Here is a 57204-nt window from a genome sequence, read left to right as displayed (position 1 = left end):
CTGCATGCGGTTCCTGATAGAGCGCGGAGAACGCAGCGCTAGCGCAACCTTTCGAGAAAAGAGCGGGACGTTATGCGCCCTGGCGTCCCGCTTCATAGAACCGCGCGAACAGTTCCGACTGTGAATTGACGTTCAGTTTCGTATAGATGTGTTTCTTGTGCGCGCGCACGGTCTCGAACGAGATCGCCAGTTTCTCCGCGATGGCGCGCGTCGAAAATCCGCTCAAGGTCAGCATCGCCACTTCCACTTCGCGCGCGGTGAGCGAGGCGCGGCCGCCCGCCGACGCGACCTGCTCGAAGCGCGCCGCGTAGGCGGGGGCGTCGGTGGCGGCGAGCGATTCCGTGACCGTCTCGGCGACTGCTTCGTTGGAGGCTGGCTGCGCAGCGTGGAATGCTTCGTAGGGCAAGCGTTGCCGCAGCAGCGCGATTACCCACGGCGCGCACAGCGCGAGCACGGCCAGATCGCGCTCGGCATAACGATGCGTCGCGCCGAGCGAAAAGGCTAGCGTGTGTTGCGCGTCGATCATGTAGTTGAAGTGCACCTCGTCGCCGACGATATTCTTTCTGAAGTACCGCTGGTAGTAATCGGTCATCGAGAAGTTGTCCGGTGCGACATCGGCCAGCGTGACGAAGCCCGATGCGGGTTTCTCGGTGGCGGCGATATAGAACGGATCGAGTTGGTAGAGCGCGGCCAGATAGTCCTGGAACATCGTGTCGACGGTGCCGTCCGGCATCGGCGATTCGGCGCACACGAGCGGCGCCTCGCCCGCTGTGAAGCGCAATGCGACCCAATTGTCGAAGGCGACATAACGTTCGAGCGCGCGCGTGAGGCGAGTCCAGAATTGCGTGCTATCGAGGGCTTCGATAACCGCGCCGATCTCGCGATGAAAGGCCAGATCGCGCCATTCGAGTTCCATGCGTGCTCCGATGAGGGTAACCCAGCAGGGTAATTACGGACAAAAATATGTCTGGTAATAATAGGCCCAACCTGATCGCGGGGTGGTCGAGGACGGCTGTCGTTCAACGCGAAGGTAATCGGGATGGATAGCAATATTGCATGGGACCCGAGTAAGAGCTCTGCATGGGACCAGAGTAAGCGCTAAAGCGCCAACTCTGGTCGACAGCTAAAGCGCTAACTCTGGTCGACCGCTGTGCATGGGACCAGAGTAAGCGCTAAAGCGCTAACTCGGGTCGACCGCTGTGCATGGGACCAGAGTAAGCGCTAAAGCGCTAACTCGGGTCGACCGCTTTGCATGGGACCAGAGTAAGTGCTAAAGCACTAACTCTGGTCGACAGGAGACAGAATGCTTCAACTCGAACTGGCGCAAATTCCCGTCGTGGATGGCGCGGTAGGTGTCGGCGGCGCGAATGTACAACGCGTGCTGCAAATCATCGGCCAACGTTCGGCCGAAACCGATCTGATCGTGTTTCCCGAAACCACGCTGTCGGGCTTTCCGACGCGGCATAACGTTGCCGAAATGGCAGAACCGATCGACGGCCCTTCGTTGAGCGCCGTGCGCGACGCGGCGCGCGAAGCGCGCGTGGCGGTTGCGGTGGGCCTCGCCGAGCGCGACGGCAGCCGCTTTTTCAACACCACCGTGTTGATCGACGAACGCGGCGAGATCGCGCTGCGTTATCGCAAGACCCACCTTTGGGCGTCGGACGTCGGCGTGTTCGAACCGGGCGACCGTTTCGAAGTGTGCAGCTTCAAAGGCATGACGGTCGGTCTGCTGATCTGCTACGACATTGAATTTCCCGAAACGGCACGCGCGGTTGCGTCGCTGGGCGCCGATCTGCTGGTTGTGACCAACGGCAACATGGACCCGTTCGGGCCGGTGCACCGCCGGGCGATCGTGGCGCGCGCCATGGAGAACCAGATGTTCGCCGCGCTAGTCAATCGCATCGGTTCCGGCGACGACAACCTCACGTTTCCCGGCGAGTCAGCATTGATCGATCCATTCGGCGACGTGGTGTGCGACGCGGGCCAGCAGGAAACCGTGCTGCGCGCAACGCTCGAGCGCGCGCGCCTCGAAGGCGCTCGCGAACATTATCGTTATCTGCACGACGCGCGCATTGCGCTCGATCTCGCCACCGAAGACGGCGCGCACGGCCAACGTGCGCGCGTGATTCGCGCGCGCTGAAGCGAACGTTCAGGCCGACGCGCGACCGGGCCGGCATGCCGCCTGAACGGCGGTGCGGACCTGCCCGGCGCATCAGGCAAAGACCATCGGCGCGAATCGCGCGCCGCCAGCAAGTCCGATCGACCCGGCTCGACCGGGGCGCGTGCCATGCCGCGCCCGGGACGATGCTCGCCCATTCGCAAGAGGAGACACCGTATGACTTCATCATCCGCCGCCGAACCCGCGGCCCCACGCAGCGCGCACCTGAAGCGCACACTCGGCCTGCCGTCGGTCCTGCTATTCGGTCTGGCTTACATGGCGCCGCTGATCGTCTACGGCACCTATGGCGTGCTGGCGAGCGCCAGCCAGGACACCGCGGCGCTCGCCTATCTGATCGCGCTGATCGCGATCGTATTCACCGCGCTCAGCTACGGCAAACTGGCGCGGCTCTTTCCGGTGGCCGGTTCGGCCTACACGTACACGCGCAAGACCTTCAACCCGCATCTCGGCTTCATGATCGGCTGGGCCACCTTGCTCGATTATTTCTTCCTGCCGATGGTGATCTGGCTGATCGGCGCAGCGTATCTGAGCGCCGCGTTCCCGCACGTGCCGGCGTGGATCTGGATCGTCGCGTTTATCGTGCTGACCAGTGCGTTGAACATTCTCGGCATCGAACTCGCGAACCGCTTCAACATCGTGCTGATGGTGGTGCAACTGGCGATCGTCGCGTTGTTCGTCGTGCTGTGCTGCCACTATGTGACGGCGGCCGCCGGACCTGGCGGTCTCGTGTCGGCCGAGCCGTTCTTCAAACCGCACGTGCCGTTCTCGGCGACGATGGCGGGCGCGGCGATCGCCGCGTATTCGTATCTCGGCTTCGACGCGGTCTCGACGCTGACTGAAGAAACCATCGCCCCCGAAAGGACCATGCCGCGAGCCATCGTGCTGATTGCGCTGATCGGCGGCGCGATCTTCGTGATCGCGGCCTATACCGTGCAGCTCGCGCACCCGGGCGCGGTGTTCAAGGACCCGGATTCGGCGGCTTTCGAAGTCGCGCGCAAAGTGGGTGGCGATATATTCGTCACGGTGTTTCTGGCGGGCCTGATTCTCGCGCAGTTTGCCTCGGGCATCTCGGCGCAGGCGAGCGTGGGACGTCTGTTGTATGCAATGGGCCGTGACGAAGTGCTGCCCAAACGCATCTTCGGTTTCGTGCATCCTAAGTTCAAGACGCCGGCGCTGAACATCGCGATTGCGGGCGCTGTCGGTCTCGTCGCCTTGAAGCTCGATGTGGCCACTTCGACATCGTTCATCAACTTCGGTGCGTTCCTTGCGTTCACGGCCGTCAATCTGTGCGTGATCCGTCAGTTCTTCAACGCGCGGGGCAGTGCGAACGCGATAGGCGTGATCGGCGGGCTGCTGTTGCCGTTGGCCGGCGCGCTCGCCGACGTGTGGCTGCTGGTGAGTCTGGAGAAGACGGCGCTGGTGCTAGGCGCGGTGTGGTTCGTGTTGGGCTTGTGCTATCTCGGCTGGATTACGCGCTGCTTTCGCCAGGCGCCGCCGGAAGTCGCGGTGTGATCAAACGGTTGCGCGCTCGTTGTGCGCGCAACCGCGACAGGTGTGACGTCGCGATGCACGGCGTCACATGCGAAGCGCTGTCGCTTCAAAGCGACATGTCGAAAGCGGGCTTGAGGAAAACTTCGATCGCCATCACGACGAGCCCCATCGCGGCCGCCGACAGCGTCAACGTGCCGTATTCGTCGTAGCGTGCATCGTAGAGACACGCCACGACGAAAAGAATCGCCAGCAGATTGGTCAGCCAATCGAAATTCAGCGCCATAGTCATCGATCAAATCCGGGCTCATGCGCGACTCGGTTTGTCGAGCCGCGCGATCAGGTGAGCGCGATTCTATCGAGTTGAGCTTACGGATTCGCAACGGCGGCGCTTACATGGATTACGCCGCGGTAGAAGCCTTCTTCGCGGACATCATGTCGTGCTCGATCCAGTCGATCACGGAAGTTCTCTTCGGTTGCCAGCCAAGCAGCTTGCGGGCGCGCTCACCGCGCACGCGGCTGTTCGAGCCGAGGCCATACGAGGCCATTTCGTAGCCCCATTCCTTTTGCGCTTCTTCGAGCGGCCAGTCTTGCGGTTCGCCGAGCTCCATCGTGCGCGCAATCGCGGCGCTCATGTCGCGGAACGACGCCTCGCCGCTTTCCACAAAGTAGAAGGTGCCCGCGGGCGTTTTCTCAAGAGCGAGGCGATACAGTTCGGCGACGTCGTCGATATGCACGTTCGACCAGATATTGCCGCCGCTGCCCACGTGGCGCACCACGCCGCTCTTCAGTGTTTGACGCACGAGGCGCGGCAATTGCACGCTCGCGCTGCCGGACACCGCACCGTGGCCGTAGATCAGCGTGTTGCACAGCACGGCCGAACGGATGTTCTGCTGCGCGGCGTCGAGCACGAGTTGATCGATGGCCACGCGCGCGGCCTTGTCGGCGGTCGGCGTGGGCAGCGCGTCTTCGTGATAGATACGCGCCTGACCCGCTTCGCCGCCCGATGCATCGCCGACAATGCTCGAACCGCTCGTGTGCAGGAACGTTTTGCCGGACCCGGCGAGTCCTTCGATCAACGCTTTCACGGCGCCTTCATGGTCGCTGCTCGCGGCGTTGATGACGGCGTCGGCGGCTTTTGCTTCGGCGATCAGCAACGCGCTGTCGTCGAGCGTGCCGATGACGGGTTCGATACCCAGACGTTGCAGCTCGGCGCGCTGTTCGGGGTTGCGGATCAGACCGCGGACGGAGTGGCCGGCGCGCGCAAGATGCGCTGCAATGGACCCGCCGATAAAACCGCTTGCACCAGTGATGAAAATCTTCAAGTCGTTCTCCTTGTTGAGAAACACGATGACATGCAGGCAGTATCCACCGTCTTGATTCTCGCAAAAAGCGTGTTAGTCTCAAATCAAACTTGATTCGAAATCAACAATGAAAACTTCGACTGACGAGTTGCTGGTGTTCGTCACGGTGATCGACAGCGGCTCGATCACCGCGGCTGCGGAAAAACTGGGCCAAACGGTCTCCGGCGTGAGCCGCGCGCTCACGCGCCTGGAGAAGAAGCTCGATACGGCGCTGGTGCGGCGCACGACGCGCCGTTTGCAGCTTACCGAAGAGGGCGAAGCTTTCCTGCAGCGCGCCCGGGCCATCCTGCACGCGATGGAAGAGGCTGAGGAGTCCGTCACGCGCGGCCGCGAGCGGCCCTCGGGGCGTTTGCGTGTCGATGCGGCGTCGCCCTTCATGCTGCATTGCGTGGCGCCGCATATGACGGCGTTTTCGGCCCTGTATCCGGAAATCAGGCTGGAGTTGACCAGCAACGAACGGATCGTGGATCTGCTGGAGCAGAAGGTGGATATCGCGATCCGCATCGGCGAGTTGCAGGATTCGACCTTGCATGCGCGTGCGTTGGGGACCAGCAAGCTGCGGGTGCTCGCGAGCCCGGCGTATCTGGCCGAATATGGCGAACCCAGATCGGTGGAAGCCTTGCGGGAACATCGGCTGATCGGCTTCACGGCACCGGAGCATCTGAATCGCTGGCCGTTGCGGGAAGGGCGCAAGGGCGGCTCCGAAACGCTGAAGATCGAACCGGCGATCACCGCGTCGAGTGGCGAGACACTGCGGCAACTGGCGCTGACGGGATGGGGCATCGCCTGTCTGGCCGACTTCATGAGTGCCGCCGACGTGCGCGAGAAGCGTCTCGTACCGATTCTCGGCAACGTGCTCGCCGACGAGCGGCAGCGGGTGAGTGCGGTGTATTACCAGAGCGCGTCGCTGGCGGGGCGCGTGCAGTGCTTTCTGGACTTTATCGCGGCGCGCGTGAAGCTTTAGGCGCGTTATTCCCTTCATCCGCCTGATACGAAGCCCGCGGCTTGCCAGAGTCCGCGGGCTTTTTTACGCCGCGAGCCGCCTCGGCTATAACGCTCTTATGGCCGCGGAGTCGTCACCGGTCGAGGCCGGAATCTTTTTGTCCGCCTCGCGCCTCGCTTTTTGAACGTGTATATACAAGTTGAGATCTTCGAAGCGGAGAGGCGCTACACGTCAGGTGGTCGATTGAAGACATCGCAAAGGCAAGATCCAAGCCAAGCCTGCATCTCGCCCTAATGGAAACCCCTAGGTCAAAACCTCCAAAAACAAGTTGTATATACAAGCCGACGCCGCTAGACTTCTTTCAAATTGTATAGACAGGACGACAACCATGATGAATCTGAAGCCCGGCCACCTGACCCTCCCGCAACTGCGCCAGATCGCACGCGAACACGTCGCGCTGCAACTCGATCCCGCCAGCCATGCCGCGATCGACGCCTGCGCGCAAGCCGTTGCCGACATCGCCGCGAAGGGCGAGCCGGCCTACGGCATCAACACGGGTTTTGGGCGCCTCGCCAGCACGCATATTCCGCACGACCAGCTCGAACTGCTGCAGCGCAACCTGGTGCTCTCGCACGCGGTTGGCGTGGGTGAGCCGATGTCGCGTCCGGTCGTGCGTCTGCTGATCGCGCTGAAGCTCTCGAGCCTCGGCCGCGGCCATTCGGGCATTCGCCGTGAAGTGATGGAAGCGCTGATCACGCTGTACAACGCCGACGTGCTGCCGGTGATTCCGGTCAAGGGTTCGGTCGGCGCATCGGGCGACCTCGCGCCGCTCGCGCATATGTCGGCGGTGCTGCTCGGCGTCGGCGAAGTGTTCGCGAAGGGCGAGCGCATGCCGGCCACCGAAGGTCTCGCGCTCGTCGGCCTCAAGCCGCTCACGCTGCAAGCCAAGGAAGGTCTGGCGCTGCTGAACGGCACGCAGGCTTCGACCGCGCTCGCGCTCTACAACATGTTCGCCATTGAAGACCTGTACCGCACCGCGCTGGTGTCGGGCGCGTTGTCGGTGGATGCGGCCATGGGTTCGGTCAAGCCGTTCGACGCGCGCATTCACGAACTGCGCGGCCATCAAGGCCAGATCGACGCGGCCGAGGCATACCGCTCGCTGTTGCAAGGCTCGGGCATCAACGTCTCGCACGCCGATTGCGACAAGGTGCAGGACCCGTACAGCCTGCGCTGCCAGCCGCAAGTCATGGGCGCGTGTCTGGATCAGATGCGCCACGCCGCCAACGTGCTGCTGCTCGAAGCGAACGCCGTCTCCGACAATCCGCTGATTTTCCCCGACACCGGCGAAGTGCTGTCGGGCGGCAACTTCCACGCGGAGCCGGTTGCCTTCGCGGCCGACAACCTCGCGCTCGCCGCCGCTGAAATCGGCGCACTCGCCGAACGCCGCATCGCGCTGCTGATCGACGCGACGCTGTCGGGCCTGCCGCCGTTCCTCGTGCGCGACGGTGGCGTGAATTCGGGCTTCATGATCGCTCACGTCACGGCTGCCGCGCTCGCCTCGGAAAACAAGACGCTCGCGCATCCGGCATCGGTCGACTCGCTGCCCACGTCGGCGAATCAGGAAGACCACGTGTCGATGGCAACGTTCGCCGCGCGCAAGCTGGGCGACATTGCTGAAAACACCGCGAACATTCTGTCGATCGAGTTGCTCGCCGCCGCGCAAGGCGTCGATCTGCGCGCGCCGCACAAGACCAGCCCGAGCCTGCAGAAAGCGATGGACGCAGTGCGCAAGGACGTCGCGCATTACGAGCTCGACCACTACTTCGCACCGGATATCGCGGCGGTCACGCGTCTCGTGCAGAACGGCACGATCGCGAAGCTGAGCCCGTTCTCGTTCGTGTCCGAACAGTAAGTCTCAAGCACGCATATCAAGCCAATGAACGCACCGGCCTATCAGGGCATCAAGGACTTCATCCTCGCGCGCATCCATGCGGGCGAATGGGCCGAAGGCGACCAGGTGCCCTCCGAAAACGAGTTGGCGCGCGAATTCAACGTTGCGCGCATGACGGTCAACCGCGCATTGCGTGAGTTGACTTCGGAGCAGGTGCTTACGCGTGTGCAAGGTTCGGGCACCTTCGTGGCCCGTCCCAAGTACGAATCGACACTGGTGGCGATCCGCAGCATTTCCGACGAAATCGTCGCGCGCGGTCATCGCTATCAGGCGAACGTGCTGCACATCGGCGCGAGTATCGCCGACGAAGCGCTCGCCGAGGAAATGCAGGTGAGCGCGGGCAGCCCGGTGTTTCATTCGCGCGTGCTGCATTTTGAAAACGACGAGCCGGTGCAGCTCGAAGAGCGTTGGGTCAATCCGGCGGTTGCGCCCGAATACGCGTTGCAGGACTTTACGAACACCACGCCGAACCAGTATCTCGTGCGCGTGGCGCCGTTGCAGCGCGTCGAGTATCGCATCGAAGCGCTCGCCGCTGACGGCGATACGCGCGAGTTGCTGACCATGGACGAACTCGAACCGTGCCTTGTGCTGCATCGGCGCACATGGTCGCAAAGCCAGGTCGCTTCGATCGCCAATCTCTGGCATCCCGGCAGCCGTTATCGCTTTACCGGACACTTCTAACACGCCGTCTTTTCCGAATCCGATTCTTTTTCGACTATCTACAAGCATTCCGAGGGCCATCATGAACAACCCGAAACACATCGATCCGCGTCTTGATCCCACCCGCACGATCCGCGCACCGCGCGGCGCGGAAAAGACCTGCAAGACCTGGATCGCGGAAGCCGCGTACCGGATGATCCAGAACAATCTGGACCCGGAAGTCGCCGAGCATCCGCATGCGCTCGTCGTGTACGGCGGGATCGGCCGTGCCGCGCGCAACTGGGATTGCTTCGATCAGATTCTCAAGTCGCTGAAGGATCTGGAAGAAAACGAAACGCTGCTGATTCAATCGGGCAAGCCGGTTGGCGTGTTCCGCACGCATGCCGACGCGCCGCGCGTGTTGCTGGCGAATTCGAATCTGGTGCCGCATTGGGCGACGTGGGAACACTTCCACGAACTCGATCGCAAGGGCCTGATGATGTACGGCCAGATGACGGCGGGCAGCTGGATTTACATCGGCAGCCAGGGCATCGTGCAGGGCACCTACGAGACGTTCTTCTCGGTAGCGAACCAGCACTTCAACGGCGAGCCGAAGGGCCGCTGGATTCTGACCGGCGGTCTGGGCGGCATGGGCGGCGCGCAACCGCTCGCGGCCACCATGGCCGGTTTTTCGATGATCGCGGTGGAATGCGACGAGACGCGCATCGACTTCCGTCTGAAGACGCGCTACGTCGATAAAAAGGCGAAGACGCTCGACGAAGCGCTCGCCATGCTCGACGAAGCGAAGCAGGCCGGCAAGCCGGTGTCGATCGGCCTGCTGGGCAATGCCGCCGACGTCTTCGCCGAGTGCGTGACGCGCGGCATCACGCCGGATTGCGTGACCGACCAGACTAGCGCGCACGATCCGATTCACGGCTACCTGCCGCAAGGCTGGAGCGTTGAAGACTGGCGTGAGCGGATGAAGACCGCGCCGGACAGCATCATCCTGCCGGCCAAGCAGTCGATGGCCAAACAGGTGCAAGCCATGCTGACGCTGCAGGAACGCGGCGCCGCCACGCTCGACTACGGCAACAACATCCGTCAGATGGCGCTGGAAATGGGTGTGGAAAACGCCTTCGATTTCCCGGGCTTCGTGCCGGCGTATATCCGGCCGCTGTTCTGCGAAGGCAAGGGGCCGTTCCGCTGGGTCGCGCTGTCGGGCGATCCCGAGGATATCTACAAGACCGATGCCAAGGTCAAGGAATTGATTCCCGACGATCCGCATCTGCACAACTGGCTCGACATGGCGCGCGAACGTATCGCGTTCCAGGGCTTGCCGGCGCGGATCTGCTGGGTCGGCGTGAAGGACCGCTATCGTTTGGGCCAGGCGTTCAACGAAATGGTCAGGAACGGCGAACTGAAGGCGCCGATCGTGATCGGCCGTGATCACCTCGACACCGGTTCGGTGGCAAGCCCGAATCGCGAAACCGAATCGATGAAGGACGGTTCTGACGCGGTCAGCGACTGGCCGCTGCTCAACGCACTGCTGAATACCGCAGGCGGCGCCTCGTGGGTGTCGCTGCATCACGGCGGCGGCGTGGGCATGGGCTTTAGCCAGCACTCGGGCGTCGTGATCGTCGCGGACGGCACGGATGCCGCGAAAGAGCGCCTCGGCCGCGTGCTGTTCAACGATCCGGCAACCGGCGTGATGCGTCACGCGGATGCGGGCTATGAACTCGCACAGGAAACGGCGCGCGAGGCCGGTCTCAATCTGCCGATGCTGGGCCGCTGATCGTGACGCTTCACGGCACGCTTCACAGCACGCTTCACAGCACGCCAATCGGCAGCGGGGCAACCCTCACGCTGATTCGCGGCGCTGACCTCGTGGCGGCGCCGTGGAAGAACGGCGGCGGCGTCACCCGCGAAGTGGCGGCTTTTCCCGAAGGCGCGGGGCTCGATGCGTTCGTGTGGCGGGTGAGCGTTGCCGATGTCGCGCAAGCCGGGCCGTTCTCGCGCTTTGCCGGTATCGATCGCACGCTCGTGTTGTTGTCCGGTGCGGGCATGCTACTCGACGAAGCCGGCGGCGAGAAGACACACGCGTTGACGCAAGCGCTCGACATGGCGCGCTTCGCCGGCGAGGCGCACATCGACGCGCGCCTTGTCGACGGCGCGACGCGCGACTTCAACCTGATGGTGCGTCGCGATGCGGCGCAGGGTGAGGTGGAAGTATGGCGCGGCGCAGCGCAGCGCACGCTTTGCGCCGACGTGGTCCTGCTGTACTGCGCGCAAGGCGCCGTGCGGGTCACGCCGGGCGCCGCGCAACCGCTATCGCTCGAAACCGGCGACACGCTGCGCATCGACACTCCGAACGCGCTGTCATGCGTGGTAGAAGGCGAGGGCGCCTTGCTCGCCATCAGCATCCGCTACGCACAACGTTGACGACGATTCGTATGCACGCCCAGCTCCGTCACGGCGCGCGCATGCGAACCACCACAGACACGCAACAAGCTGCAAAGAGCACGCGATGAAGCAAACCGTCTGGCATCACCTGAAACTTTGCCCGCAGGGCGATCCCCAACACACGCTGCCGGATGCCGCGCTCGCCGTTGAAAACGGCACGATCGTGTGGCTCGGCGCGGCCCCCGATTTACCCGCCGAATACGCCGCATGGCCGCGCGAAGATCTGCACGGCGCGTGGGTCACGCCGGGTCTCGTCGATTGCCACACGCACCTCGTGTACGGCGGGCAGCGCGCGGACGAATTCGCGCAGCGCCTCGCGGGCGTCAGCTACGAAGAAATCGCGCGCCAGGGCGGCGGCATTGTCTCCACGGTGCGCGCCACGCGTGCCGCGGATGAAGCCTCGCTGCTGCGTCAGTCGGCCGCGCGGCTCGAACCCTTGCTTGCCGAAGGCGTGACGACGATCGAGATCAAGTCCGGTTATGGCCTCGATCTCGCCAGTGAGCGCAAGATGCTGCGCGTCGCGCGGAAATTGGGCGAGCGCTATCCGGTAACGGTCTACACGACGTTTCTCGGCGCGCATGCGTTGCCGCCCGAATTCGCCGGCCGCGCCGACGCGTATATCGACGAAGTCTGCAACACCATGCTGCCCGCGCTTGCCGGCGAGGGTCTCGTCGACGCCGTCGATGTGTTCTGCGAGCGCATCGGTTTTTCGCTGGAACAAAGCGAGCGCGTTTTCGAGGCGGCGGAGCGTTACAAGCTGCCCGTGAAAATGCATGCCGAGCAGCTGTCGAACGGCGGCGGCACGGCACTCGCGGCGCGCCACCATGCGCTGTCCGCCGATCACCTCGAATTTCTCGACGAAGCCGGCGTGGCTGCGATGAAAGAAGCCGGCACGGTGGCCGTGTTGCTGCCGGGCGCGTATTACTTCATCCGCGAGACGCAGTTGCCGCCGCTGGAATTGCTGCGGCGCCATGAGGTGCCGATTGCGATTTCGACCGACAGCAACCCCGGCACGTCGCCCGCCACCTCGCTGCTGCTGATGATGAACATGGCCACCACGCTGTTCCGCATGACCGTGCCCGAAGTGCTGCAAGGCGTGACTTCGCACGCGGCGCGCGCGCTCGGCAAGGCGGATCGGCACGGCTCGCTGCAGGCCGGACGAGCGGCCGACTTCGCGGTGTGGTCGGTCGATTCGCTGGCCGAGCTGGCTTACTGGATTGGACGTCCGTTGTGCGCGCAAGTCGTACGCGCGGGTGAAACCGTTTATAAGCGGCGCGAATTGAGCTAGGACCTGAGAGATGACACAAACGCAGACAGAACCGCAGACACAAACACAATCGAAACGATCGCTGTTCGCCGAGCATGCTTATCTGCCCGACGGTTGGCGTCGCAACGTGCTGCTGGAGTGGGACACGAACGGCACGTTGACAGCCGTCACGCCGGATGCGTCCGCGCCGCCCGCCGGTGTGCAGAAAGCCGTCGGTCCGGTATTGCCTGGCATGCCGAACCTTCATTCGCATGCGTTTCAGCGCGCAATGGCCGGTCTCACCGAATATCGCGCGGCGTCCGGCGCGGGCGCTACGGACAACTTCTGGAGCTGGCGCGACCTGATGTATCGCTTTGCCGCGCGCATCACGCCGGAAGGCCTGGCGAGCGTCGCGCAGTGGCTGTACATCGAAATGCTGAAGGCGGGTTATACGTCGGTATGCGAGTTTCACTACGTGCACCACACGCCTGAGGGCGGCCGCTATGCGAATCAGGCGGAACTCGCGCAACGTGTCGTGGATGCGGCATCGGCGAGCGGTATCGGCATGACGATGCTGCCGGTGCTGTATCAGTACGGCGGCTTCGGCTCGCGCGCGCCGCGTGACGATCAGCGGCGTTTCATCAACACGCCGGAGAGTCTGCTCGATCTGCTCGGCACGTTGCGCGCGGCACGCCCCGAAAGCGCCGCGTTGCGCTACGGCGTGGCGCCGCATTCGCTGCGCGCCGTATCCGCGGATTCATTGCGCGCGCTGCTCGGCGGCATCGACAGCACTGCGCCCGTTCATATCCATATTGCCGAGCAGACCGCTGAAGTCGACGCGTGCCTCGAAACCGAAGGCGCGCGTCCGGTGCAATGGCTGCTCGATCGTTTCGACGTAGACAGCCGCTGGTGCCTCGTGCATGCCACTCACGTCGACACGAACGAAACGCTGGCACTCGCGAAGAGTGGCGCGGTTGCCGGGCTGTGCCTGACGACCGAAGCCAACCTCGGTGACGGCATTTTTCCCGCGCAGGAATATCTCGACGCGCAAGGACGCATGGGCGTGGGCTCGGATAGCCATATCGGCGTCGACTGGCGCGCGGAACTGCGCTTGCTCGAATACGGCCAGCGTCTCACGCGCCGGCAGCGTAATGTGCTGGCGTCGGCGCAGACCACGCATGTCGCCGACCGTCTGTACGACGCCGCGCTCGAAGGCGGCGCGCGCGCGACGGGCCGCGCGGTTGGCGCCTTGCAGGCGGGTTGCCGTGCCGATTGGCTCGTGCTCGACGCGGATCATTCGAGCATTGCCGAGCATGCGCCGCACGCCTGGCTCTCGGGCGTTGTATTCTGCGAGCATGGCGAAACACCGATTCGCGACGTGTATGCAGGCGGCGACAAGGTCGTGGACAATCGTCGGCATCGCGATGAAGAGGGCGCGTACGCACGCTATCGTGTGGCGCTTGCGGACCTGCTCAAATAACGCGGCTGCCGGCGCGCCTTGCATGATCCGCTGAACTGATTCTTCGATCTTATCGATTCCGGACTGATATGACTGATTCGAACCCAACGCCGGTTTTCTCGCTGCATCAGGGAAGCCTGCCGCTCCTCATTTCGATTCCGCATCTGGGTACGCAGATCCCCGCCGACATCGCCGCGACGATGACGCCCGTCGCGCGGCGCACCGACGATTGCGACTGGCATCTGGACCGTCTCTACGCGTTCGCAAAACGCATGGGCGCGTCGATTCTTTCGCCGACCTACGCGCGTTACGTGATCGACCTGAACCGTCCGCCCGATGGCGCGAACCTCTATCCGGGGCAGGACACGACCGGTCTGCTGCCGGTCGATACCTTCGACAAGGAACCGTTGTATCCCGACGGCCAACTGCCGACTGAAGCTGAAGTCGCGCGCCGTCGCGAAGCGTACTGGAAGCCGTATCACGAGGCGTTGCAAGGAGAACTTGCAGCGCTGAAAGCGAAACACGGCAAGGTGCTGCTGTGGGAAGCGCATTCGATCCGCTCGCATGTGCCACGTTTCTTCGCAGGACGTCTGCCCGATTTCAACTTCGGCACGTCCAATGGCGCGAGCGCGGTGGCGGGATTGGCCGAAGAAATGGCTGCGCTCGTCGAGCGACATGACGGCGGCTATTCGGCTGTTGCCAATGGTCGCTTCAAGGGTGGGTATATCACGCGCGAGTATGGGCAGCCGTCGCAAGGCGTGCATGCATTGCAGCTCGAACTGTCGCAGATCACGTATATGGAAGAGCACATGCCGTATGCGTATGACGAAACGCTGGCTGCGAAAGTCGAGCCTTTGCTGGAAGCGCTCGTCGCGAAAGCGTTGGAGCTCGTCGAGGCGGCGTGACGCACGCGTTATCGCGCGGTCGTTTTATCTTTCCTTCCACTCGGTTCACGGTGCTGCGCAAGGTGCGCAAAGCCGTGTCCGCGTCGGCTGACACCGCAAAGGTGTAACAGCATGTGTCCGTGATTGCATGCTGCCGTTTTCGCGCAGAACGTATAGAGCGCGTCCAACCCGTTGCGCTGTCTTCTACCTGCCGGCGAAAAAAAGCCCCGCGAGTAGCGGGGCTTCACCACGTGCCGCGCCGGTTAGGGCATGGCAGCACCATTAATGGCAGCGCTTTTCCCAATGATGATGGACGTGCACCTTGTGGCATTCGCGGTGATGATGCTCATACGCTTGTGCGGGCGCGATGGCGCTCAGAGCGGCGACGGCAGCGGCGATGGTGAGAACAAACTTCTTCATTACAGAATCCTTAATTCGGTGTTGGGGTATTAGCGTTGAAGCACGGCGCGTGCCGCAACGGTTCGCAAGCATGCCACATTGCGCGTTCGGAGCGGAGGAACGCTGGACAAATGCATGGGTCAATTCACAACAATGAGCGCCGCGAGTCGCCGCGGGCGGTGACTGGCATACGACGGTGCGAAATCGCGCAGTGGCGTGTAAAAACGACAGATCGACGCGCATGGGATGTGATGCCGGGATTGCGCGTCATGGCGTGAAGCGGCTACCCTTTCAAAACGATGACGCGCGTAAGCGCGTGATCTTCACATCGGGCAAAAAAATGGAAGACCCAGCGATGGAAGATTCCGACGAATTGCTGCTCCCGGTCTGGCGAGCGAACCTGGTGCTGTTGACCCGCGAGGTCGGTGCGGCGTCGCGCCTCGCGCGCATGATGACCTTCTCCGCGAGCTATCTGAAGCTGATGTTGTCCGGTCAGCGCGAATTCAGCGAGGAATTCGTGCGCGGGATCGAAGCGGTCACCGGATTGCCGGCTGGCTGGATGAACGCACCGCACACCGAGCATGACATACCGCCCAATGCGCGCGAGGCGATCGATAACGAACAGCCGCTCGCGCGGTTTCGCGGCACGGCGCATCCCGTGCGAAAGAAGACGGTGCTGCGGCCGCCCGAGCCGATTTTCGGCCAGCCGGGGCCGGCCAAACGTGTCGAAGAAGAAATTCTCGACGCCGAAACGCATCGGCGTCAGGCACACTTTCGCAAAGTGCGTGACGTGGCGATTCAGGAAGTGCGGCGTTTCGAGCGGCATCTGAGCCATGCACCGGTGGAACTGGCGTCCATGCGCGCCAAGGTGGAAGACGTGATCGCCGCCGCCGATCTCGACGATCCGATTCAGGCTGACCTCGCGGGACGGCTGGAGCAGATCGAAAAACATCGCCATCTTCTGCTCAGGCACGTGGAGCGGTTGCAGGCTTTACTTGGGCAACTCGGCGAAACGGAGTGATGCCGCGCGCGAGGAGGTGGCGTAGCAACGTCGCCGGCATGGCGTTCTTTCTCAGGCTGGCCTTCGGGTTGGCGCTGGGTGTGTGTCCGCTGTCCATCGCGTTCGCCGACGATAGCGCGTCCACCGCATCCGGCGACGATCGCGCGCCCTCCACGATCGAGCGCGACGTTCATCTCTTCACGATCCAGAAAGACGGCTCCGTCGAGGAGCACGACGACACGGTCTTGCGCGCCAACACGACGAGCGGCGTCGACGATATCGCGCAACGCTACGTGTGGTTCAACAAGGACATCGAGCAGGTGCAGTTGCTGGCCGCCGAGACCATCGACGCGGGCGGCGTCGCGCGTCCGGTCGGTCCCGAGGCGATTCGCGACGTGCAGGAGCCACGCTCCGCAGGCGCGCCGAGTTTCGAGGACGGCGTGTTGCGCACGGTGATCTTCCCGGGCGTGGAACCTGGCTCGCGCGTGCATCTGGCGTTTCGTAAGACCCGCACGAAGCCGTTGCAGGCGGGCACCTTCGCGTACCTGGTAGAGCCGACTCGCGACCCCATCGAACTTCAACGCCTGATTTTCGACCTGCCCGCCGACGTGCCGCTTTATGCCGACGCGCGCGGCTACGTTGCCGTGCCGCCAGTCACGAAAAATGGCCGTACCCGCTACGAGTTCGACTATCAACACGGGCCGTATGCGCCGCTCGAAGCGGGCGCGGTGGGCTACGCGAACTGGGGCGACCGGTTGATGGTATCGACGGTGCCGGACTTCGCGAGTTTTGCCGCGCGATATCGCGGGCCCGCGGTCGACGCGACGATGAGCGACCCGGCGATTGTCCGCCTCGCGCAAGCGCTGAGCGCCGGCACCGCCGACCCACGCGTGAAGGCACAGTTGCTGTACGACTGGATGCGCCTGAATATCCGCTACGTGGCCTTGTTTCTCGGCGAGACAGCGGCGATCCCGCACAAGGCGATCGATATCCTGCGCAATCGCTATGGCGATTGCAAGGATCACGTCGCGCTCTATGGCGCGTTGCTGGCCGCGCTCGGCATCCGCAGCGAAGCGGTGCTCCTCAATCTCGGGCCGTACTACAGTTTGCCGGACGTGCCCGGCTACGGCGCAAGCGCGATCAATCACGCGATTATCTGGATTCCTGAGTTGTCGTTGTTCGCGGATACGACAGCCGGCGGCACGGCGTTCGGTTATCTGCCGCCGAGCGTGATGGACAGGCCGGTGTTGCTGGTGGGCGAGGGCGTCCTGTCTCGCACGCCGGCCACTCAATTGCGCGAACGCAATGCGCGCGTGCAGATCGACGTCGATGAAAGCGGGGCGGCGCACTACGCTTACCGCGTGGAAGACACGGGTTTCACCGCGGAGATCGAACGCAACACATTTCGTCGCGCGACGCGGCAACGCACGCAGCAGGTCGCCGCGAACCGTTTATTGCAGACGGGTTTGCACGGCACCGCGCAATTGCGCACAGCGGATCTCACCACGACGACGGGACCGTTTGCGACATCGATGCAAGGGAACGTGGAGCACTTCGTCTGGACCGAGGGCACGACGGCAATACCCGCTTTGACGAGTTTCGCGGGCGGCATGGGTTCGCAGGTGCAGGCGTGGCTTGCGGAGCCTGCGAGGACTCAGCCGTGGGCGTGCATTGGCGGAGAGTTCGACGAGACGCTGGAAATGACGCTGCCGCGCTTCGTGCGAGTGACGGATTTGCCGGCGGACACAGCGGTGCAAGACCGGTTTCTGACGTTTTCATCCAGCTACGTTTTCGATCCCGTGTCGCGCCTCTTGCAGGTCAGGCGGCACCTGCGCGCCGCCTTTGGACATCAGATGTGTTCCGCCAATGAATTCGCCGAAATGCACGACGACCTGGTGAAAATCGAGCGGGATCTCGATGCCGGCCTGGTGGTCAAGGTCGCCGATTCGAAGAACCGGTAGCGATGGCGCCGGCACGGGGGCAAAAAGCGGGACACCGCCCCGAAACCCGTGCCGGAACCTATCTTAGCTTCCGCTCTTCGTTACGATCGGCACCCAGGCCCCACTCTTGACCTGGTACAGCGTCGACGCGCCGCTCTTCAGCGCGCCAGTGCCATCGAAGGAAATCTTGCCGGTCACGCCTTCGAAATCGATCGCCTTCAGCACGGGCCGGTAGTCGTTCGGCGAGCTGGATTTGGCCTGCTGCATGGCCTTGATCGCGGCCCATGCGCCGTCATAGCCGAACGGTGCGTAGGACAGGATATCCACGCCGAAACGCTTCTTGAACTTCGCCGAGAAATCCTTGCCGCCTGGCAGTTGCGCGAGGGGGCGTCCGTATTCCCAGGCCATCACGCCTTCAGCCGAATCGCCGGCGAGCTTGATGAAGTCCTGATCCATCACGCCGCCGCCGCCCACCAACTGCGCGGTCATGTTCAACTGCTTCATGCGCTTCGCAAAGCCGGCGGCCTGCGTGTCCAGTCCGCCGAAGAAAATCAGATCGGCGTTGGTCGATTTGAGCTTGGTGATCTGCGTGCTGAAATCGACCGCTTTATTGTCGGTGTACTCACGCGCGACAATGCTGCCGCCGTGCGCTTTCACTGCTTTCTCGAACTCGTCGGCCTCGCCCTGGCCGAACGCGGTCCGGTCGTCGATGATCGCGATGCGTTTGGCCTTGGTCACTTCCACGGCATACACGCCTGCGTTGCCGGCGTTTTGCGCGTCGGTGGAAATCACCATGAAGGTGTTCGCGAAGCCGCGTCCCGTGATGACCGGATTCGTGGCGGCCGGGTCGATCACCGGAATGCCGGACTGCTCGTAGATCTGCGAGGCCGGAATTGTCGTGCCGGAGTTGAAGTGGCCCACCACGACGGAAACGCCCGAGTCGACCAGCTTCTGGGCGGCCTGCACGCCGATGCGCGGGTCGGCCTGGTCATCTTGAGAGACGATCTGGAATTGCGCGACCTTGTCGCCGATCTTGATCTTCTGCGCGTTGGCTTCCTCGATCGCGAGCCGGACGCCGTTCTCCAGGTCCTTGCCGTAGCCGGCGTTGGCGCCCGTCAGCGGCGCGGCAAAACCGATCTTCACCGGCAGATCATCGGCGAACGTGGCCGGCGGCGCGACGGCGAAGATAGCGCCAACTAACAGGGCGAGCGGTTTCAGCGTGTTGCGAAGACTCATGGTCTCTCCTTCCATCGACAGTTTCAGGTTGTGAAAGCGGCAAGGCAGTAACGCTGGATCGACGCGCGAGCGTGGACGTCTCACGGCGCGCATCGAGAGACTACGGATGATCCGGCGCCATAAACAATAGTGGAATACGCCCAGAGGACGCCCCCTTCGAGGCGCCTGAAGGAAGTCCCTTAGGGGGCTTCCCGAACCCATTCCTTTTGCCGGCGCACAGTCGCGTTCATCCGTGCGTCAATCTGGCCCGAATATAGAAAGCCAATTTACTGTCGTCTTGGCAGTTCAAGGCGTTTTGAATGAGCATTTCGGCACAGCGGGCACAGCGCATTCGCTGATAGCGTGTGGATGCCGTCGCGAGGGTGCGGATTGCGGCACATGCTTAAGAGACCGGCGCGAATGCGCCGGCCGGGTGTCCGCGGCGCAGCGGCGGGAATGAACCCGCAGGCATGCGCCGCAGAGAGTGTGTCTTCCGAACTAAAGCGGGACGCTCAATGCTCGCCCTGCTGGCGCAACAACTCTTCACGCAGACGCAGAAGCGGCGCCTTGGTGTCGTCGTCGGCCCATGTGTCGAGATCGTCGATTGCGCGCTGGCAACCGTCGAGCACGAGGTCGAGGTCCACCGGCACGCCGTTGTTCAGCGCGAATTCGATGGTCTCGGCGAATTGCTGGCATTCGTCTTCGCCGTAGGAGATGTCGAGATTGTCGGCGATCACTTCGGCGATGTTGCTGCGCGCCTTGTCGTCCGCCGTGACCATATCGACGATGCCGCGCGCCACGGCCGGCGAATAGTAGAGCGCAATGTCGAGCCATTGCGCGGGATCGAAGTCGGCCTGGTCGAACTGATTCTCGAAGAACTCGATCGCTTCCTGTTCGTGTGCTTCGTCAGCGTCGACGCTGATGCACAACTGCTCAAAATATTCTTCCCGCTCGCTGCGGATATAACCGTCCATCGATGCCTCGTCTGCTGAATGCCGGATGCCTGAAAATGCGACGCGGGCGGGCAGGTGCCTCGTCCACGCGGCACGCATTATAGGACGGGTGGCCGAGGCCGAGCCCAACGAGCCGCGTCGCGTTCCGCGCACGACACGTCAAACGGGTGACTCACGCTACTTACGCCGTCTCCGCCACCCACGCATCGAACCACTCGCGCGGCTGCGCGATTTCATTCTGCGCGGCCACCAGTTCGAGTTCGTAACGCCCGGCCTGCCAGGTCGCCTTCACCACCGCATTCACGGCGGCGAGCGTGTGCTCGAAGGCGGCGCGGATCGAATCGCCGAGCAGCGTACGCGCGACGAACACCGCGCTCGTCAGATCGCCCACGCCCACCGGCTGCCGTGCGAACGGATAGAGCGGGCGCTGTCCCATCCACGCTTCGCGTTCAGTGACGACCAGCATGTTGAAGCGGTCGGCGAGGCTGTTGCGATCGAGCAGGTGTTTGACCAGGATCAGCTTCGGCCCGCGAGCGATGATCTCGCGGCATGCGGTGACGGCTTCTTCCAGCGTCTCGATCTCGCGGCCCACCAGACGTTGCAGTTCGGTGTGGTTCGGCGCCATCGCGTCGGCGAACTCGGGCATGGTGCGCACGAGAAACTCCTGGATGCCCGGCTCGACCTTGCAGCCGCTCGCGGCACCCATCACCGGATCGCAGAAGTACCACGCGCGAGGATTGGCGGCCTTCACGGACTTGACGATTTCCAGCACCGACTGGGCCTGCTCGGGCGTGCCCAGATAGCCGGACAGCACGGCGTCGCAACGCGGCAGCATGCCGATCGCGCCGATGCCGTCGACCAGATCCTCCATTTCCGAGGCGTCGATCGCGCCACCGGTCCAATGTCCGTATTGCGTGTGGTTGGAAAACTGTACTGTGTTGAGCGGCCAGACATTGACGCCGAGCCGACGCATCGGAAACACGGCCGCGCTGTTGCCGGCGTGTCCGAAGACGACATGTGACTGGATGCTCAGAACGTTTTTCGTCATGGTATGGCCCGCGCGAACGGATAGGCGCGATCAAAGAAAACGGGAAGGTTGCGCCGCGGTGGCGATCCGTCGGGTGCGGGACGCCTCATGCGGCAGGACTGCTTCAGATGATGCGGGAAATCGGCATACTGTGCATCGTCAGGCAACAATACATGAGTTTGCCGCGCGCGAGTTGATCCGTCCCCGTGTTGTTGCGTCGAACCATCAAACGCGCGGGCGGCGAGGGCGGCCGTGAGCCAAACTCAAGCGAACCTCAAGCCAACCTCAAGCCAACCTCAAGCCAACCTCAAGCCCTCACACGAGCTCACGATACAGCGCCAGATAGCGCTCCGCCGAGGCGCCCCAGCCGAAGTCCTGGCGCATTGCGCGCCGCTGCGTCGCTTTCCATTCGGTGCGGCGTCCATACAGGGCGAACGCGCGGCGGATCGCGGCGCCGATCCCCTTCAGCTCGAAGCGTTCGAACACGAAGCCGGTGGCGAGGTCGTCGGCGAGATTTTCGAGGGAGGCGTCCACCACCGTGTCCGCCAGGCCGCCTACGCAATGCACGAGCGGCAGCGAGCCATAAGCCAGCGCATACAGCTGGGTCAGCCCGCAAGGCTCGAAGCGCGATGGCACCGCGATCACATCGCTGCCCGCGACGATGGTGTGCGCGAGCGTCTCGTCGAATCCCAGTTCCACCGCCACCGATTCCGGATGCGCCTGCGCGGCCCGCTTCAAGCCGTTTTCCAACGCCGGGTCGCCGGTGCCGAAGACGACCAGTTGCCCGCCGTGCCGGATAATTTCAGGCACTGCCTCGAGCAGCAGATCGAGGCCTTTCTGTTCGGTCAGGCGGCTCACCACGCCGAACAGCAATGCGTCGCTTTTCTGCGCAAGGCCGAAGCGCTTTTGCAGCGCCTCCTTGCAGGTCAGTTTGCCGGCGAGGCGCGTGGCGCTGTAATGGTTTTCGAGCAGCGCGTCGCTGGCGGGATTCCAGACTGAGTAGTCGACGCCGTTCAGAATGCCGCTCAGATCGTGCGAGCGATGGCGCAGCAGCGCGTCCAGTCCGCCGCCCTGGGCGAGCGTCTGGATTTCGCGCGCGTAGGTCGGGCTGACCGTGGTGATGCGGTCGCTGTAGTAGAGGCCTGCCTTGAGAAACGACAGTTGCCCGTAAAACTCCACGCCGTGCATGCTGAAGTAATCGGCGGGCAGCCCTAATTGACCGAACTGATGAGCGGGAAACACGCCTTGATAGGCGAGGTTGTGCACCGTGAAGACGCTGCGCGCGAAAGATCGGCCGTGCTGGCGCTCCGCCGCTTTCAGATAGGCGGGTGCGAGCCCCGCATGCCAGTCGTGCGCGTGGACGATCTGCGGTGACCACGTGGGGTCCAACTGCTGGGCGAGCTGCGCGGCGACCCAGCCGAGCAGCGCGAAACGCTGGGCGTTGTCGCCGTAGGGCACGTGCTCGTCATTGAGATAGGGATTGCCGGGACGGTCGTACAGCGTGTCCGCGCGGATCACGTAGACGACCAGGCCGTTCGACGCCAGCGTGCCCCGCTCGAGCGTGACGCCCGGTGCGTCGAACCGGCGGCCCAGTTGCGCGACCGGCGCGAGATCGGCCAAACCGGCGAGCACTGCCGGGAAGCCGGGCAACAGCACCCGCACGTCCGCGCCGCGCTCGATCAGCGCGGGCGGCAACGCGCCCGCGACGTCGGCGAGACCGCCCGTTTTGAGGAGGGGATACAGCTCGCTTGCGACGTGCAGGGCGCGAATCGTCATAGGCTCCGTCTCTATCCTGTGTAAATGCGGGTTGAGTCTGACACCGGCACCGGCCTTACTTCACCGTCTGCCGTAACGCTTCCGGCGTGACCAGCACGACGCCGTCGTCGGTTCGGTAAAAGCGCTCGGCGTCGCTTACCGGATCTTCGCCGATCACCGTGCCGTCCGGTATGGCGCAGCCGCGGTCTATCACCACTTTCTGCAATCGGCAACTCGCGCCGACGGTGACCTGCGGCAACAAGACTGCCTCATTGATGTTACAGAATGAACTCACTTTCACATTCGACGAGAGCACCGAGCGCGAAATCTGCGAGCCCGAGATCACACAGCCGCCGCACACGATCAGATTGTTGCCCGAGCCTTGCAGCCCCTTCAGGTCGCGCACGAACTTGGCGGGCGGCAACTGCTCCTGGTAAGTCCAGATCGGCCAGGTGCGATCGTAGAGATCGAGTGTCGGGATGGTGGAGGCGAGGTCGAGATTGGCGGCCCAGTAGGCGTCGATCGTGCCGACGTCGCGCCAGTACGGTTCCACGTTCGGGTCCGACGACACGCACGACATGCTGAACGGATGCGCGATCGCCGTGCCTTGCGTGACCACGCGCGGCAGGATGTCCTTGCCGAAGTCGTGATCGGTGTCGATGGAGGAAATGTTCTCTTCAAGCAGTGAATACAGGTAATCCGCGCTGAACACGTAGATGCCCATACTGGCGAGCGCCGTGTCCGGGCGGCCCGGAATGGCCGGCGGGTCGGCGGGCTTTTCCACGAAGCCGGTCACCCGGCGGTTTTCGTCGACGTGCATCACGCCGAACGCCACGGCGTCCATGCGCGGCACCTCGATGCAGCCGACCGTGCAATCCGCGCCGCTCTCCGCGTGGTCGGCGATCATGCGCGTGTAGTCCATCTTGTAGATGTGGTCGCCCGCCAGCACCACCACGTATTTCGGCCGGATCGAACGGATGATGTCGAGGTTCTGGAACACCGCGTCCGCGGTGCCGCGATACCAGTGCGCGCCTTCCACCCGTTGTTGCGCGGGCCACAGGTCGATGAACTCGCCGAATTCGCCGCGCAGAAAGCTCCAGCCGCGCTGCAGATGGCGCAACAGCGAGTGCGCCTTGTACTGCGTGACGACCGCGATGCGCCGAATGCCGGAGTTCAGGCAGTTGGAGAGGGCGAAGTCGATGATCCGGTACTTGCCGCCGAAGTGCACGGCCGGCTTGACGCGTTTGTTGGTAAGCGGGCCGAGCCGCGTGCCCCGTCCGCCCGCGAGGACGATGGCGAGGGTGGTGCGCTGCAGATCGTTCAGCCGTGCCGGAGTATCCATGTCTGTCTCCTTTGTCGACCGGGCCTGGCGCTTTGCAGGGGACCCGGGTGCGCGCTTGCGCGCGAACGCTGGTCGACAGCTAAAGCACCTGCTCCGGTCCCATGCAAGATGGTTGCTGGTTAGTATGCCCCGGATGCTTGGGTCGCTTGCTCCCCCGATGATTCGTGCTGCCAGGCGGCTCCGTCTTCGCGGGCCCGTCTGCTAGTTCTAGCACTGATTTGCCGTGGGCGAATAGTCTGAATTGTGCCGACGCCGCTCACGCGCCCACCTTGCGCACGATCGCCCCTTGCATCCCGGCGATCCGTGCGCCACGACACATAGAGCGCAAGGTGAGCCGTCGCAATATGCGTGCCACGCCCGCCCGAGGCGCCATGAGCTCGCGCTGGCGGCGGCAGGGTCGGGCGGGGCGTCGTAGAATCGTCCGCTCCCGGCTGCGGGTTCGGGCGCTGGCTTGGCCGTGCGCCTGCCTCGCAGGCTCCCCGTTGCTTTTCCTTTGTAAAAACCCTCGATGAGTTTTCGCCGCCTTTCCTTGCTCGCCACCGTAGGCGTTTGCACGCTAGCTTGCGCCTGCGCGTCCGCCGTTTTCGCTGCTTCTGACGCCACGCCGGCGAACGCCGCCACCGCGCAGACCACGGACAGTCAGGCCAGTGCGGCCGCTGTGGTCGCCACTAACGCCACTAACGCCACCAACGCCACTAATGCCGGCAGCACCGGCGGCGATGCCGGGCCGGCTTACGGCCCCGAGTTGCAGGGCTTCGACTACCCGGCGCCCGTCGGCCAGTACGACTTCACCTCGCAAGGGTTGGCGCTGCACATGGCCTACATGGACATCAAACCGGCGCATGCGAATGGCCGCACAGCGGTGTTGCTGCACGGCAAGAACTTCTGCGCGGCGACGTGGGAGGCGACCATTCATCAACTGAGCGACGCGGGTTATCGCGTCATCGCGCCGGACCAGATCGGCTTTTGCAAATCGAGCAAGCCCGAGCACTATCAGTACAGCTTTCAACAGCTCGCGCGGAACACGCACGCGCTGCTGCAATCGCTCGGCGTGACCGACGCGACCGTCATCGGGCACTCCACGGGCGGCATGCTGGCGATCCGCTACGCGCTGATGTATCCGCACGAGACGCAGCAACTGGTACTGGTCAATCCGATCGGTCTGGAGGACTGGAAGGCGAAGGGCGTGCCCTCGCTCTCCGTGGACCAATGGTATGAGCGCGAGCTGAAGACGACCGCCGACGGCATTCGCCGCTACGAGCAGTCCACCTATTACGCCGGGCAGTGGCGCGCGGATTACGAGCCGTGGGTGCAGATGCTGGCGGGCATGTACCGCGGTCCTGGCAAACAGATCGTGGCGTGGAATTCCGCGCTGCTGTACGACATGATTTGCACGCAGCCGGTGGTGTACGAGTTGGGACAATTGAGCATGCCGACGCTGTTGCTGATCGGCCAGAAGGACACCACCGCGATCGGCAAGGACGCGGCGCCACCCGAGGTGCGGGCGAAGATCGGCCATTATCCTGAGCTGGGTAAGGCGGCAGCGAAGGCGATTCCGCACGCGACGCTAGTCGAATTCGCGGAGTTGGGGCACGCGCCGCAGATGCAGGACCCGAAGGCGTTTCACAGGGCCTTGCTGGCGGGGCTGGCGGCGGTGCCGACGAATCGGTAGGCATCCAAACGGCTTTCCGTGCCGTCACGGTGCTCCTAAGTCGCGGCGGTCCGCTCGATCAGGGTTTGGCTGAGTATACCGGCGTATCTCCGTCACCACCGGACGGTCCGGCCGCGATAATCGAGATATTCCAGGCCCGGACGGCCCTGCTTGGCCAGCAGTACATTGACGACCCCGGGCACGCTTTCCTCGATCGACAGTCTTCCCTCCGGTCCACCCAGGTCGGTGCGCACCCAGCCCGGTGCCATTAGCAGCATGGCGCGGGGCGTTCGAGCCTGGCGCGCAGCAAAGCAGCGCATGAACTGATTCAGCGCCGCCTTGCTGCCGCGATAGACCTCTCGCTGACCGGACTCGTTGTCCGCGATGCTGCCTTGCCCGGACGACATGACCCCGATCAGTCCGGTGGGCGGGACAAGATCGGCAAGGCGCTCCACCACCCGCATCGGGCTGAGTGCATTGGCAACCATGAGGTTGACGAAATCCCCGGTCGATACCTCGCCGATGGTTTCGGTTGGATCCGGATTGGTCGTGCCGGCGTTGACGAACAGAATGTCGAACGTCCGGTCGGACAAGCGCGAGTGCAGGGCGTCGATCTCATCCGGCCGGGTGATGTCCAGCGTCTCGATCTCGACCCTGTCCGGATGCGCATCGGCCAGGGCGTGCAGCAGGGTCCGGCCGCTGCCGGCGCGGACGGTGCCCATGACGTTCCATTCCTTCTTCAGAAACTCGGCCGCCATCGCATGGCCAAGGCCGCGCGAGGCGCCGATGAGCAGAATCGTGGGACTGTGAGCCGGGTCGCGTGCTTGGGGCATGAGCTTTCCTTCTTCGTCGGGTGATGCAGTGAATTCTGGGGGATCGCTCCACCTTTGCACCAGACGCTCCGCCTACAATCCACGATTGCGTCAAACGCCATACCTGACCAGCTTCGGCTATGCTGGAGGGATGTCACGCGTCGACCTCAACCTCCTGACCGCGCTGGATGCGCTGCTGACCGAGCGCAGCATTACGGGCGCGGCGCGGCGACTGAACCTGAGCGTCTCCGCCATGAGTCGCACGCTCACGCGTCTGCGTGCGGCCACGGGCGACCGCCTGCTGCTGCAGGCCGGCCGCACGCTGGTGCTCACACCTTACGCGGAGCAGTTGAGCCAGCGTCTTCCCGGCCTGGCCCGCGAAGCGCAGGCTTTACTGAGCCCCGCCGACCATACATTCGAAGTCGCCACCCTGGAGCAAAGCTTCACGCTGCGAGCGGGGGAAGGCTTCATCGATCTGCTCGGCGCACCCTTGATGAAGAGGATCCACCGCACAGCGCCTGGCGTGCGGCTTTGCTTCACGCCCAAGCCTGACTGGGACGCGCAGCCACTACGCGAAGGCACGGTTGATCTCGAGATCGGCACTGTCAGGACCACGGCCCCCGAGATCCGTACACGCCTGCTCTTTCGCGACCGATACGTGGGCGTGTGCCGACTCGGCCATCCCAACATGAGCGGCACCGGCATCAGTGCGGAGCACTGGACTACGTGCGGCCATGTGGCGACCTCGCGTATCAAAGATGGAGTCAGCCCGGTGGACGCGGCCTTGGAGGCACCGGGCCTGCGCCGGAAGGTGGTGATGGTGGTGCCGTCCTATACGAGTGCCATGCAACTAGCCCGCCACTCGGACCTGCTCGCCGTCATTCCGCATTCCTGCCTCGGCAACCCGTTCACGCCTGATCATGCCGCCGCAAACGGGCTTCAGGGCTTCGAACTGCCTGTGCTGACACCCGCTTTCGACGTCTCGGCGATCTGGCATCCGCGCCTCGACCGGGATCCGGCCCATCGGTGGCTGCGCGCTGAGGTGCTCGACTTGTGCCTGGTGGCGTATCCGCGAGAGCCGAACGCGGCAGACTCGCTGCAATCCATTCGCTAGTACTGTTGCACGCTTCGCGGCTGTGCGTCATTCGCTCGTTGTGATTGGCGACGCGACAGTTCCGTATGGCGCTCTCCCGTCAATGCGCATAGGTGGCCGTGTTCTGTTTTCCGACTCCAGAACCTCAACCTCATTCACGCCGACTTCAGCAGTGGTTCGCGGTCGATGCAATCCACGAGGAACGCCATGACAGCCTTGATAGCTCGCGCGCGTCGCAGGTCGGGGTAGGTTACCAGCCACAGTGCTGCTTCCGGAGGCCCGGCTTCGACGTCGAGCCTGACGAGTTCAGCGTCGCGTTCGCCGAGCAACGTTGGCAAAACGGCGACGCCAACACCGTTGCGTGCGGCCATCTGCTGGGCGATCACATCGCTTGTTTCGAAAACGATTGGCCTGCCATCCACAAATCGTCGCAGCCATGTTTGATGCTTCACGTGATTCAGCGACGCATCGTAAGCTATGAATGACCACTGCGCGGCGGGCCGGCTCGCATAGGCACGGCTCGCATACAAGCCAAAGCGAATCATGCCGATCCGGCGCGTCAAAAGGCTCGGCTCTTCTGGCTTCACCATGCGAATCGCTATATCCGCGATGCCCCGGTCGAGTGCTGCGATGTCTGGCGTGTTCGCCATGACAATCTTCAAAGACGGATGCGCCTCGTGAAATGTCTGCATGTACTGCGCGACGCAAAAGTTGCCGACTGTGGGCGGAACGCTTATCCGCACCACGCCAGACAATGCCGACTTCGCCCGTAGCGCAAACGACTCGATGGCCTGTGCGCTTTCGGAGATCGTGGCGGCAAGCTCGGCGACGACCAGTCCATCTTCGGTCAACCGAATGCTTCGGGGTAGCCGATGAACGAGCTTCAATCCAAGTGTCGCTTCCAGTGACGCAATGCGACGCCCGACCGTTGCGTGTTCAACCGACAGCTCAGTCGCTGCCTTGGAGAGCGACCCGGCGCGCGCGAGCTCATGAAAGTAGCGCAGATCTTGCCAGTCGAACATGGTGAATTTTTTCCCAGAGGCTGTGAACGAACAGGGAATACCGCTGCGGCAGCGGATGAGTCTAATCTAGTTCGCAGACAGGTACCCCGCGAAGATTCGGATCACTCTGGAGAATGACGTGCTGTATGAACTGACTACCCTTTCGTCTCACATCCTCAAAGTGCCTCAGGTCATTGCGAACGCGCAGACATACCTCCATCAGCGTGTAGCGCTCGGCCGTTGGCTTGGCACCTGGACCTCGGAAAACGGAACGCTCGGAAGCGTGCGCATGCTGCGAAGATTCGAAGACGCGGAGGAACTCGCACGTGAGAGAAGGCGCGCGCTGCATCACGACGACCCTTTCGGGGCAGCCACGAGCGAGTGCGCAATCGAGATGGAAAGCTACGCCGCCTTTCCTTTTCTTCCCCCGGTAGAGCCGGGGGCCTTCGGCAAATACTATGAGTTTCGGACTTACTGGTTGCGGCCGGGTGGACTCGTGCCGACGATGAAAGCATGGGAATCCGCAATGCCCGAACGTTCGAAGCGCTCGCGCTTAACGGTCAACATGTACGCGCTCGATGGCGCGCCACGCATCACTCATATCTGGCCTTGGGAGAGTCTGGACGAGCGCATTGCGATTCGCGCCAAGTCGTACGCCGATGGTATCTGGCCACCGAAAGGTGGCCCGGAGCAATTTTCCGAAGCGACCTCGACGATCTGGATACCTGCAAACAATTCTCCGCTCCGATGAGTTTGACTATACGAGGAGCGCTTGGGACGATGTTTGGACAGAGCAGCGGCGCCGCGCAACCGGACTTCGCCGGCAGGCAGCCCTTAAATCACCAAGGGTTTATACCTATTCCGGCAACTGTCAATTGTTCTGCGAGAGCTTAATCACAAGCCGCCTCCGGCCTAGACTGAAAGCACTGAAACGCAAACGGGTGTTTGCGGAAAATCAAGTCTTGGAGGTAAGGATCATGAAACTTGTTCAATCACTGGTTGTGGCCGCCGCTCTCGCTATTCCGGCTGTATCGTCTTTCGCTCAATCGAATGAAGCGGCTCCGCCGGTCAATTCTCTGTCGGGAACCCATCAACATCTGCATTCGCTCCGTAACGATGTTTCTCGCTTGGGGCACAAAATCCAAGGCTCAATTCGTCCGGATGCAAACCATGGGATGAAGCCGATTTACTTCGGTTCGTAAATCACCGGTGTCGAATGCTGCAGGCCACTGTTGTCGTTCTTGCTTTAGGCCGTGAGCATTCTGTAGTTGCAATGGATCGAAGCGCGCAGGTCAATCTGCGCGTTTTTTGCTTTTTCGAGAACCCTCCTACTGTGCCTGCATTAGCCGCGAGCGATGTCTGCTTCGGGGTCGACTTCTATCGACCGCCTCGGGCAGTGACCGGTCATCGACAGCCGTTGGGCCGCGTCTTCATACGGACGTTCGAATGGCGCCTTCGCTGGGTTAACGAACCTTTGCACGTCGAAGTTGTCCGGCGCGTCGTAGAACGGCCAGCGGGCCGATCATCAAGGGGCGCGCGATCCGGGGCGCACCTTCGATCGCCCACCCTCAGCCGGCCAGCGACTCAAGATCAGCGCTACATATCTAACGGCCTTGAAGGTAAATTACCTCCCGAACCTGGTTTTGGTCAGCTTCACGCCGCCGTGACGGAAGCCTTCGATCTCACCACCGCGTGGAAACGGGAGTGAGTACCCTTATTCTGTACAGCGAAGGTTGATGCACGCTGACGCTCACATTACATTGATGTTACGTGCGCTTCGCCTTCAGGAATGACAGGGCGGCCCAGGAAGCAATCGTTCAGGTTTCGAGGGACGAAGCGCTGCAACGGGGCGACATGGGCCGGTTGCAAAAGGCCGCGCTCGGGCAGAGACGACCGGTCACTGACGCTCGTACAGGCGGCGCAATGACCGGATACTGGCGGAAGATTCAGCGTTTTTGGAGGGCTGTGTCGCCCGTGCGTGTCACTGTGCTGACGCTGCTTGCAATGGTCGCGTTTGCAGCGAATTCGTTGCTATGCCGGCTGGCCCTCAAGGGCACCGGTATCGATGCAGCGAGTTTTACGTCGATCCGTATCGCGTCGGGCGCCCTCGCGCTCTCGATGATAGTGCGGCTCCGGGGCGGCAGGCTGGGCGGCGCCGGAAGTCAGAGCGCGGTGGACGAGAAGAATACTAAGAACGGAGGCAGTTTGCGGACGGTCGAATACCGCTTTTCCACCATCTGGCGCATCGACGCGCCAGTGGAGGAAGTTTGGGCGGCAATCCAGGATTCTGCGCGCTGGCCTGAGTGGTGGCGTAGCGTCGAGCGCGTGGAACAGATTCAAGCAGGCTCCGATCAGGGCGTGGGCCTTGTACAACGCTATACATGGAAAGGCCGCTTGCCGTATCGCCTCGTGTTCGATATGCGGGTGACGCGCGTCGACCCATTAGTCGCGCTGGAGGGAAAAGCCAGTGGCGACGTCGACGGCGCCGGCAGGTGGAGCTTTTCGACCGACGGACGCAACCATACGAAGGTCCGCTATGACTGGTGTGTGCGCACGAACCGCGCGTGGATGAATGCATTGGCACCGTTGTTGCGGCCCGCTTTTCAATGGAACCACGACGCCGTGATGCGCGAAGGCGGCGCAGCGCTAGCGCGGAGGCTGGACGCACGGCTGCTTGGTATCGAACATGGATGAAGCCAGCGCGGCGCAGACTGAATGCGCTGCGCCGTTTCGCCTTTACCTCGATGGCGTCTCCTGGCATCGATGCAAATGATGTGCTTCAGACGGTCGGGCGGAACGGAATCTGAAGCTGGGCGCCGCCAGATGACGATCGACCCATCGGTCGCTGTTCGGCCAGCAGCAGCCCCTCGCCGTTGCCATTGCCGTTATGCGGGCATTCACACGAGCGTTTCACATCTGACACCCGATGCTCACGCTACATCCGTGCGACGCCTTTACCTACCGGCCGCCAACTCCTCACGCACTTGCGCGCCGATCTCGAATGAACGCAGCCGCGCCTTGTGATCGTAGATCTGCGCGGTGAGCATCAACTCGTCCGCACCGGTTTGATCGATGATCGACTTCAACGCTTCGCGCACCGTATCGCGATCGCCCAGTGCCGTGCAGGCGAGCGAGTGCGCCACGTTATTCAATTCCATCTCCGAGGCCTCGAGCCGCTCGACCGGCGGCTGCAACTGACCCGGCGTGCCGCGCCGCAGATTGATGAACTGCTGCTGCAGCGAGGTGAAAAGACGCTGCGCTTCTTCGTTGGTATCGGCGGCGAACAGATTGACGCCGACCATCGCATACGGTTTCTCCAGCGCCGCCGACGGACGGAATTGCGCGCGATACACCTGCAGCGCGGTCAGCATGTAATCCGGCGCGAAATGCGACGCGAACGCGAACGGCAGGCCGAGCGCCGCGGCGAGTTGAGCGCTGAAGAGCGACGAGCCGAGCAGCCACAGCGGCACGTTCAGCCCCGCGCCCGGCACCGCGCGAATGCGCTGGCCCGGCACGGGGTCGGCGAAATAACGCTGCAATTCGACCACATCGTCAGGGAACGAGTCCGCGCTGTTTTGCAGATCGCGGCGTAGCGCGCGAGCGGTGCTCTGATCGGTGCCGGGCGCGCGGCCGAGGCCCAGATCGATCCGGCCGGGGTACAGCGAGGCAAGCGTGCCGAACTGTTCCGCGATGACGAGCGGCGCATGGTTCGGCAGCATGATGCCGCCCGAGCCGACGCGAATTTTTTTGGTGCCGCCCGCCACGTAGCCGATCACCACTGAGGTCGCCGCACTGGCAATGCCTGTCATGTTGTGATGTTCCGCCAGCCAGAAACGCTGGTAGTTCCAGTTTTCCGCATGCTGGGCGAGGTCGAGCGTATTCCTGAACGCGTCCGCCGGCGTGGCGCCCGCGGTAACCGGCGAGAGGTCGAGGACCGAGAAGGGGATCATTGTCTGTTCACTTGTTGTTTCCGGCGCTTTCGCGCGATGGGGCATTCTCGCAAAGGTTCCGCTTTTCTGCTGACGGTGCCGCGATGTCCACATTCACGAAAGGGGGTTTGCTCGCGCGCGGCGCCGGGCAGGCGAGATGCGTCGATCGAAGCCCGCACCGTTACATGCAAATCCGATATAGATATGGCCGATCAATATTTAACATGCGCATGCCGCGCTGCTACCTTAAACGCCTCGAAGCGAACCATGCATCCGGCCAGCCGCGTCACCGTCCCGCCGGGCAGCAACCATTCAGGGAGACACCCACGTGTCCATCGAATTCATCGGCATGATCCAGACCCGCAAGGTGTCCGAAACGCACGCGGCGCAAGGACCGGTCGTCGACATCGACTATGTCGAACAGTTTGCGCGCGCGCATGAGGCCGCCGGCTTCGACCGCGTTCTCGTGCCGCATCATTCCACGAGTCCCGATGCGCTGTTGACGGTCGCGCACGCGGCGAGCGTGACCAGCAAGGTGCACTTCATGCTCGCGCATCGGCCGGGTTTTGTCGCGCCAACGCTCGCCGCGCGTCAGCTGGCGACGCTCGACCACTATTCGGGCGGCCGGCTCGCGGTTCACATCATCTCGGGTGGCGACGACGCCGAGCAGCGCCGCGATGGCGACTTCCTGTCGCACGACGAACGCTACGCCCGCACCGACGAGTACCTGCATATCCTGCGGCGCATCTGGACCGAGGCCAAACCCTTCGATCACAACGGCCAGTACTACCGCTTCGAGCAGGGCTTCTCCGAAGTGAAGCCTGTGCAGCAGCCGCATATTCCAGTGTATTTCGGCGGCGCGTCGGCGCCCGCGCTCGAAATCGCCGGCCGTCACGCGGATGTCTATGCGCTATGGGGTGAGTCCAAGGCGCAGGTGCGCGAGCAGGTCGCGCGAGTGCGCGCGGAAGCCGCGAAGCACGGCCGCACGGTGCGCTTCTCCGTTTCGTTCCGGCCGATTCTCGCGGCCACGGAAGCGGCGGCCTGGGAGCGCGCGGAACACATCCTCGAAGAAACAAGGCGGCTGCGCGCGGCGCAGGGGATCGGCCGGGGCGGTCCGGCGCAAAGCGAAGGAGCGCGGCGGCTACTTGCGGCATCGGGCGACTCGGATCGTGTGGACGAGCGCTTGTGGACCGGCGTCGCGAAGGAAATCGGCGGCCGCTCGAATTCGACGGCTCTCGTCGGCACGCCGGAACAGGTGGCCGATACGCTCGCCGAGTATTACGCGCTCGGTGTGTCGACGTTCCTCGTGCGCGGCTTCGATCCGTTGGAAGACGCCATCGACTACGGCCGTGAACTGATTCCCGCCACGCGTGAACGGATTGCGCGCGACGAGCGCGTGGCGGCGTGAACGGAGGCGCGATGACCGATCTTTCTCTCACCGGTGTCACCAATACCGCCGAGGAGCCGCCGGCAATCCAGCGTCACGCGCCGCTGCGCAAATTCTGGTTCGACGAGACTCCGCCGCGCGAGAGCCTTGCAGCGGAACGCCGCCACCGGCAGGAGCGGCTCGCCGTCGCGTTCCGACTGTTTGCGCGCTACGGTTTCGATCAGGGGCTGGCAGGCCACATTACCGCGCGTGATCCGGAGTGGCCTGATCACTTCTGGGTCAACCCGTTCGGCAAGCATTTCAGCCGCATTCGTGTGTCGGATCTGCTGCTCGTGAACGCCGAGGGCGAGATCGTGGTCGGCGAGGGTCCGGTGAATCAGGCCGCGTTCGCGATTCACGCGGCGATTCACGAAGCGCGCCCCGACGTGGTCTCGGCGGCCCACACGCATTCGCTGTATGGCAAGGCGTGGTCGTCGCTCGGCCGCACGCTCGATCCGCTGACGCAGGACTCGTGCGCGTTCTATCAGGACCACGCGTTGTTCGACGATTTTCGTGGCGTCGTGCTCGATACCGATGAGGGCGCGCGCATTGCCGCCGCGCTCGGCGAGCGCAAAGCGGTGATCCTGAAGAATCACGGCATTCTCACGGCCGGTCCGAGCGTGGAAGCCGCGGCGTGGTGGTATATCGCGCTCGACAACGCGTGCCACGCGCAACTGCTCGCTGAAGCCGCGGGCACGCCGCAAGCGATTCCACACGACATCGCCACGCTCACGCATGAGCAGGTCGGCCGCGCGGGCGGCGCGCTGTTCGCGTTCCAGAGCCTGCTGGAAGGACTGGTCGAGCACGAACCCGAGGTGCTCACCTGAACCTTTCGCGATGCGCGCTCGCAGCATGTCTGCGGCACTGGCAAAGGGCTGAAATGATCAGACTACTTGATGTCGATTTTTTGCGTCACGACCCACACGACGGGATCGGACATTGAGCACTCTGCCGAACTGGCTTCGCTTGACGTGATGACCTCAATTGCGTGTCCGGTTTGTTCGTAAAAGGTGATGTCGTAGACATCGCGCCAAAGGTCTTTGCCGATTTTTTCCGAGGCGATCCGCACTGCCTTGGTTTTCGAGTCGTCAATTTTGACCGGATCCGTGATACCGACGTTTTTCAGAATGAGCGGCGTTATATTTTTTGGCCAACTCGCGCATTGCGAAGGCGAGCCGGCGAAACACAGGGCAGGGGCCGTCAGCATGGCCACAATGGCGGCGGCCCTCACAGGGTCACCGCGATCGTATGGTCGCCGCTTTCCCAGATGCACCGGCGCGTGACGATATTGACGATCACGCAGCCGTCGGACGCAGCGCCCGGATGAGCGGTGCTGTCGCCGTGAACCATGAAGCCTGAGCGGCGGTAGGTAACAGTGCCAGGTAAAGGTGTGAGTCGGTGTGAGTCGCATTGCGTAAGGACCGGCATGTGGATGAGGAAATGGCGCGCCGATCGTCCAGGTTCCTCGCGCAATGGGTCCGATCATGGCCTCGTTTTGTCGCGACGGGTTATTTTTTCCTCGCCCGCGCCCGCTATATCCGACTCCGGCAAGAGTGCCGTCGTGCTCGATTCGACCGGTGTTCTGACGGTAGATCCAAGGCATTCGTTCACCTCATTGGCATGTAAGGATCGAGATATTACTGACTCCGGTGTCTCAAAATCGAATTGGTATGCAGGTTGGGAATAAACATGTGTCGCTCATTTGTTTGAGCAATTTCCCGCTACGTGTCGGCTGGGGGGCTGATCGGCGTACTGTGTGGCGCGGAAATTGCGCAGGGGTACCGTGTCACCGCCGACGGCGCGCTAGAGGAAGAGGGTGCGGCAAAACGGCTCGATGCCGGCGCGGTGGATGCGGTGTCGCCGAGCATTGGCGATATCCATCGCGTGAGTAACGCTTTTGGTGACCGTACGTCGATCAGCATTCACGTGTACGGTGCAAATATTGGCGCGGTAAAACGGTCCGTCTATCCGGGCGGCGCCGCCCGCAAGCTGTTTATTTCCGGCTACGCAAACGACGTTTTGCCGAATATCTGGAATGTAGCGAAGGAGTCTCCGATCTCATGAGTTTCGTTCAGGCATTTCGTACCCGATCATTCGAAGATGTGCGCTACGCACTGCTCGAGCACGAGGAAATCGCGCTCGTGGACGTGCGCGAGGAAGATCCGCACGCCCGCAGTCATCCGCTGTTTGCAGCGAATCTGCCGCTTTCGCGGCTCGAACTCGACGCGCCGGTGCGTTTGCCGCGCCAGGCCGTGCCGATTGTGGTGTTCGACGCCGGTGAAGGGCTCGCCGAGCGCGCCGCGCGCCGTTTGACCGAGTTGGGTTATACCGACGTCGCCCTGCTTGAAGGCGGTTTGCAAGGCTGGCGCGAGGCCGGCGGCGAGTTGTTCCAGGACGTCAACGTGCCGAGCAAGGCATTTGGCGAACTGGTGGAAAGCGAGCGCCATACGCCGTCGCTCGCCGCGCCGCAGGTGCAGGCGCTGCTCGACCATGAAGCCGACGTGGTGGTGCTCGACGCTCGCCGCTTCGACGAATATCACACCATGAATATTCCCGGCAGCGTCAGCGTGCCGGGCGCCGAACTGGTGCTGCGCGCCCGCCAGCTCGCGCCGGATCCGGCTACGCGGATCATTGTCAATTGCGCGGGGCGCACGCGCAGCATTATTGGCGCGCAGTCGCTGATCAATGCAGGCGTGCCGAATCCGGTCGCGGCGCTGCGCAATGGCACGATCGGCTGGACGCTGGCCGGGCAGGCGCTCGCGCATGGCAGTTCGCGCCGCTTCGAGCCGATCGTCGACGATAAGGTGCGTCTGGCCGCCGCCGATTCCGCGCGCACGGTGGCGGATCGCGCGAGAGTGGGCCGCACCTCACGCGACGAAGCGCGCCGCTGGGCCGGCGAAGCCGTGCGCACCGTGTATCGTTTCGACGTGCGCACGCCGGAAGAATACGAAGCGGGTCACGTGCCCGGTTTTCGTAGCGCGCCGGGCGGCCAGCTCGTGCAGGAAACCGATATGTTCGCGCCGGTGCGCGGCGCGCGCGTGATCCTCGCGGATAACGACGGCGTGCGCGCCAACATGACCGCGTCGTGGCTCGCGCAGATGAATGTCGACGTGTATGTGGTCGATGGGTTGACGGCCGCCGACTTCGGCGAAAAAGGTGCGGCGCCTGCCGCCCGTCATGCGCCCACGCCGCCCGATGCCGACGAAATCTCCGCGGCTGAACTCGTCACGCTGTTGCAATCGCCGGGCACGGCGGTGCTCGACTTCACCACCAGCGCCAATTACGTGAAGCGGCATATTCCCGGCGCGTGGTTCGTGATTCGCGGCGAACTGGAAAAGGCGCTGCTCAAGCTTCCCGATGCGCAGCGCTACGTGGTGACCTGCGGAAGTAGTCTGCTCGCGCGTTTTGCGGCGCCTGACGTCGCGGCATTGACCGGCAAGCCGGTGCAGGTGCTAAGCGGCGGCACGGCGGCGTGGATCGAGGCCGGCTTGCCCGTCGAGAGCGGCGAGACGCGACTGGCGTCGCCGCGTATCGATCGCTACCGGCGTCCTTATGAGGGCACGGATAACGCGCGCGAGGCGATGAATGCGTATCTGGAGTGGGAATATGGTCTTGTCGCGCAGCTTGGGCGCGATGGTACGCATGGGTTCCGCGTGATCTGAGCGGCTGGCTTGCAGCGAGTGCTCGAAGTGCTCGCAACGCTCGCAGCGGCAGTCGAGTCAGATAATCGAAACAGCAGGGCGCCGCGCGCGTTTCAGGCCGCGCGCTGCGCGCGCGCTTCCTTGAACTGCCGCTCGATCGCGGCGCCGAAGCGCTCCACAGGCTGCTGCAATTTGCCGAGCACGCGCGGCTGCACGAGCCAGATGTCGATGAGTGGCTTGAAGTCGCTGATCGGGACGATATCGAGCGCATTCGGATGAGCGCTCGCCTGCAGGAGCGGTAGCGGCACTAGACCGAGACCGTTGCCGTCGGCGACGAGTTGCAACTGCAACTCGGTGCCGGGCGTTTCCAGGTTCAGCTTGAGAGCGAGCCCGAGGCCGGTGAGCGCGCGCTGTAAACCGTCGCGGAATCCGCAGCCGTCCGGATTCAACACCCAACCGATCGACTGGCATTCCGTCAGCGTGTGCGCACGTTTTTTCAGCAGGCCTTTCTGCGCGACGACGGCCAGTTTGATGCGGCCAAGCGAGCGGGCCGACAGCGCCTCGTCGAAGGTCTTGTTGCTGGGCAGCAGGATCGCGGCGGCGTCGAGTTCGCCCTGTTGGACGCGTTGCAGCAACTGGCCGCCCCAACCGGTCGAGGCACGCGCCTGCAGGCCGGGATAGTCCCCTTTCAGGCCGCGTATCGCTTCGCTGAGCGCGATATCGGCGATCGTTTGCGCGACGCCGAGGCGCAGCGTGCCGACCGGCGGCGTGTCGGCGGCGACGATCTCGCGCAGCACGTCGAGTTCGCGCTGGATCACACGGCATTGCTCATAGACGATGCGTCCCGTGGCCGTTGCCTTCAGCGGCCGCGTATTACGGTCGAGCAATTCGACGCCGAGCGCTTCTTCGAAATTTTGCAGACGGCGCGTGATGGCCGGTTGCGTGAGGCCGAGCGAGAGCGCCGCCTGCTGCAGCGACTCACAGCGAATCACGGTGACGTAGGCGTCGATTTCGTCGATCTTCATGATGAGCGGTGACCAATGATGGCGCGAAAGAATGCGCTCGATCATACCCGTATCGGTTCGCGCTCACCGCTTGTCGCCGAAGAAAATTCGCATATTTGCTTAGCAGAATAATGCGTTTGTCTTATACAAAGGCGTGCCTTATCGTCGTTGCAAATCCACTCGATGCGACGATGTACGCGCTGCCATGACGACTTCTCGTTTTTCTTCTGCAATCCGATCTGTTATGCAACGCGTGAAGTTGCTGCCGACTGGCGTTGCCGCGCTTGCGGTGTCAGCGTCGCTATGCGCCGCGCCATCTTATGCGGCCGATGTTCCTGTGCTCAAGGTCGGCGATCAGTCCTTGCAAACGCGCGGCATTCTCGAAGCGTCCGGCCAGTTGAAAGACCTGCCGTACAAGATCGAATGGTTCAACTTTCCCGCCGCGCAGCCGCTCGGCGAAGCGTTGAATGCGGGCGCGGTCGACGTCGGCGGTCTCGGCGATGCGCCGCTGGTGTTCGCCCTTGCCGCGGGTGCGCGGGTGAGAGCGGTCGCGGCGACACGCTCGACGCCGCTGGATCTGGCGATCGTGGTCGGCGCGCATTCGCCGCTGAACGACGCCGCGAGTCTGAAGGGCAAACGCATTGCCACGACGCGCGGCTCGATCGGCCACTACCTCGCGCTCGCCGCGTTGAAGAAAGCCAACGTGCCGCTCGCCGAAGTCACCTTCGTGTTCCTCGCGCCGGCCGACGCGAAAGCGGCGCTCGCCTCGGGCAGCGTCGACGCCTGGTCGGTGTGGGACCCGTACACCGCGCTCGGCGAAGCGCGCGATCACGACCGCATCATCGCCAACGGCGTGGGCCTCTCGGAAGGTCTCAGCTATCAGGTGGCGACAGAACGCGCGATCGCCGACAAGCGCACGCAGCTCGCCGACTTTTTGCGGCGCGTAGCGATCGGCCAGCGCTGGGCGCTCTCGCATCCCGACGAGGTCGCGGCGATGCAGTCGCGCGTTACGGGTTTGCCGCCCGAGGTGCTGAAGACCGTCTATCAGCGCGGCCAGGTGCATCCGGTGGCGATCGACGACAGCGTCGTGGCCGCGCAGCAGCGCACGGCGGACACTTACGAAGCGGCCAATGTGATCCGCGCGCATCTGGACGTGCGGCCGAGCTTCGACCGCAGTTTCCCTTTGCCTTGATGCGGCCGACAGGCGTTTGCGCATGAATGCCCGTGATTGCCGACAGCGCCGTGACACGGCGTCATCGCCCGCTCGATAGCCATGCATTCGACGCTTGCTGACGCAACTCATGAACGAGTTCGCCGCAAGCGTCGCGCACCTCGACCGCACGGCTGAATTCCCGCATGCCAATCTCGCGCGCTGCGCGCGCGCCGTCGGCATTCCTGTGAAAGCGTTGCCACTCAACGCAAATCATCTGCCGATTCGGTGTAAACGCGCTCTCGTCTAAATCCGCCAATCCGTTTAAATTAGCTGCACTTGGAAGGCTTATCGAGGGACCAGGGCGGCCAGTCAAGCAGCGGTTTGTCATTCCGGCGATGGCGCGAGGTGAGCAGCCAAGGTTGCTCACCGCTTCGTCCGGGACCAGACCGCTGCGCGTCGTCCAGGGCGCTTCGTTTTCAGTCGGCCGGACGGCCGATTTCACTTTCCCGGTCGACCGTATCGACCGACCCGGCGACGCTTTGCACAGCGTCGCCTTTTTGCTTGTGGCCATCGTTTTGCGCGCGCGGCTTTCGCGCTTGGCCCGGGCGTCGCCCGTACGGCCGGAGCCTCGGCTTCGCGTGGCCTTCCGCCGTCGCCGACTTCGCCGCGCGGCTTCTAACTCCGCAGCTTCTAACTCCGCCTTCGCGGCATCCGTTTCCGCCTCTGCCTACGTCACCGTTGCGCACCCTGTGCGACTGCGCACACCGCCGTGCGGCGCCCGCTCGCGGTTTTGCCCGTGCGCGGTTATCCTGTAGCGGACACTACACAACAGGATGCGGGCCTTCGCGGACCACATCCGAACAGGAAATCCGCTGTGAGCCTGAAACTGCTTACTGTCGCCATGCTGGCCGCGTCCGTCGCGTTGACCGGTTGCGACGACCAACAGAGCGACCGCGCCGTGCAAAAACTCAAGGAATTCTTCAACGCCGTCAAACCGGACGCGTTACTGCTCAAGGGCATGACGCCGGGCGTCACGACCGAGGCGCAGATCCGCGACCAGATGGGCAAGCCGGAAACCGAGCGCACCTTCACCGACGGTTCGAAACGCTTCGAGTATCCGCGCGGCCCGCAAGGCTTGAATACGTACATGGTCGACATCGATCGCGACGGTAAATTGCAGGCCATCACGCAGGTGCTCACGGCGGCCAACTTCGCGAAGATCCGCATTGGCATGAGCGAGGACGAAGTGCGCCGCCTGCTCGGCAAGCCCGGCCAGGTCGCGGTGTTTCCGCTCAAGCCGGAAACCGTGTGGAGCTGGAAGTGGCGCGAAGGCGGCGTGACCGAAGAAGGGATTTTCAACGTGCATTTCGACCAGTATCAGAAGGTGTACACGACATCGCGCTCTGACGTGATTCGTGGGCGATAGCGGTGAGTGATAAAAGAGAGCAAGCGGGGAAGATCATGATACGTCGACGTCGATACAGCCGGATCGGGCTGGTGTTGGGGGGCGGCGCCGCGCGCGGCTGGGCGCATATCGGCGCGATTCGCGCGCTGCACGATGCGGGCATCCGGCCCGATGTGGTCTGCGGCACGTCGATCGGCGCGCTGGTGGGCGCGGTGTATGCGAACGGCGATCTCGACTGGCTGGAAGAGTGGGTCTCGCGGCTCACCTGGCAGACGGTGGTGCGCCTGCTCGATCTGCGGCTTTCGGGCGGCCTGCTCGGCGGGCGCAAGGTGATCCAGTTGTTCGCCGACAAGTTCAACGGCCGTTCGATCGCGCAGTTGAACATGCCGTTCGCGGCGGTCGCGACCGAACTCGACTCGGGCCGCGAAAGCTGGTTGCAGGACGGCAGCGTGGTCGAGGCGGTGCGCGCATCGATTGCGATTCCCGGCATTTTCACGCCGGTGTGGCACAACGGTGTGTGGCTGGTGGACGGCGGTTTGAGCAACCCGGTGCCGGTTTCGGTGGCGCGGGGCATGCGCGCGGACTGCGTGATCGCTGTCGATCTGAACAACGATATCCTGAACGGCCGCGATTTCGGCGGCGCGGTGGTCGATACGCCGGCCATCGACCCGGCCGAGCCTCAGGCGGTCGCGCTACGCCGCAACGGCAAGCCCTGGCCACGCTGGCTCGCGCCCGCCGATGCGCGCGTCACGGACGACGTGCGCGTGCCGCCCGCGCCGAGCGCGCGCGTGCCGTCCATGCTGAGTTCGATCGCACAAAGCATCGACATCATGCAGGTGCGGATTACGCGCAGCCGTCTGGCGGGCGAACCGGCGGACATTCTGATCCAGCCGCGGCTGGGCGGCATGGGGATCTTCGATTTTCATCGCGCGGCGCCTGCCATCGAGGAGGGGCGCGCGGCGGTGGAGCACATGCTGCCGGCGATTCGGGCGCGCCTGGGCATCGATTAGGGCGTTCCGGCGGTCTGCGGTCTATCGAAAAAGCGACCCGAAACTTGCTAGATCGCGGCGGTGCTCGCCGCGCGCTGCCTGTCTTACAAATTCCCACAACCCTCAAAACCAAGCCCTGCACGCCGCGCGATGCGCCAAAGGCCGCTCTGTTGCGTTGCAGCAAAACGCCCGCGCGCCTTTGAGAATTTAATTTTCGCTTGCGAGACTCCGCGCCATGCTGGACGAGTCGGGCAGGCATGAGCCGACACCGTCCGAGACATCCTCAAACAACCTGGATGGAGACACGCGTGTTCCTATACGGCTTTGGCCCGGTGTTGCTGGCCGGCACGATCCAGACGATCGAGCTGTCCGTCCTGTCGCTGGCGGCCGCCGTGCTGCTCGGTCTCGCGGGCGCGGCGGCGAAACTTTCGTTCAACCGCCCGCTGCGGGCAATCGCGACCGGCTACACGACGCTGATCCGCTCGGTGCCCGACCTCGTGCTGATGCTGCTGCTGTTCTACAGCATCCAGATCGCGGTCAACAATCTCACCGACGCGCTCAATCTCCCGCAGTTCGATATCGATCCGTTCGTGGCCGGCGTGCTGACGCTCGGCTTCATCTACGGTGCGTACTTCACCGAGACCTTCCGCAGCGCTTTTCTCGCCGTGCCGCGCGGCCAGCTCGAAGCGGGCAGCGCGTACGGCATGAGCGGCGCGCGCGTATTCACGCGCATCCTGTTTCCGCAGATGATGCGTTTCGCGCTGCCGGGCATCGGCAACAACTGGCAGGTGCTGGTGAAGGCCACTGCGCTGGTGTCGATCATCGGTCTCGCCGACGTCGTCAAAGCAGCGCAGGACGCCGGCAAAAGCACCTTCAACATGTTTTTCTTCATCCTGGTCGCCGCGCTGATCTATCTGGCGATCACCACCGCTTCGAATCTCGTGCTGATCTGGTTGGAAAAGCGCTATTCGATCGGTGTGCGGCACGCGGAGCTTTAAGACCATGATCGACATTCTCAATGAATTCTGGCGCGCGTTTCTCTACTGGGACGGCCAGCGCATCTCCGGTCTCGCGGTCACGCTGTGGCTGCTGGTGGCGTCGGTCGGGATCGGCTTCTGCGCGGCGATTCCGCTGGCGGTGGCGCGCGTGTCGAAGAAGCGCTGGCTCTCCACGCCGGTGCGTCTTTACACTTACGTGTTTCGCGGCACGCCGCTGTACGTGCAACTGCTGCTCATCTACACCGGCATGTACAGCCTCGAATTCGTGCGCTCGCATCAACTGCTGGACGCGTTTTTCCGCAGCGGTTTTCACTGCGCGATTCTCGCCTTCGCGTTGAACACCTGCGCGTACACCACGGAAATTTTCGCCGGCGCGATTCGTTCGACCTCGCACGGCGAAGTGGAAGCGGCGCGCGCCTATGGCATGAGCTGGTTCACGATGTACCGCCGCATTGTGATACCGTCCGCGCTGCGCCGGGCCTTGCCGTTGTACAGTAACGAAGTGATCCTGATGCTGCACGCCACCACGGTCGCTTTCACGGCCACGGTGCCGGACATCCTGAAGGTGGCGCGCGACGCGAACTCGGCCACTTACCAGTCGTTCGACGCGTTCGGCCTCGCGGCGCTGATCTATCTGGTGGTGTCGTTCGTGCTGGTGGCGCTGTTCCGCCGCGCCGAGCGCCATTGGCTGGGCTATCTCGCGGTGCGCACGCATTGAAACGCGCCGTGTTTGCAGTGGGCGGCGCGGCAGTCGCGCGCCGTCATGAAGATTGATCCGTATTTTCAAAGGGAGAGCATCTTGCTCCACACGACTCAAACCGAAGCTTGCAAGCTCGCCGTACAGGACATCCACAAGCGCTACGGCGACAACGAGGTGCTCAAGGGCGTGTCGCTCAACGCGAACAAGGGCGACGTGATCAGCATTATCGGTGCGAGCGGGTCGGGTAAGAGCACCTTTCTGCGCTGCATCAATTTTCTCGAGCGGCCGAACGCCGGGCAGATCGTCGTCGACGGCGAAGCGGTGAAGACCAAAACCGACCGCGCCGGCAATCTCGAAGTCGCGGATCACAAGCAGTTGCAGCGCATCCGCACGAAGCTCGCCATGGTGTTCCAGCACTTCAACCTGTGGGCGCACATGAACGTGATCGAGAACATCATCGAAGCGCCGATTCATGTTCTGGGTCTGAAGCGCAAGGAAGCCGAAGACCGCGCGCGTGAGTATCTCGAGAAGGTCGGTCTTGCACCGCGCCTCGAAAAGCAGTATCCGTCGCATCTGTCGGGCGGTCAGCAACAGCGTGTGGCGATTGCCCGCGCGCTGGCCATGAACCCCGACGTGATGCTGTTCGACGAACCGACTTCTGCGCTGGACCCCGAACTCGTCGGCGAAGTGCTGAAGGTCATGCAGAAGCTCGCCGAAGAAGGCCGCACCATGATCGTCGTCACGCACGAAATGGGTTTCGCGCGCAACGTGTCGAACCATGTGATGTTCCTGCATCAAGGCCGCACCGAAGAAGAAGGCCTGCCCGCGGAAGTCCTGAGCGCGCCGCGCAGCGAGCGGCTCAAGCAGTTCCTTTCCGGCAGCCTGAAGTAACGCGCGGCTCGCGCCGTAGCGTTTAATCCGTTTCAGCGATGGCTCGCACGTCCAGCCCGGCTCGCACCACGCAAGTCGCTATCGTCGCCTTGCCGCCCGTGTCGATGTCGGGCGTCGGGCCGATTGTCGACGCCCTCAATCTCGCCAATGAAATCGACGGCCGCGCGCTCTACCGCGTGCAGGTGTGCTCGTGGGACGGCCGCGCGGTGCCGCTCGCGGGCGGCGCGCAATGGCCGGCCGATGCCGCTTTCGGCGACGCGATCGCGTGCGACTGGCTGATCATCGTCAGCGAGCGGTTTCAGCAGTTCGCCGACTATCGCCTCTTTCTCGCCAGCCTCTCGCGGGTCGGTCAGCGCACGCCGCTCGTCACCGGCATTCACCACGGCGTGTGGTGGCTCGCCATGGCAGGGCAGTTGTCCGGCTACCGCGTGAGCGTCAACTGGGAAACCTATCAGCAGTTCTCCGAGCAGTTCGAACGCTCCATCGTCACGCAGCAGATCTTTGAAATCGACCGCGATCGCGCCACCTGCGCGGGCGGCCAGGCGACCGTCGACTTCATGCTGGCGATGATCGGCCGCGAGCACGGCCCCGAACTCGCGGATCGCATTGCGGATACGCTCGGCGTCGGCGCGTTGCGCGCGGGCGAGGAGCGTCAGCGCATTCCGTTCGTCACCGCGCCGGGCGAGCGCCATCCGCGCCTGAACGACGCCTTGCTGCTGATGGAAGCGAATATCGAAGATCCGCTCACCACCGACGAGATCGCGGGTCTGGTCGGCGTGTCACGGCGGCAACTGGAGCGCCTCTTTCGCCAGTATCTCGGCTCGATGCCGTCCAAATACTATCTGGGGCTGCGGCTTTCCAAAGCGCGCACGCAATTGCAGCGCACCAGCAAATCGGTGGTGCAGATCAGTCTCGCTTGCGGGTTTTCGTCGGCGGCGCACTTTTCGAATGCGTACCGCGAACGCTTTGGTGTCACACCGCGAGAGGATCGTCGCAACTGGATCGACAAGCAGACCGGCGCGAGCGGCGCCGCGGCCAGCGAGCCGCGGCCGGGCGCGCTGATCGAGCGTCCGGATCAGGTGGACTGAAGCGCGGGCCAAGGCGCGGACCGCGGCAAGGGCTGAAACGAGACCCAAAGCGCGGCCGGAGGCAGGGCCAAAATGAGGCCCAAAGCGCGGCCTGAGGCAAGGGCTCAAAGCGCGGATTCAAGCCCGTCGCCCATTCACCGAACGCCGCCCGCTCGCGTGGAAGCTCATAGAAAGCGTCGCGTATGCGCAAGACGTATCGGGCGCAGTTACCTACACTAGCTGTATTACCTCTCACCTGTAACGAGGATTTGCCATGAACGACCTGACAGTGACACGCCAGACCTTCGACGAAGTCATGGTGCCGGTGTTTTCTCCCGCCGCCTTCGTGCCGGATCGCGGTCTCGGCTCACGCGTCTGGGATACGCAAGGCCGCGACTATATCGACTTCGCCGGCGGCATCGCCGTCACTGCGCTCGGTCATGCGCATCCCGAACTGCTGAAAGTGCTGCACGATCAGGGCGGCAAGCTGTGGCACATCGGCAATGGCTACACCAACGAGCCGGTGCTGCGTCTGGCCAAACGCCTCGAAGAGCTGACTTTCGCCGACCGCGCATTCTTCGCCAACTCGGGCGCGGAAGCGAATGAAGCCGCGTTGAAGCTGGCACGCCGCGTCGCGTTCGATCGCCACGGCGCCGACAAGATCGAAATCATCTCGTTTACGCAGTCGTTCCACGGCCGCACGTTCTTCACGGTGAGCGTCGGCGGGCAGCCGAAGTATTCGGAAGGCTTCGGCCCGGTGCCGGCCGGCATCACCCACTTGCCGTACAACGATATCGAAGCGGCGAAGAAAGCCATCGGCGCGCAAACCTGCGCGGTGATCGTCGAGCCGATTCAGGGCGAAGGCGGCGTGATCCCGGCGGATCCGGCGTTTCTGCAGGCACTGCGTGAAGCCTGCGATCAGCATGGCGCACTGCTGATTTTTGACGAGGTACAAACGGGTGTGGGCCGCAGCGGCTATTTCTACGCGTACCAGGAAACCGGCGTGACGCCGGACATCCTGACCACGGCCAAGGCGCTCGGCAATGGCTTCCCGATCGGCGCAATGCTGACCACCGCCGAACTGGCCGCGCATTTCAAGGTCGGCGTGCACGGCACGACGTACGGCGGCAATCCGCTCGGCGCGGCGATCGCCGAAAAGGTCGTCGAACTGGTCAGCGATCCGAAGGTGCTCGAAGGCGTGCGTTCGCGTAGCGTTGCGCTGAAGGGCCACCTCGCGAAGCTCAACGATCGCTTCGGCCTGTTCAAGGAAGTGCGCGGCAGGGGCCTGTTGATCGGTGCGGAACTGACCGATGCCTTCAAGGGCCGCGCGAAAGACTTCGTCACGGCCGCCGGCCAGCATGGCGTGATCATGCTGATGGCCGGTCCTGACGTGCTGCGTTTCGTGCCGTCGCTGATCATGCCGCTCGACGACATGAACGAGGGCTTCGCGCGTCTGACCCAGGCGATCGAAGGTATCGTCGGCGCGAAAGCTGAAGCGGCGTCGCACTGAGCCGCAGCATTGATCACGCGCCACATTCAACAGGAACGATGATGCTCTTTGTACGCCCAGGCCGCCTCGCCGATCTCGACGCGCTCGAGCATATGGCGCGCACCGCGCAACCGGTGCTGCATTCCCTGCCGCACGACCGGCGCGCGCTCGAAGCGCGCGTCGCGTTGTCGGAAGACTCGTTTCGCGCGGAGGTCGATTTTCCGGGCGAGGAGTTCTATCTGTTCGTGCTCGAAGATGCGCTGAGCGGCAAGCTGATGGGCACGGCGAGCATCGTCGCCGCGGCCGGTTATTCGGACCCGTTCTACGCGTTTCGCAACGACGCGCTGATTCATGCGTCGCGCGAATTGCATGTGAACCGCAAGATTCACGCGCTGACCATGTCGCATGAACTGACCGGCAAGAGCCGCCTCGCGGGTTATTACATCGACCCGTCGCTGCGTGGCGACGCCGCCGCGCATCTGATGTCGCGTGCCCGGATGATGTATATCGCCGCCAATCGCAAGCGCTTTACGCCGGAGGTGTTTTCGCTGCTGCTCGGCGTCACCGACGAGAACGGCGTGTCGCCATTCTGGGAAGCGGTGGGGCGCAAGTTTTTCGGCCGCGACTTCGCCGACATCGAGATCGAATCGGGTGGCCGCAGCCGCACCTTCATCGCTGAAGTGATGCCCACGTATCCCATCTATGTGCCGTTGCTGCCGGAAGCGGCGCAGCGCGTGCTCGGCGAGCCGGATTCGAAAGCCTTGCTCGCCTATGACATTCATCTTGAGGAAGGCTTCGAGACGGATCGCTATGTCGATATTTTCGACGCGGGGCCAGTGCTGACCGCGCAAGTGGATCGCAGCGCCTGCGTCACGCGCAACGAAACACGCGAGGTGCGCGAGAGCAACGTGGCGGCTAACGGTGCGATGTATCTGATCGCGCATAACGGCGCGGACGGCGAGTTCCGTTGCGTGCTTGGCGAACTGGCGGCGGGCAAGGAAGCCGGCGCGCCGTTGCCGCAAGCGGCGCGTGCCGCGCTCGGCGTGCAGGAGGGCGACACGGTGCGCTGCGTGCCGTTGCACCAGTCGCAGCAGGACGAACAATCGGGAGACGCACGATGATCGTGGTTCGCGTTGTGCAACGAGGCGATGTGGACGCGCTCATGCGGCTCGCGCAGGAAACCGGCCCGGGACTGACCACCTTCAAGCCGGACCGCGAGGCACTCGCGGCACGCGTGGAACGCGCGCGCCGCACGATGGAAGACAAGGCCGAGCCGTACGAAGCCGGCTACTTCTTCGTGATGGAAGACACGGATACGGGCGACGTCGCCGGCGTGTGCGGAATCGAAACCGCGGTGGGCCTGCAGCAGCCGTTCTACAACTATCGCGTGAGCACGGTGGTGCATGCGAGCCAGGACCTCGGCATCTGGACGCGCATGCGCGCGCTGAACATTTCGCACGACCTGACGGGTTACGCGGAAGTGTGCTCGCTGTTTTTGAGTCCGCGTTACCGCACGAGCGGCGTGGGCGGCTTGCTGTCGCGGTCGCGCTTCATGTTTCTCGCGCAGTTTCGCGAGCGCTTTCCGCAGCGTTTGTGCGCGGAATTGCGCGGCCATTTCGACGCGGAAGGCACCTCGCCGTTCTGGCGCGCGGTCGGCTCGCATTTCTACCAGATCGACTTCAACGCGGCGGACTACCTGAGTTCGCACGGCCGCAAGGCTTTTCTCGCCGAGTTGATGCCGCGCTATCCGGTGTATGTCGAGTTGTTGCCGCAAGAGGCGCAGGACTGCGTGGGCCTCACGCATAACGACACGATTCCGGCGCGTCGCATGCTCGAAGCGGAAGGGCTGCGCTACGAGAATCACGTCGATATCTTCGACGCGGGTCCGGTTCTCGAATGCCATATCGCCGACTTGCGCACGGTGCGCGAGAGCGTGGTGGTGCCGGTCGAAATCGGCGCGGCAAGCACTTCGGGCGCGCCGCAGGACGGGCCGAAATCGATGGTGTCGAATACGTCGTTGGGCGATTTTCGCGTCGGCGTGGTGGCGGGCGTGCCGCAGGACGGCGTGTTCCGTCTGAGCGCGGCCGAGGCCGCGGCGCTCGACGTCAAGGCAGGCGACCTCGTGCGCGTGCTGCCGCAGAAACATAAACAGGGATGATCATGAGCGAGCTTTTCATCGACGGCGAATGGGCCGCCGGCACAGGACCCGCATTCGCGTCGCGCAACCCGGGCACGGGCGCGGCGGTGTGGGAAGGCAACAGCGCCTCGGCTGACGACGTGGACCGCGCGGTGCGCAGCGCGCGCCGTGCCTTCGCCACGTGGTCGGCGTTGAGCCTCGACGAACGTTGCGCCGTGGTGCGCCGCTTCGCTGCGCTCGTCACCGAACGCAAGGAAGCGCTGGCGGAAGCGATCGGCCGCGAAACCGGCAAGCCGTTGTGGGAAGCGCGCACTGAAGCTGCTTCGATGGCGGCGAAGGTCGAGATTTCGATTCAGGCCTATAACGAGCGCACCGGCGAGAAGCGTTCGGCCATGGCGGACGGCACGGCCGTGCTGCGCCATCGTCCGCATGGCGTGGTGGCCGTGTTCGGGCCGTATAACTTTCCGGGGCATCTGCCGAACGGCCATATCGTGCCGGCGCTGATCGCGGGTAATGCGGTCGTGTTCAAGCCGTCCGAACTGGCACCGGGCGTGGCCGCGCTCACGGTGCAGATCTGGCGCGACGCCGGTTTGCCGGCAGGTGTGCTGAACCTCGTGCAAGGCGAAAAAGACACTGGCATTGCGTTGGCCAATCACCGGCAGATCGACGGCCTGTTCTTCACAGGTAGTTCGGATACCGGAACATTGCTGCACAAACAGTTCGGCGGCCGCCCGGAGATCGTGCTGGCGCTGGAAATGGGCGGCAACAATCCGCTCGTGATCGGGCCGGTGGCCGATATCGACGCCGCCGTGCATCACACGATCCAGTCGGCGTTTCTGTCGGCGGGGCAGCGTTGTACCTGCGCGCGCCGCATTTTCGTGCCGAACGACGCTCAGGGCGATCGCTTCATGGAACGCTTCACCGAGGTCACTTCGCGCATCAGCGTCGGCGAATATAACGCCGATCCGCAGCCGTTCATGGGCGCGGTGATTTCGGCGCGCGCGGCCTCGCGACTCGTCGCCGCGCAGGAACGCCTGCTGGCCGACGGCGCGAAAGCGCTGCTGAAAATGGAGCAGCGCGATCCGAATCTCGGCTTCGTGACGCCGGCCATTCTCGACGTGACCGCCGTGAAGAACCTGCCGGACGAAGAACACTTCGGGCCTTTGGCGCAAATCATCCGCTACGGCAGTTTCGACGAAGCGCTGGAGCAGGCCAACGACACCGAGTTCGGCCTCTCCGCCGGCCTGCTCGCCGACGACGAAGCGCTCTGGACGCACTTCCAGCGCACGATCCGCGCCGGCATCGTCAACTGGAACCGGCCGACCAACGGTGCTTCGTCGGGCGCGCCGTTCGGCGGGCCGGGCCGCTCGGGCAATCACCGGCCGAGTGCATATTACGCCGCCGACTACTGCGCGTTCCCGATGGCTTCCGTCGAAAGCGCGCAACTGCAAATGCCCGCGAGCGTCTCGCCGGGCCTTCAATTCTAAGGATCGACGATGCAAGCCACTGAAGCCAATTTCGACGGCCTGGTCGGCCCGACGCACAACTACGCGGGGCTGTCGTTCGGCAACGTCGCGTCGCAGAACAACGAGAAGTCGGTTGCGAATCCGAAGGCCGCGGCCAAGCAAGGCCTGCGCAAGATGAAGCAACTGGCCGATCTCGGTTTTCATCAGGGCGTGCTGCCGCCGCAGGAGCGGCCGTCGATGCGTCTGTTGCGCGAGCTCGGTTTTTCCGGCGACGACGCCACGGTGATCGCGCGCGTGGCGAGAGACGCGCCCGAGTTGCTGGCCGCGGCGAGTTCGGCTTCGGCCATGTGGACTGCGAATGCGGCAACGGTGAGCCCATCCGCGGATACGCACGACGGCCGTGTGCATTTCACGCCGGCCAATCTGTGCAGCAAGCTGCATCGCGCGATCGAACATGAATCGACGCGCCGCACGCTGCGCGCGATTTTCAGCGACGCCGACCGTTTCGCGGTGCATGAGGCGCTGCCCGGCACGCCGGCGCTCGGCGACGAAGGCGCGGCGAATCACACGCGCTTTTGCTCGGAATACGGCACACGTGGCGTCGAATTCTTCGTGTACGGCCGCAGCGAGTATCGTCGCGGACCGGAGCCGAAGCGCTTCCCTGCGCGTCAAACGTTTGAAGCGAGCCGTGCCGTCGCGCATCGTCATGGTCTGGCCGACGCGGCTACGGTCTACGCGCAGCAGAATCCCGACGTGATCGACGCCGGCGTATTCCACAACGACGTGATCGCGGTCGGCAATCGCAATACGCTGTTCTGCCATCAACTGGCGTTCGTCGAACAGAATGCCGTCTACGACGAATTGCGTGCGAAGCTCTCCGGCCTGAAGGCGGAGTTCAATGTGATCGAAGTGCCGGACGCGCAGGTGAGCGTGGCCGATGCCGTCACTTCGTATCTGTTCAACAGCCAGCTGCTGACGCGCCCGGATGGCAAGCAGGTGTTGGTGGTGCCGCAGGAATGCCGCGAAAACCCGCGCGTGGCCGCCTACCTCGACGAACTGACCGCGCACACGGGCCCGATCGACGACGTGCTGGTGTTCGATCTGCGCGAAAGCATGAAGAACGGCGGCGGGCCGGCGTGCCTGCGTCTGCGTGTGGTGCTCGACGACGCGGAACGCGCGGCAGTAACGCAAGGCGTGTGGATCAACGACACGTTGTTCGGCCGTCTGGATGCGTGGATCGAGAAACATTATCGCGACCGCCTCGCGCCGGCCGATCTGACCGATCCACACTTGCTCGCCGAGTCGCGTACCGCGCTCGACGAACTGACGCAGATTCTCGGCCTGGGTTCGCTGTATGACTTCCAGCGCTGAGCGCGATATGCCGGTTTCGCTGCTCGACGATTTCCTCGCCTACACGCTGGCGGGCACGCGGCCGGCCGAGCAGGAAGCACAGGGCACGTGCGCCGGTGGTGTACGCTGGTCGTGGCTGGACGACGGCGTATTGCTGATGGAGCCCGCGGCGCGGGAAGAGGGCACGCGCAGTGTGCTCGTCTCCGCCGGCGTGCACGGCGACGAGACCGCGCCGATCGAGTTGCTGGCGTTTCTCGTGCGCGACATCGCGCGTGGCACAGCCGCGCTGACCTGCCGCCTGCTGGTGATTCTCGGCAACGTCGACGCCATGCGCGAAGCTTGCCGTTACCGCGACGACGATCTGAACCGCCTCTTCAGTGGCCGTCATCTGCAGGTGCCGCACAGCTACGAGGCGCCGCGTGCGGCAGCGCTGGAGCAGGCCGCGACGCAGTTCTTCGCGGCCGCGCCGAGCGATCCCGGCGCGCGCTGGCATATCGACATGCATACGGCAATCCGCGCGTCCGCCTTCGAGCAATTCGCGTTGCTGCCGCACACCGGCAAACCGTTTTCGCGTGCGATGTTCGCGTGGCTCGGCGAGGCGCGCATCAGTGCGGTGCTGTTGCACACCACCAAGGGCAACACGTATTCGCATTTCACCGCACAAGCGTGCGGTGCTCAGGCGTGCACGCTGGAACTCGGCAAGGTGCGTCCGTTCGGTCAGAACGATCTGACGCGTTTCGCTGGCGCCGATCATGCGGTGCGTCACCTCGTGGCCGGCATGCGGGGCGAGGTGCGCGCGGACATGCCGAGGGCGTTCACGGTGATCGACCAGATCACCAAGCAGAGCGACGCGTTCGAACTGCTGGTCGCGGCCGACGTCGCCAATTTCACGCCGTTCGCGAAAGACACGGTGCTCGCGCGTGACGGCGAGTATCGCTATGTCGTGCGGCACGACGAGGAGCGTCTCGTGTTCCCGAATGCGACGGTCAAGCCCGGTTTGCGCGCCGGCCTGATGGTCGTTGAAACGACACAGGACACGCTCTCGAAGCTCGTGTAGTTCACGCGGATGCCCGCGACATTGCGCGCGGGTTTGCCTGAACGCGACACCTACTTACACCTTTGCACCTGCCGCCCGCGGCGCTCGCTCGACCACGCGCCGAGCGGCGCGCCTACAGAGGCGGAAAACGAAGCCTGTACAATCGCGGCCTCGCGGCTGTTGCGCTGCATCACGCCGGCCGCACGAGTTTGAATCGCAATTTTGGCGCGGCAATCATGCTTGCCTGGATTCGGCTCCGTCTTGTTCAATACCGTAGAGGAACACCCGCAATGAAGATGAATTGGCGAAACATGGCTGCGCTCGCGCTGTTCGCGACGGCCACGGCCACGGCCGGCACCGCATCGGCTGCCGATATCAAGGAAGTGCATTTCGGCGTCGAGGCGTCGTATGCGCCGTTCGAATCGAAGTCGCCGTCGGGCGAACTGCAAGGTTTCGACATCGACGTCGGCAATGCCGTGTGCGCGAAGCTGAAGGCCAAATGCGTGTGGGTCGAGAACTCGTTCGACGGTCTGATCCCGGCCTTGCAGGCGCGCAAGTTCAACGCGATCAACTCGGACATGACGATCACGGAACAGCGCCGCCAGGCGATCGATTTCACCGATCCCATCTACACGATCCCGAATCAGATGATCGCGAAGAAGGGCAGCGGTCTGCTGCCGACGCCGGCTTCGCTCAAGGGCAAGCATGTCGGCGTGCTGCAGGGCACGATTCAGGAAACTTACGCGAAGGCGCGCTGGGCGCCGGCGGGCGTGGACGTCGTGCCGTATCAGACGCAGGACCAGATTTACGCCGACCTCGCCTCGGGGCGTCTGGACGCCGCGTTCCAGGACGCGGAAGCCGCGTCGAAGGGCTTTCTGAAGAAGCCGCAAGGCGCCGGCTTCGACTTTGCCGGTCCGGCTGTCACCGATGAGAAGCTGCTCGGCGCGGGTGTGGGCTTCGGCATCCGCAAGGGCGACAAGGCACTGAAAGACGCGCTGAACCAGGCGCTCAAGGAACTGAAGGCGGACGGCACGATCGACCGCTTCGCAGCCAAGTACTTCGACGTGAAGGTCGTGTTGAAGTAAGGCTTCGCGTGTCTCGCGCGTTCTCGCTTGCTCTGATGCAACGGCCGCAAATCGCGGCCGTTTGCATTTGAGGGACGACGCGCGCGCCCACCGATACCGCGCGGAAACTGTGGATCGATCAGCGTGTATTCGCTTCCGGCTGATCGAGATAATCGAATACCACTTCGCCGAGACCGAGCGTCAGGTCGGCAAGCAGATGACGCGCCTCGACCACCTCCAGCACCGGCAACGCCGCGACCGGCGCGAGCGCGTGCGGCGCCAGTTCGAGTGCTGCCGGCCCGGTCCATGCGCCTTTCAGATCGATGTCCTGCAAGTAGTAGCGCACCAGCTCGCAGATACGCGGCGTGCCGTCCACGTGCGGAATCACCTTGAGCAGGAAGTTCGGCGTTTCAAGGCGTTTTTTTTGCTGCGCGAGATCGAGCTGGCGATGCTTGTAGCCCATCGTGCCGGTGGCGATCCGGATCGGACCGTAGTCGAGCGTACCGACGAGCGTGTCGGTGTGGACGGCGAGCACCGGGTTGGCGAGCTTCTTCGGAAAACCCCACAATTCGCGGCCGCCGGCGATCGGCGGGTGGTCGTCCAGATACATGGCCAGTGTGTAGCCGCCCGCCACGCCCTGATACGAGACCGGAATCACCTGGCCGCTTTCCGTATAGTCGCCGAAGCCGGTCGAATCCGGCATGCGAATGAACTCGTAATGCACCAGCGGCTCGCCGATTTCGAGCGGCTCGGGCACCACGGCGCGCAATTTGTCCGGATCGGTGCGGTAGGTGATGATCAGAAACTCGCGATTGATGAACCGGTACGGGCCCATGGGAAACGCCGGGCTGGTGATCGGCATCGCGAAGGCATTTGACAGCACGCTTTTGACGTCCATGTTTTTCCTCGGTGGTTAAACGCGGTTGGAACGCTTCTGCACTGCACAAGAGTATCGGCGATTTCGTGCCGGAAATCTTTCGGACACTTCTCCAATTATTTCGAGATATTGCTTCATAGGCGTGTCCGCGCATGGCGGCCTGCGATAAAATCGCCGTGCACATCGCGGGCGCCAGCGGCTTCATGTCTCGGGCCATGCGCTAACGGTGGAGCGAAAACCAGAATACTGTAGTAGGCGCCGCGAAGGCGCTCAGCGGGGGAGCACAATGACCACCATCGCAATCGGGAATCCGGGCCAGACGGGCGCCGCGGACGATGCGCAATTGAATGCCAGCTTCGCGCGTCAGCCGATTCTGAATCGGGGCGGCATGCTGTGCGGCTACGAGATCAAGGTGCGCGCGCCGCAATGGACCGCGGCGATGATAGAAGCCGCACGGGCCGCCGCGGACCACGAGGCGGACAACGACGCGGACGCCGAGGCCGCGCCGGGCCGCGCGCCAGATCCCGCGCAACTCGTGGCGCGAGCCATTATCGACGGTCTGCTGCAGGGCGCGGTGCGCGGTGCGCTGACCGGGCATCCGGCGTATGTCGACGTGAGCCGCGAGATGCTGTTGGACGACGCGATCCTGCACCTGCCCGCCGAGCGCTTCATGCTCGAACTCGCACCCACGATCGAGGTCGACGAGGCGCTGGTCGCGCGCATCGTCCAGTTGCACGGGCGCCGCTATCGCTTCGTGCTCGACGAGGTGACGCAGCCCAACGAAGCCTTCGCCAAACTGCTGCCGTACGCGGAAGTCGTCAAGATCGATTTCACGCAGGCGCCGCGCGCGCTGCTGCCGAAACTGGCGAGCGTGCTCAAGTCGGCGGGCAAGCTGCTGGTCGCCTCGGGCATCGACGCGCAAGCCGATTTCGAAACGGCGCAGGGACTCGGCTTCGATCGCTTTCAGGGTTACTTCTTCGCGCGCGCACAGACTTCCACCACTCGCCGCGTCAGCGCGCCGCGCCACGCGTTGCTGAATCTGCTGCAATTGCTGGCGGGAGAGCCGACCGTCGCGCAGCTCGAAGCCGAACTCAAGCTCAATCCGGTGCTGGTGATGCATCTGATGAAGCTCGCCAATTCGAGCGGCCTCGCCGTTGGTCACAAGGTGACGACGCTGCGCGAGGCGATCAACGCGACGGGCACGGACCGCATTGCACGCTGGACCCAGCTGCTGCTCTACGCCGACGGCCGCAAGGTCGCTCTCGAAGACGATCCCTTGCTGCAACTCGCCGCGACGCGCGCGCGCTTCATGGAACTGGCGATCGAGCGCCTGCCCGAAGCCGGCCGCGATGAAGCCGACGCGGCATTCCTGACTGGCGTGTTCTCATTCGTCGACGCGGTATTCGGCGGCTCGCTCGAAAGCACCTTGAACGTGCTGACGTTGTCGCGTCCGATCCTGGCCGCGATCCTGCATCGCGAGGGCGTGTTGGGGATGCTGCTGAGCGCGGTCGCCGCACTGGAGCGCGGCGCGTGGGACGAGATCGGCACGCTGTGCGCGCGCTTGCAGCCACTCACGGTGGAGCAGATCGCGGATATGGGGCTGGCGGCGGGCGCGTGGGCCGGTGTTGCGGACCGCAGCGCGCAAGGACTGGAAAGAATCGAGGATTGAGACCGGTGATTCAAACCGGGGACGGGGGGGGGGGGGGGGGGGGGGGGCGGCGCGGCCGGGGCCCAGTTTAAATTGGGGGGTGGGTAAAAAATAATGGGGGGGGGGGTTGGCC

At 63.6% G+C, this 57204-nt stretch carries 51 protein-coding genes and 1 pseudogene (1 of these 52 only partly in view); 37 read left to right on the top strand and 15 right to left on the bottom strand.

The window, feature by feature from the left end; translation table 11 throughout:
• Positions 1 to 17 carry the 3' portion of a DUF899 domain-containing protein gene (locus tag P0D70_RS23545; RefSeq protein WP_408186219.1) on the top strand. 721 nt of this gene lie to the left of the window's left edge, so the window shows 17 of its 738 coding nt (coding positions 722–738); its start codon lies off the left edge, out of view; it ends in the stop codon at positions 15 to 17.
• Between the two features lie 53 nt (positions 18 to 70).
• On the opposite strand, the gene P0D70_RS23540 is transcribed toward P0D70_RS23545, so the two are convergent.
• Positions 71 to 916, bottom strand: coding sequence for a helix-turn-helix transcriptional regulator (locus tag P0D70_RS23540; RefSeq protein WP_408186218.1), 846 nt, complete (start codon positions 914 to 916; stop codon positions 71 to 73).
• Positions 917 to 1303: 387 nt separating this feature from the next.
• Here P0D70_RS23540 and P0D70_RS23535 point away from each other — a divergent pair, with 387 nt between their 5' ends.
• Together P0D70_RS23535 and P0D70_RS23530 are read left to right on the top strand one after the other, a co-directional pair.
• The gene (locus P0D70_RS23535) at positions 1304 to 2140 is read left to right on the top strand and encodes a carbon-nitrogen hydrolase family protein (protein WP_408186217.1); all 837 of its coding nucleotides are present in this window, start codon (positions 1304 to 1306) and stop codon (positions 2138 to 2140) included.
• Positions 2141 to 2335: 195 nt separating this feature from the next.
• The gene (locus P0D70_RS23530) at positions 2336 to 3691 is read left to right on the top strand and encodes an APC family permease (protein WP_091795126.1); all 1356 of its coding nucleotides are present in this window, start codon (positions 2336 to 2338) and stop codon (positions 3689 to 3691) included.
• 85 nt (positions 3692 to 3776) lie between these two features.
• Here P0D70_RS23530 and P0D70_RS23525 read toward each other — a convergent pair whose 3' ends face one another.
• Together P0D70_RS23525 and P0D70_RS23520 are read right to left on the bottom strand one after the other, a co-directional pair.
• Positions 3777 to 3959: a hypothetical protein gene (locus P0D70_RS23525; RefSeq protein WP_091795123.1), complete on the bottom strand. Its 183-nt coding sequence runs from the start codon at positions 3957 to 3959 to the stop codon at positions 3777 to 3779.
• Between the two features lie 109 nt (positions 3960 to 4068).
• A complete protein-coding gene (locus P0D70_RS23520; protein WP_408186216.1) occupies positions 4069 to 4992 on the bottom strand; it encodes an NAD-dependent epimerase/dehydratase family protein in 924 nt (307 codons plus the stop codon).
• A 106-nt stretch (positions 4993 to 5098) separates the two neighbouring features.
• On the opposite strand from P0D70_RS23520, the gene P0D70_RS23515 reads away from it, so the two are divergent.
• The 8 genes from P0D70_RS23515 to hutG all read left to right on the top strand — a co-directional run bounded on the left by P0D70_RS23515 (position 5099) and on the right by hutG (position 14634).
• The gene (locus P0D70_RS23515; RefSeq protein WP_408186215.1) at positions 5099 to 5995 is read left to right on the top strand and encodes a LysR substrate-binding domain-containing protein; all 897 of its coding nucleotides are present in this window, start codon (positions 5099 to 5101) and stop codon (positions 5993 to 5995) included.
• Positions 5996 to 6362: 367 nt separating this feature from the next.
• A complete protein-coding gene (gene hutH / locus P0D70_RS23510) occupies positions 6363 to 7886 on the top strand; it encodes a histidine ammonia-lyase (protein ID WP_091795115.1) in 1524 nt (507 codons plus the stop codon).
• 24 nt (positions 7887 to 7910) lie between these two features.
• On the top strand, positions 7911 to 8606 hold the full coding sequence (gene hutC, locus P0D70_RS23505; RefSeq protein WP_091795112.1) for a histidine utilization transcriptional repressor HutC: 696 nt from the start codon (positions 7911 to 7913) through the stop codon (positions 8604 to 8606).
• 61 nt (positions 8607 to 8667) lie between these two features.
• Complete coding sequence (gene hutU, locus P0D70_RS23500; protein WP_408186214.1) at positions 8668 to 10356, top strand: urocanate hydratase; 1689 nt, start codon at positions 8668 to 8670, stop codon at positions 10354 to 10356.
• Positions 10357 to 10358: 2 nt separating this feature from the next.
• Complete coding sequence (locus P0D70_RS23495) at positions 10359 to 11003, top strand: HutD/Ves family protein (RefSeq protein ID WP_408186213.1); 645 nt, start codon at positions 10359 to 10361, stop codon at positions 11001 to 11003.
• 85 nt (positions 11004 to 11088) lie between these two features.
• Entirely contained in the window at positions 11089 to 12312 is a 1224-nt protein-coding gene (gene hutI / locus P0D70_RS23490) for an imidazolonepropionase (protein WP_408186212.1), read from the top strand.
• Between the two features lie 10 nt (positions 12313 to 12322).
• A complete protein-coding gene (locus P0D70_RS23485; protein WP_408186211.1) occupies positions 12323 to 13750 on the top strand; it encodes a formimidoylglutamate deiminase in 1428 nt (475 codons plus the stop codon).
• Positions 13751 to 13818: 68 nt separating this feature from the next.
• The gene (gene hutG / locus P0D70_RS23480; RefSeq protein ID WP_408186210.1) at positions 13819 to 14634 is read left to right on the top strand and encodes an N-formylglutamate deformylase; all 816 of its coding nucleotides are present in this window, start codon (positions 13819 to 13821) and stop codon (positions 14632 to 14634) included.
• Positions 14635 to 14895: 261 nt separating this feature from the next.
• Here hutG and P0D70_RS23475 read toward each other — a convergent pair whose 3' ends face one another.
• Positions 14896 to 15033, bottom strand: coding sequence for a hypothetical protein (locus P0D70_RS23475; protein WP_177204991.1), 138 nt, complete (start codon positions 15031 to 15033; stop codon positions 14896 to 14898).
• A gap of 334 nt (positions 15034 to 15367) precedes the next feature.
• Here P0D70_RS23475 and P0D70_RS23470 point away from each other — a divergent pair, with 334 nt between their 5' ends.
• Positions 15368 to 16033, top strand: a complete 666-nt coding sequence (locus P0D70_RS23470) for a hypothetical protein (protein ID WP_408186209.1) — start codon at positions 15368 to 15370, stop codon at positions 16031 to 16033.
• Between the two features lie 38 nt (positions 16034 to 16071).
• Positions 16072 to 17973, top strand: coding sequence for a DUF3857 domain-containing transglutaminase family protein (locus tag P0D70_RS23465; protein ID WP_408186208.1), 1902 nt, complete (start codon positions 16072 to 16074; stop codon positions 17971 to 17973).
• Between the two features lie 63 nt (positions 17974 to 18036).
• Here P0D70_RS23465 and P0D70_RS23460 read toward each other — a convergent pair whose 3' ends face one another.
• The 5 genes from P0D70_RS23460 to glgC all read right to left on the bottom strand — a co-directional run bounded on the left by P0D70_RS23460 (position 18037) and on the right by glgC (position 24244).
• Positions 18037 to 19188, bottom strand: coding sequence for a branched-chain amino acid ABC transporter substrate-binding protein (locus tag P0D70_RS23460; RefSeq protein WP_091795092.1), 1152 nt, complete (start codon positions 19186 to 19188; stop codon positions 18037 to 18039).
• Positions 19189 to 19679: 491 nt separating this feature from the next.
• The gene (locus P0D70_RS23455) at positions 19680 to 20141 is read right to left on the bottom strand and encodes a hypothetical protein (protein ID WP_091795089.1); all 462 of its coding nucleotides are present in this window, start codon (positions 20139 to 20141) and stop codon (positions 19680 to 19682) included.
• 160 nt (positions 20142 to 20301) lie between these two features.
• Complete coding sequence (pdxY, locus tag P0D70_RS23450; RefSeq protein WP_091795086.1) at positions 20302 to 21168, bottom strand: pyridoxal kinase PdxY; 867 nt, start codon at positions 21166 to 21168, stop codon at positions 20302 to 20304.
• A 294-nt stretch (positions 21169 to 21462) separates the two neighbouring features.
• Positions 21463 to 22923, bottom strand: coding sequence for a glycogen synthase GlgA (gene glgA, locus P0D70_RS23445; protein ID WP_408186207.1), 1461 nt, complete (start codon positions 22921 to 22923; stop codon positions 21463 to 21465).
• Positions 22924 to 22978: 55 nt separating this feature from the next.
• On the bottom strand, positions 22979 to 24244 hold the full coding sequence (gene glgC / locus P0D70_RS23440; protein WP_091795080.1) for a glucose-1-phosphate adenylyltransferase: 1266 nt from the start codon (positions 24242 to 24244) through the stop codon (positions 22979 to 22981).
• 508 nt (positions 24245 to 24752) lie between these two features.
• On the opposite strand from glgC, the gene P0D70_RS23435 reads away from it, so the two are divergent.
• A complete protein-coding gene (locus P0D70_RS23435; RefSeq protein WP_408186206.1) occupies positions 24753 to 25916 on the top strand; it encodes an alpha/beta fold hydrolase in 1164 nt (387 codons plus the stop codon).
• Between the two features lie 92 nt (positions 25917 to 26008).
• On the opposite strand, the gene P0D70_RS23430 is transcribed toward P0D70_RS23435, so the two are convergent.
• The gene (locus P0D70_RS23430; protein ID WP_408186205.1) at positions 26009 to 26728 is read right to left on the bottom strand and encodes an SDR family NAD(P)-dependent oxidoreductase; all 720 of its coding nucleotides are present in this window, start codon (positions 26726 to 26728) and stop codon (positions 26009 to 26011) included.
• A 130-nt stretch (positions 26729 to 26858) separates the two neighbouring features.
• On the opposite strand from P0D70_RS23430, the gene P0D70_RS23425 reads away from it, so the two are divergent.
• A complete protein-coding gene (locus tag P0D70_RS23425; protein ID WP_408186204.1) occupies positions 26859 to 27821 on the top strand; it encodes a LysR family transcriptional regulator in 963 nt (320 codons plus the stop codon).
• 134 nt (positions 27822 to 27955) lie between these two features.
• Here P0D70_RS23425 and P0D70_RS23420 read toward each other — a convergent pair whose 3' ends face one another.
• Positions 27956 to 28822, bottom strand: a complete 867-nt coding sequence (locus tag P0D70_RS23420) for a LysR family transcriptional regulator (protein WP_408186203.1) — start codon at positions 28820 to 28822, stop codon at positions 27956 to 27958.
• A gap of 118 nt (positions 28823 to 28940) precedes the next feature.
• Here P0D70_RS23420 and P0D70_RS23415 point away from each other — a divergent pair, with 118 nt between their 5' ends.
• From P0D70_RS23415 to P0D70_RS23405, 3 genes are all read left to right on the top strand, one after another.
• Positions 28941 to 29552, top strand: a complete 612-nt coding sequence (locus tag P0D70_RS23415; protein WP_091795067.1) for an NIPSNAP family protein — start codon at positions 28941 to 28943, stop codon at positions 29550 to 29552.
• A gap of 226 nt (positions 29553 to 29778) precedes the next feature.
• Positions 29779 to 30003 carry a hypothetical protein gene (locus P0D70_RS23410; protein WP_408186202.1) on the top strand — a complete coding sequence of 75 codons (225 nt, stop codon included), beginning with the start codon at positions 29779 to 29781 and terminating at the stop codon, positions 30001 to 30003.
• A gap of 1003 nt (positions 30004 to 31006) precedes the next feature.
• The gene (locus P0D70_RS23405; RefSeq protein ID WP_408186224.1) at positions 31007 to 31495 is read left to right on the top strand and encodes an SRPBCC family protein; all 489 of its coding nucleotides are present in this window, start codon (positions 31007 to 31009) and stop codon (positions 31493 to 31495) included.
• A 260-nt stretch (positions 31496 to 31755) separates the two neighbouring features.
• Here the strand turns inward: P0D70_RS23405 and P0D70_RS23400 are convergent, their stop codons facing one another.
• Positions 31756 to 32751, bottom strand: coding sequence for an LLM class flavin-dependent oxidoreductase (locus tag P0D70_RS23400; protein ID WP_408186201.1), 996 nt, complete (start codon positions 32749 to 32751; stop codon positions 31756 to 31758).
• Positions 32752 to 33058: 307 nt separating this feature from the next.
• On the opposite strand from P0D70_RS23400, the gene P0D70_RS23395 reads away from it, so the two are divergent.
• Positions 33059 to 34138 (top strand): LLM class flavin-dependent oxidoreductase, encoded by a 1080-nt coding sequence (locus tag P0D70_RS23395; RefSeq protein WP_408186200.1) that lies wholly within the window; start codon positions 33059 to 33061, stop codon positions 34136 to 34138.
• Positions 34139 to 34149: 11 nt separating this feature from the next.
• Positions 34150 to 34983: a class II aldolase/adducin family protein gene (locus P0D70_RS23390; protein ID WP_408186199.1), complete on the top strand. Its 834-nt coding sequence runs from the start codon at positions 34150 to 34152 to the stop codon at positions 34981 to 34983.
• Between the two features lie 62 nt (positions 34984 to 35045).
• On the opposite strand, the gene P0D70_RS23385 is transcribed toward P0D70_RS23390, so the two are convergent.
• Positions 35046 to 35759 carry a hypothetical protein gene (locus tag P0D70_RS23385; protein ID WP_408186198.1) on the bottom strand — a complete coding sequence of 238 codons (714 nt, stop codon included), beginning with the start codon at positions 35757 to 35759 and terminating at the stop codon, positions 35046 to 35048.
• 134 nt (positions 35760 to 35893) lie between these two features.
• Here P0D70_RS23385 and P0D70_RS23380 point away from each other — a divergent pair.
• A pseudogene (locus P0D70_RS23380) lies at positions 35894 to 36220 on the top strand (cysteine dioxygenase family protein); the annotation flags it as partial.
• A complete protein-coding gene (locus P0D70_RS23375) occupies positions 36217 to 37818 on the top strand; it encodes a rhodanese-related sulfurtransferase (RefSeq protein WP_408186197.1) in 1602 nt (533 codons plus the stop codon). The pseudogene P0D70_RS23380 and the gene P0D70_RS23375, both read left to right, overlap by 4 nt.
• 92 nt (positions 37819 to 37910) lie before the next feature.
• Here the strand turns inward: P0D70_RS23375 and P0D70_RS23370 are convergent, their stop codons facing one another.
• Complete coding sequence (locus tag P0D70_RS23370) at positions 37911 to 38822, bottom strand: LysR family transcriptional regulator (RefSeq protein ID WP_408186223.1); 912 nt, start codon at positions 38820 to 38822, stop codon at positions 37911 to 37913.
• Between the two features lie 223 nt (positions 38823 to 39045).
• Here P0D70_RS23370 and P0D70_RS23365 point away from each other — a divergent pair, with 223 nt between their 5' ends.
• From P0D70_RS23365 to P0D70_RS23300, 14 genes are all read left to right on the top strand, one after another.
• Positions 39046 to 39993, top strand: a complete 948-nt coding sequence (locus tag P0D70_RS23365; RefSeq protein WP_408186196.1) for an ABC transporter substrate-binding protein — start codon at positions 39046 to 39048, stop codon at positions 39991 to 39993.
• Positions 39994 to 40828: 835 nt separating this feature from the next.
• Positions 40829 to 41380 carry a hypothetical protein gene (locus tag P0D70_RS23360; RefSeq protein ID WP_408186195.1) on the top strand — a complete coding sequence of 184 codons (552 nt, stop codon included), beginning with the start codon at positions 40829 to 40831 and terminating at the stop codon, positions 41378 to 41380.
• Between the two features lie 35 nt (positions 41381 to 41415).
• Positions 41416 to 42369, top strand: a complete 954-nt coding sequence (locus P0D70_RS23355; RefSeq protein WP_091795041.1) for a patatin-like phospholipase family protein — start codon at positions 41416 to 41418, stop codon at positions 42367 to 42369.
• 287 nt (positions 42370 to 42656) lie between these two features.
• Positions 42657 to 43346, top strand: coding sequence for an ABC transporter permease (locus P0D70_RS23350; RefSeq protein ID WP_408186194.1), 690 nt, complete (start codon positions 42657 to 42659; stop codon positions 43344 to 43346).
• 4 nt (positions 43347 to 43350) lie between these two features.
• On the top strand, positions 43351 to 44064 hold the full coding sequence (locus P0D70_RS23345) for an ABC transporter permease (RefSeq protein ID WP_091795039.1): 714 nt from the start codon (positions 43351 to 43353) through the stop codon (positions 44062 to 44064).
• A 45-nt stretch (positions 44065 to 44109) separates the two neighbouring features.
• On the top strand, positions 44110 to 44937 hold the full coding sequence (locus P0D70_RS23340; protein WP_091800603.1) for an ABC transporter ATP-binding protein: 828 nt from the start codon (positions 44110 to 44112) through the stop codon (positions 44935 to 44937).
• Between the two features lie 38 nt (positions 44938 to 44975).
• Positions 44976 to 46025, top strand: a complete 1050-nt coding sequence (locus P0D70_RS23335) for a GlxA family transcriptional regulator (RefSeq protein ID WP_091795036.1) — start codon at positions 44976 to 44978, stop codon at positions 46023 to 46025.
• Between the two features lie 253 nt (positions 46026 to 46278).
• A complete protein-coding gene (locus tag P0D70_RS23330) occupies positions 46279 to 47514 on the top strand; it encodes an aspartate aminotransferase family protein (protein WP_408186193.1) in 1236 nt (411 codons plus the stop codon).
• Positions 47515 to 47555: 41 nt separating this feature from the next.
• Positions 47556 to 48614: an arginine/ornithine succinyltransferase subunit alpha gene (aruF, locus tag P0D70_RS23325; RefSeq protein WP_408186222.1), complete on the top strand. Its 1059-nt coding sequence runs from the start codon at positions 47556 to 47558 to the stop codon at positions 48612 to 48614.
• Positions 48611 to 49651 carry an arginine N-succinyltransferase gene (astA, locus tag P0D70_RS23320; protein WP_408186192.1) on the top strand — a complete coding sequence of 347 codons (1041 nt, stop codon included), beginning with the start codon at positions 48611 to 48613 and terminating at the stop codon, positions 49649 to 49651. Before aruF ends, astA begins: the two co-directional genes overlap by 4 nt.
• A gap of 2 nt (positions 49652 to 49653) precedes the next feature.
• On the top strand, positions 49654 to 51117 hold the full coding sequence (astD, locus tag P0D70_RS23315; protein WP_408186191.1) for a succinylglutamate-semialdehyde dehydrogenase: 1464 nt from the start codon (positions 49654 to 49656) through the stop codon (positions 51115 to 51117).
• Between the two features lie 9 nt (positions 51118 to 51126).
• Positions 51127 to 52467 (top strand): N-succinylarginine dihydrolase, encoded by a 1341-nt coding sequence (astB, locus tag P0D70_RS23310; RefSeq protein WP_091795022.1) that lies wholly within the window; start codon positions 51127 to 51129, stop codon positions 52465 to 52467.
• On the top strand, positions 52451 to 53503 hold the full coding sequence (gene astE / locus P0D70_RS23305; RefSeq protein WP_408186190.1) for a succinylglutamate desuccinylase: 1053 nt from the start codon (positions 52451 to 52453) through the stop codon (positions 53501 to 53503). Before astB ends, astE begins: the two co-directional genes overlap by 17 nt.
• A 269-nt stretch (positions 53504 to 53772) precedes the next feature.
• Positions 53773 to 54567: an ABC transporter substrate-binding protein gene (locus P0D70_RS23300; protein WP_408186189.1), complete on the top strand. Its 795-nt coding sequence runs from the start codon at positions 53773 to 53775 to the stop codon at positions 54565 to 54567.
• Between the two features lie 118 nt (positions 54568 to 54685).
• Here the strand turns inward: P0D70_RS23300 and P0D70_RS23295 are convergent, their stop codons facing one another.
• A complete protein-coding gene (locus P0D70_RS23295; RefSeq protein ID WP_408186188.1) occupies positions 54686 to 55444 on the bottom strand; it encodes an acetoacetate decarboxylase in 759 nt (252 codons plus the stop codon).
• Positions 55445 to 55709: 265 nt separating this feature from the next.
• Here P0D70_RS23295 and P0D70_RS23290 point away from each other — a divergent pair, with 265 nt between their 5' ends.
• Positions 55710 to 57092 carry an EAL and HDOD domain-containing protein gene (locus tag P0D70_RS23290; RefSeq protein WP_408186187.1) on the top strand — a complete coding sequence of 461 codons (1383 nt, stop codon included), beginning with the start codon at positions 55710 to 55712 and terminating at the stop codon, positions 57090 to 57092.
• Positions 57093 to 57204 lie beyond the last annotated feature (112 nt).

It is taken from the genome of Paraburkholderia sp. RL17-381-BIF-C (assembly GCF_046026435.1).
In the GTDB taxonomy this organism is placed as follows: Bacteria; Pseudomonadota; Gammaproteobacteria; order Burkholderiales; family Burkholderiaceae; genus Paraburkholderia.
This window is presented reverse-complemented; position numbering and strand designations above follow the sequence as displayed.

What these genes read in the sequence shown, in the direction of transcription:
- P0D70_RS23540 (WP_408186218.1), bottom strand. Translation starts at nt 916, where the DNA reads ATGGAACTCGAATGGCGCGATCTGGCCTTTCATCGCGAGATCGGCGCG.
- P0D70_RS23535 (WP_408186217.1), top strand. Translation starts at nt 1,304, where the DNA reads ATGCTTCAACTCGAACTGGCGCAAATTCCCGTCGTGGATGGCGCGGTA.
- P0D70_RS23530 (WP_091795126.1), top strand. Translation starts at nt 2,336, where the DNA reads ATGACTTCATCATCCGCCGCCGAACCCGCGGCCCCACGCAGCGCGCAC.
- P0D70_RS23525 (WP_091795123.1), bottom strand. Translation starts at nt 3,959, where the DNA reads ATGACTATGGCGCTGAATTTCGATTGGCTGACCAATCTGCTGGCGATT.
- P0D70_RS23515 (WP_408186215.1), top strand. Translation starts at nt 5,099, where the DNA reads ATGAAAACTTCGACTGACGAGTTGCTGGTGTTCGTCACGGTGATCGAC.
- hutH (WP_091795115.1), top strand. Translation starts at nt 6,363, where the DNA reads ATGATGAATCTGAAGCCCGGCCACCTGACCCTCCCGCAACTGCGCCAG.
- hutC (WP_091795112.1), top strand. Translation starts at nt 7,911, where the DNA reads ATGAACGCACCGGCCTATCAGGGCATCAAGGACTTCATCCTCGCGCGC.
- hutU (WP_408186214.1), top strand. Translation starts at nt 8,668, where the DNA reads ATGAACAACCCGAAACACATCGATCCGCGTCTTGATCCCACCCGCACG.
- hutI (WP_408186212.1), top strand. Translation starts at nt 11,089, where the DNA reads ATGAAGCAAACCGTCTGGCATCACCTGAAACTTTGCCCGCAGGGCGAT.
- P0D70_RS23485 (WP_408186211.1), top strand. Translation starts at nt 12,323, where the DNA reads ATGACACAAACGCAGACAGAACCGCAGACACAAACACAATCGAAACGA.
- hutG (WP_408186210.1), top strand. Translation starts at nt 13,819, where the DNA reads ATGACTGATTCGAACCCAACGCCGGTTTTCTCGCTGCATCAGGGAAGC.
- P0D70_RS23475 (WP_177204991.1), bottom strand. Translation starts at nt 15,033, where the DNA reads ATGAAGAAGTTTGTTCTCACCATCGCCGCTGCCGTCGCCGCTCTGAGC.
- P0D70_RS23470 (WP_408186209.1), top strand. Translation starts at nt 15,368, where the DNA reads ATGGAAGATTCCGACGAATTGCTGCTCCCGGTCTGGCGAGCGAACCTG.
- P0D70_RS23465 (WP_408186208.1), top strand. Translation starts at nt 16,072, where the DNA reads ATGGCGTTCTTTCTCAGGCTGGCCTTCGGGTTGGCGCTGGGTGTGTGT.
- P0D70_RS23460 (WP_091795092.1), bottom strand. Translation starts at nt 19,188, where the DNA reads ATGAGTCTTCGCAACACGCTGAAACCGCTCGCCCTGTTAGTTGGCGCT.
- P0D70_RS23455 (WP_091795089.1), bottom strand. Translation starts at nt 20,141, where the DNA reads ATGGACGGTTATATCCGCAGCGAGCGGGAAGAATATTTTGAGCAGTTG.
- pdxY (WP_091795086.1), bottom strand. Translation starts at nt 21,168, where the DNA reads ATGACGAAAAACGTTCTGAGCATCCAGTCACATGTCGTCTTCGGACAC.
- glgA (WP_408186207.1), bottom strand. Translation starts at nt 22,923, where the DNA reads ATGACGATTCGCGCCCTGCACGTCGCAAGCGAGCTGTATCCCCTCCTC.
- glgC (WP_091795080.1), bottom strand. Translation starts at nt 24,244, where the DNA reads ATGGATACTCCGGCACGGCTGAACGATCTGCAGCGCACCACCCTCGCC.
- P0D70_RS23435 (WP_408186206.1), top strand. Translation starts at nt 24,753, where the DNA reads ATGAGTTTTCGCCGCCTTTCCTTGCTCGCCACCGTAGGCGTTTGCACG.
- P0D70_RS23430 (WP_408186205.1), bottom strand. Translation starts at nt 26,728, where the DNA reads ATGCCCCAAGCACGCGACCCGGCTCACAGTCCCACGATTCTGCTCATC.
- P0D70_RS23425 (WP_408186204.1), top strand. Translation starts at nt 26,859, where the DNA reads ATGTCACGCGTCGACCTCAACCTCCTGACCGCGCTGGATGCGCTGCTG.
- P0D70_RS23420 (WP_408186203.1), bottom strand. Translation starts at nt 28,822, where the DNA reads ATGTTCGACTGGCAAGATCTGCGCTACTTTCATGAGCTCGCGCGCGCC.
- P0D70_RS23410 (WP_408186202.1), top strand. Translation starts at nt 29,779, where the DNA reads ATGAAACTTGTTCAATCACTGGTTGTGGCCGCCGCTCTCGCTATTCCG.
- P0D70_RS23400 (WP_408186201.1), bottom strand. Translation starts at nt 32,751, where the DNA reads ATGATCCCCTTCTCGGTCCTCGACCTCTCGCCGGTTACCGCGGGCGCC.
- P0D70_RS23390 (WP_408186199.1), top strand. Translation starts at nt 34,150, where the DNA reads ATGACCGATCTTTCTCTCACCGGTGTCACCAATACCGCCGAGGAGCCG.
- P0D70_RS23385 (WP_408186198.1), bottom strand. Translation starts at nt 35,759, where the DNA reads ATGCCTTGGATCTACCGTCAGAACACCGGTCGAATCGAGCACGACGGC.
- P0D70_RS23375 (WP_408186197.1), top strand. Translation starts at nt 36,217, where the DNA reads ATGAGTTTCGTTCAGGCATTTCGTACCCGATCATTCGAAGATGTGCGC.
- P0D70_RS23370 (WP_408186223.1), bottom strand. Translation starts at nt 38,822, where the DNA reads ATGAAGATCGACGAAATCGACGCCTACGTCACCGTGATTCGCTGTGAG.
- P0D70_RS23365 (WP_408186196.1), top strand. Translation starts at nt 39,046, where the DNA reads ATGCAACGCGTGAAGTTGCTGCCGACTGGCGTTGCCGCGCTTGCGGTG.
- P0D70_RS23355 (WP_091795041.1), top strand. Translation starts at nt 41,416, where the DNA reads ATGATACGTCGACGTCGATACAGCCGGATCGGGCTGGTGTTGGGGGGC.
- P0D70_RS23345 (WP_091795039.1), top strand. Translation starts at nt 43,351, where the DNA reads ATGATCGACATTCTCAATGAATTCTGGCGCGCGTTTCTCTACTGGGAC.
- P0D70_RS23340 (WP_091800603.1), top strand. Translation starts at nt 44,110, where the DNA reads ATGAAGATTGATCCGTATTTTCAAAGGGAGAGCATCTTGCTCCACACG.
- P0D70_RS23335 (WP_091795036.1), top strand. Translation starts at nt 44,976, where the DNA reads ATGGCTCGCACGTCCAGCCCGGCTCGCACCACGCAAGTCGCTATCGTC.
- P0D70_RS23330 (WP_408186193.1), top strand. Translation starts at nt 46,279, where the DNA reads ATGAACGACCTGACAGTGACACGCCAGACCTTCGACGAAGTCATGGTG.
- aruF (WP_408186222.1), top strand. Translation starts at nt 47,556, where the DNA reads ATGCTCTTTGTACGCCCAGGCCGCCTCGCCGATCTCGACGCGCTCGAG.
- astA (WP_408186192.1), top strand. Translation starts at nt 48,611, where the DNA reads ATGATCGTGGTTCGCGTTGTGCAACGAGGCGATGTGGACGCGCTCATG.
- astD (WP_408186191.1), top strand. Translation starts at nt 49,654, where the DNA reads ATGAGCGAGCTTTTCATCGACGGCGAATGGGCCGCCGGCACAGGACCC.
- astB (WP_091795022.1), top strand. Translation starts at nt 51,127, where the DNA reads ATGCAAGCCACTGAAGCCAATTTCGACGGCCTGGTCGGCCCGACGCAC.
- astE (WP_408186190.1), top strand. Translation starts at nt 52,451, where the DNA reads ATGACTTCCAGCGCTGAGCGCGATATGCCGGTTTCGCTGCTCGACGAT.
- P0D70_RS23300 (WP_408186189.1), top strand. Translation starts at nt 53,773, where the DNA reads ATGAAGATGAATTGGCGAAACATGGCTGCGCTCGCGCTGTTCGCGACG.
- P0D70_RS23295 (WP_408186188.1), bottom strand. Translation starts at nt 55,444, where the DNA reads ATGGACGTCAAAAGCGTGCTGTCAAATGCCTTCGCGATGCCGATCACC.
- P0D70_RS23290 (WP_408186187.1), top strand. Translation starts at nt 55,710, where the DNA reads ATGACCACCATCGCAATCGGGAATCCGGGCCAGACGGGCGCCGCGGAC.